This window comes from Streptomyces tendae, assembly GCF_014650435.1.
GTDB lineage: Bacteria > Actinomycetota > Actinomycetes > Streptomycetales > Streptomycetaceae > Streptomyces > Streptomyces tendae.
Genome location: NZ_BMUY01000015.1, coordinates 167983 through 217764 on the forward strand (window position 1 = coordinate 167983; position 49782 = coordinate 217764).

At 72.9% G+C, this 49782-nt stretch carries 42 protein-coding genes (1 of these 42 only partly in view); 23 read left to right on the plus strand and 19 right to left on the minus strand.

Annotated features, from left to right (window positions below; genetic code table 11):
* The 3 genes in view from IE258_RS32760 to IE258_RS32770 are tightly spaced (at most 55 nt apart) and all read right to left on the minus strand, a layout consistent with a single transcriptional unit that may run on beyond the window.
* Positions 1 to 643, minus strand: the 5' portion of a protein-coding gene (locus IE258_RS32760; protein ID WP_189749366.1) for an MFS transporter. The gene continues 719 nt to the left of window position 1, outside the view; 643 of the gene's 1362 nt are visible here — the first part of the coding sequence; the start codon lies at positions 641 to 643; the stop codon falls past the left edge of the window.
* 55 nt (positions 644 to 698) lie between these two features.
* Positions 699 to 1616, minus strand: a complete 918-nt coding sequence (locus IE258_RS32765; RefSeq protein ID WP_189749368.1) for an amidohydrolase family protein — start codon at positions 1614 to 1616, stop codon at positions 699 to 701.
* Position 1617: 1 nt separating this feature from the next.
* Positions 1618 to 2643, minus strand: coding sequence for an amidohydrolase family protein (locus IE258_RS32770; protein WP_189749369.1), 1026 nt, complete (start codon positions 2641 to 2643; stop codon positions 1618 to 1620).
* A 235-nt stretch (positions 2644 to 2878) separates the two neighbouring features.
* On the opposite strand from IE258_RS32770, the gene IE258_RS32775 reads away from it, so the two are divergent.
* The 6 genes from IE258_RS32775 to IE258_RS32800 all read left to right on the plus strand — a co-directional run bounded on the left by IE258_RS32775 (position 2879) and on the right by IE258_RS32800 (position 9985).
* Entirely contained in the window at positions 2879 to 3541 is a 663-nt protein-coding gene (locus IE258_RS32775) for a response regulator transcription factor (RefSeq protein WP_189749370.1), read from the plus strand.
* Positions 3542 to 3550: 9 nt separating this feature from the next.
* Entirely contained in the window at positions 3551 to 4990 is a 1440-nt protein-coding gene (locus IE258_RS32780) for a sensor histidine kinase (protein ID WP_189749371.1), read from the plus strand.
* A 142-nt stretch (positions 4991 to 5132) separates the two neighbouring features.
* Positions 5133 to 6116: a TAXI family TRAP transporter solute-binding subunit gene (locus IE258_RS32785; protein ID WP_189749372.1), complete on the plus strand. Its 984-nt coding sequence runs from the start codon at positions 5133 to 5135 to the stop codon at positions 6114 to 6116.
* A 43-nt stretch (positions 6117 to 6159) separates the two neighbouring features.
* The gene (locus tag IE258_RS32790; RefSeq protein WP_229892551.1) at positions 6160 to 6489 is read left to right on the plus strand and encodes a DUF4303 domain-containing protein; all 330 of its coding nucleotides are present in this window, start codon (positions 6160 to 6162) and stop codon (positions 6487 to 6489) included.
* Positions 6490 to 6503: 14 nt separating this feature from the next.
* Complete coding sequence (htpG, locus tag IE258_RS32795) at positions 6504 to 8426, plus strand: molecular chaperone HtpG (protein WP_189749373.1); 1923 nt, start codon at positions 6504 to 6506, stop codon at positions 8424 to 8426.
* A gap of 260 nt (positions 8427 to 8686) precedes the next feature.
* Positions 8687 to 9985 carry a YeeE/YedE family protein gene (locus tag IE258_RS32800; RefSeq protein ID WP_189749374.1) on the plus strand — a complete coding sequence of 433 codons (1299 nt, stop codon included), beginning with the start codon at positions 8687 to 8689 and terminating at the stop codon, positions 9983 to 9985.
* 49 nt (positions 9986 to 10034) lie between these two features.
* Here the strand turns inward: IE258_RS32800 and IE258_RS32805 are convergent, their stop codons facing one another.
* From IE258_RS32805 to ligA, 5 genes are all read right to left on the minus strand, one after another.
* Positions 10035 to 10610, minus strand: a complete 576-nt coding sequence (locus tag IE258_RS32805; RefSeq protein ID WP_189749375.1) for a TetR/AcrR family transcriptional regulator — start codon at positions 10608 to 10610, stop codon at positions 10035 to 10037.
* A gap of 10 nt (positions 10611 to 10620) precedes the next feature.
* Positions 10621 to 11202: a sugar O-acetyltransferase gene (locus IE258_RS32810; RefSeq protein WP_189749377.1), complete on the minus strand. Its 582-nt coding sequence runs from the start codon at positions 11200 to 11202 to the stop codon at positions 10621 to 10623.
* Positions 11203 to 11271: 69 nt separating this feature from the next.
* The gene (locus tag IE258_RS32815) at positions 11272 to 12486 is read right to left on the minus strand and encodes an MFS transporter (protein WP_189749378.1); all 1215 of its coding nucleotides are present in this window, start codon (positions 12484 to 12486) and stop codon (positions 11272 to 11274) included.
* 67 nt (positions 12487 to 12553) lie between these two features.
* Positions 12554 to 13669 (minus strand): serine hydrolase domain-containing protein, encoded by a 1116-nt coding sequence (locus IE258_RS32820; protein WP_189749379.1) that lies wholly within the window; start codon positions 13667 to 13669, stop codon positions 12554 to 12556.
* Positions 13670 to 13855: 186 nt separating this feature from the next.
* Positions 13856 to 15937 carry an NAD-dependent DNA ligase LigA gene (gene ligA / locus IE258_RS32825; protein ID WP_189749380.1) on the minus strand — a complete coding sequence of 694 codons (2082 nt, stop codon included), beginning with the start codon at positions 15935 to 15937 and terminating at the stop codon, positions 13856 to 13858.
* Between the two features lie 124 nt (positions 15938 to 16061).
* On the opposite strand from ligA, the gene IE258_RS32830 reads away from it, so the two are divergent.
* The 4 genes from IE258_RS32830 to IE258_RS32845 all read left to right on the plus strand — a co-directional run bounded on the left by IE258_RS32830 (position 16062) and on the right by IE258_RS32845 (position 22759).
* Positions 16062 to 18575, plus strand: coding sequence for an ATP-dependent Clp protease ATP-binding subunit (locus IE258_RS32830; RefSeq protein WP_189749381.1), 2514 nt, complete (start codon positions 16062 to 16064; stop codon positions 18573 to 18575).
* Positions 18572 to 19090 carry an SRPBCC family protein gene (locus IE258_RS32835; RefSeq protein ID WP_189749382.1) on the plus strand — a complete coding sequence of 173 codons (519 nt, stop codon included), beginning with the start codon at positions 18572 to 18574 and terminating at the stop codon, positions 19088 to 19090. The genes IE258_RS32830 and IE258_RS32835 overlap by 4 nt, the downstream gene beginning before the upstream one ends.
* A gap of 63 nt (positions 19091 to 19153) precedes the next feature.
* Positions 19154 to 21448, plus strand: coding sequence for an FdhF/YdeP family oxidoreductase (locus IE258_RS32840; protein WP_189749383.1), 2295 nt, complete (start codon positions 19154 to 19156; stop codon positions 21446 to 21448).
* A 99-nt stretch (positions 21449 to 21547) separates the two neighbouring features.
* Positions 21548 to 22759 (plus strand): Cmx/CmrA family chloramphenicol efflux MFS transporter, encoded by a 1212-nt coding sequence (locus tag IE258_RS32845; protein ID WP_189749421.1) that lies wholly within the window; start codon positions 21548 to 21550, stop codon positions 22757 to 22759.
* 16 nt (positions 22760 to 22775) lie between these two features.
* Here the strand turns inward: IE258_RS32845 and IE258_RS32850 are convergent, their stop codons facing one another.
* Entirely contained in the window at positions 22776 to 23786 is a 1011-nt protein-coding gene (locus tag IE258_RS32850) for a helix-turn-helix transcriptional regulator (protein ID WP_189749384.1), read from the minus strand.
* Between the two features lie 133 nt (positions 23787 to 23919).
* Between IE258_RS32850 and IE258_RS32855 the strand changes: the two genes are divergently transcribed.
* Both IE258_RS32855 and IE258_RS32860 read left to right on the plus strand, forming a co-directional pair.
* On the plus strand, positions 23920 to 24342 hold the full coding sequence (locus tag IE258_RS32855; RefSeq protein ID WP_189749386.1) for a VOC family protein: 423 nt from the start codon (positions 23920 to 23922) through the stop codon (positions 24340 to 24342).
* Positions 24339 to 25439 carry a winged helix DNA-binding domain-containing protein gene (locus IE258_RS32860; protein ID WP_189749387.1) on the plus strand — a complete coding sequence of 367 codons (1101 nt, stop codon included), beginning with the start codon at positions 24339 to 24341 and terminating at the stop codon, positions 25437 to 25439. Before IE258_RS32855 ends, IE258_RS32860 begins: the two co-directional genes overlap by 4 nt.
* 38 nt (positions 25440 to 25477) lie before the next feature.
* Here IE258_RS32860 and IE258_RS32865 read toward each other — a convergent pair whose 3' ends face one another.
* The 3 genes from IE258_RS32865 to IE258_RS32875 form a co-directional block, all read right to left on the minus strand.
* Complete coding sequence (locus tag IE258_RS32865; RefSeq protein ID WP_189749388.1) at positions 25478 to 26566, minus strand: MerR family transcriptional regulator; 1089 nt, start codon at positions 26564 to 26566, stop codon at positions 25478 to 25480.
* A 183-nt stretch (positions 26567 to 26749) separates the two neighbouring features.
* Positions 26750 to 28018, minus strand: coding sequence for an acyltransferase family protein (locus IE258_RS32870; RefSeq protein ID WP_189749389.1), 1269 nt, complete (start codon positions 28016 to 28018; stop codon positions 26750 to 26752).
* A 115-nt stretch (positions 28019 to 28133) separates the two neighbouring features.
* Positions 28134 to 28970 carry an SGNH/GDSL hydrolase family protein gene (locus IE258_RS32875; protein ID WP_189749390.1) on the minus strand — a complete coding sequence of 279 codons (837 nt, stop codon included), beginning with the start codon at positions 28968 to 28970 and terminating at the stop codon, positions 28134 to 28136.
* 244 nt (positions 28971 to 29214) lie between these two features.
* On the opposite strand from IE258_RS32875, the gene IE258_RS32880 reads away from it, so the two are divergent.
* The 4 genes from IE258_RS32880 (at position 29215) to IE258_RS32895 (ending at position 34499) form a co-directional block, all read left to right on the plus strand.
* The gene (locus tag IE258_RS32880) at positions 29215 to 29916 is read left to right on the plus strand and encodes a response regulator (RefSeq protein WP_189749392.1); all 702 of its coding nucleotides are present in this window, start codon (positions 29215 to 29217) and stop codon (positions 29914 to 29916) included.
* Positions 29913 to 31478, plus strand: coding sequence for a sensor histidine kinase (locus IE258_RS32885; protein ID WP_189749393.1), 1566 nt, complete (start codon positions 29913 to 29915; stop codon positions 31476 to 31478). Before IE258_RS32880 ends, IE258_RS32885 begins: the two co-directional genes overlap by 4 nt.
* 11 nt (positions 31479 to 31489) lie before the next feature.
* Complete coding sequence (locus IE258_RS32890; RefSeq protein WP_229892553.1) at positions 31490 to 32038, plus strand: hypothetical protein; 549 nt, start codon at positions 31490 to 31492, stop codon at positions 32036 to 32038.
* 241 nt (positions 32039 to 32279) lie between these two features.
* Entirely contained in the window at positions 32280 to 34499 is a 2220-nt protein-coding gene (locus tag IE258_RS32895; RefSeq protein WP_189749395.1) for an MMPL family transporter, read from the plus strand.
* Between the two features lie 74 nt (positions 34500 to 34573).
* Here IE258_RS32895 and IE258_RS32900 read toward each other — a convergent pair whose 3' ends face one another.
* Positions 34574 to 35887, minus strand: coding sequence for an aspartate aminotransferase family protein (locus IE258_RS32900; RefSeq protein ID WP_189749396.1), 1314 nt, complete (start codon positions 35885 to 35887; stop codon positions 34574 to 34576).
* Positions 35888 to 35993: 106 nt separating this feature from the next.
* Here IE258_RS32900 and IE258_RS32905 point away from each other — a divergent pair, with 106 nt between their 5' ends.
* Positions 35994 to 36959: a LysR family transcriptional regulator gene (locus IE258_RS32905; protein WP_189749398.1), complete on the plus strand. Its 966-nt coding sequence runs from the start codon at positions 35994 to 35996 to the stop codon at positions 36957 to 36959.
* A 13-nt stretch (positions 36960 to 36972) separates the two neighbouring features.
* Here the strand turns inward: IE258_RS32905 and IE258_RS32910 are convergent, their stop codons facing one another.
* The 4 genes from IE258_RS32910 to IE258_RS32925 form a co-directional block, all read right to left on the minus strand.
* The gene (locus IE258_RS32910; RefSeq protein WP_189749399.1) at positions 36973 to 37707 is read right to left on the minus strand and encodes a TetR/AcrR family transcriptional regulator; all 735 of its coding nucleotides are present in this window, start codon (positions 37705 to 37707) and stop codon (positions 36973 to 36975) included.
* A gap of 149 nt (positions 37708 to 37856) precedes the next feature.
* The gene (locus IE258_RS32915) at positions 37857 to 38528 is read right to left on the minus strand and encodes a CBS domain-containing protein (protein ID WP_189749400.1); all 672 of its coding nucleotides are present in this window, start codon (positions 38526 to 38528) and stop codon (positions 37857 to 37859) included.
* Positions 38525 to 40687, minus strand: a complete 2163-nt coding sequence (locus IE258_RS32920) for a SpoIIE family protein phosphatase (RefSeq protein ID WP_189749401.1) — start codon at positions 40685 to 40687, stop codon at positions 38525 to 38527. Before IE258_RS32920 ends, IE258_RS32915 begins: the two co-directional genes overlap by 4 nt.
* A gap of 132 nt (positions 40688 to 40819) precedes the next feature.
* Complete coding sequence (locus IE258_RS32925; protein WP_189749403.1) at positions 40820 to 42178, minus strand: family 43 glycosylhydrolase; 1359 nt, start codon at positions 42176 to 42178, stop codon at positions 40820 to 40822.
* Positions 42179 to 42343: 165 nt separating this feature from the next.
* On the opposite strand from IE258_RS32925, the gene IE258_RS32930 reads away from it, so the two are divergent.
* From IE258_RS32930 to IE258_RS32955, 6 genes are read left to right on the plus strand one after another with little or no spacing between them, the layout of a single operon-like run.
* Entirely contained in the window at positions 42344 to 43609 is a 1266-nt protein-coding gene (locus tag IE258_RS32930) for an ROK family transcriptional regulator (protein WP_164459578.1), read from the plus strand.
* The gene (locus tag IE258_RS32935) at positions 43596 to 44477 is read left to right on the plus strand and encodes an ABC transporter permease (RefSeq protein ID WP_189749404.1); all 882 of its coding nucleotides are present in this window, start codon (positions 43596 to 43598) and stop codon (positions 44475 to 44477) included. Before IE258_RS32930 ends, IE258_RS32935 begins: the two co-directional genes overlap by 14 nt.
* Positions 44474 to 45286 carry an ABC transporter ATP-binding protein gene (locus IE258_RS32940; RefSeq protein WP_189749405.1) on the plus strand — a complete coding sequence of 271 codons (813 nt, stop codon included), beginning with the start codon at positions 44474 to 44476 and terminating at the stop codon, positions 45284 to 45286. Before IE258_RS32935 ends, IE258_RS32940 begins: the two co-directional genes overlap by 4 nt.
* A 20-nt stretch (positions 45287 to 45306) precedes the next feature.
* On the plus strand, positions 45307 to 46308 hold the full coding sequence (locus IE258_RS32945; protein WP_189749407.1) for an aliphatic sulfonate ABC transporter substrate-binding protein: 1002 nt from the start codon (positions 45307 to 45309) through the stop codon (positions 46306 to 46308).
* Positions 46305 to 47846 carry a sulfatase family protein gene (locus IE258_RS32950; RefSeq protein WP_189749408.1) on the plus strand — a complete coding sequence of 514 codons (1542 nt, stop codon included), beginning with the start codon at positions 46305 to 46307 and terminating at the stop codon, positions 47844 to 47846. Before IE258_RS32945 ends, IE258_RS32950 begins: the two co-directional genes overlap by 4 nt.
* Positions 47847 to 47878: 32 nt before the next feature.
* Positions 47879 to 48868, plus strand: coding sequence for a formylglycine-generating enzyme family protein (locus IE258_RS32955; protein ID WP_189749409.1), 990 nt, complete (start codon positions 47879 to 47881; stop codon positions 48866 to 48868).
* On the opposite strand, the gene IE258_RS32960 is transcribed toward IE258_RS32955, so the two are convergent.
* Both IE258_RS32960 and IE258_RS32965 read right to left on the minus strand, forming a co-directional pair.
* Positions 48843 to 49187 carry a hypothetical protein gene (locus IE258_RS32960; RefSeq protein ID WP_189749411.1) on the minus strand — a complete coding sequence of 115 codons (345 nt, stop codon included), beginning with the start codon at positions 49185 to 49187 and terminating at the stop codon, positions 48843 to 48845. The genes IE258_RS32955 and IE258_RS32960 overlap by 26 nt on opposite strands.
* A gap of 55 nt (positions 49188 to 49242) precedes the next feature.
* Positions 49243 to 49782, minus strand: a 540-nt coding sequence (locus tag IE258_RS32965) for a glycerophosphodiester phosphodiesterase (RefSeq protein WP_189749412.1), incomplete at its 5' end; no start/stop codon positions are given.

Here is a 49782-nt window from a genome sequence, read left to right on the forward strand (position 1 = left end):
CGGCGTCCGCGCTCGCGTGGTCCCCCCGGCTCTCGAGCCACCGCGGCGACTCCTTGAGGTGCCGGGTGAACAGGACCAGCAGGATGCCGAGCGAGCCCCACAGGTAGACCAGGCGCCAGGTCCAGTCGGCGAGCGGCACGACCCCGCTCGCGACGAGGTTGGTGACCGGGGTGCCGCAGATGCCGATGACGATGGCGTACGCCTGGTACTTGCCGCGCACGGCCGACGGGTACATCTCGTTGACGTAGATGACCGCGACCACGGTCATCGCCGCCAGACCGGCCGAGGTCAGCACCCGGAAGACGGTCAGCGACACCAGGTCCCAGGAGAACGCCGACGCGAACGAGAAGACGCCGAAGAACAGTGTCGTCAGCAGCAGCGTGCGCTTGCGGCCCAGGCGGTCGGCGACGGTTCCCGCGACGACCGAGCCGAGGAACATGCCGACGAACGACAGCGAGGTGACGTAGGCGACCTGGTCGACCGAGATGCCCCACAGGTCGACGAGCTTGGGGGCGGTGGTCGCGAAGGTGTTGATGTCCGCGAACTCGAAGAAGTAGGCGAACGAGACGGCGAGCAGGGTGACTTTGTGGAACCGGGAGACCGGCAGCCGGTCCAGCCGGTTCAGTGCGTTGGCGTGCTGCATGACGGGGTCCTTGTCGCGGGGATCGGGGACGGCGACGGCCGGGAGGGGGAGCGGCTCACCGGTCGCCGGGCCAGTACAGGCGGGTCGGGTTGTCCACCAGCAGTCGGCGTTGCTGCTCCTCGGTCACGGCGATCCGCCGTACGTGGTCGACGAGGAGGCCGTCGTCGGGCATGTGGTCGGTGAGATTGGGATGCGGCCAGTCCGTGCCCCACAGCACGCGGTCGCCGAACTCCTCGACGACGCGGCGGGAGAAGGGCAGGACGTCGGCGTAGGGCGCGCGCTCCCCGTCCAGCGCGGCGGGACCGCTCACGCTCAGCCGCTCGGGACAGGACACCTTGACCCACACCTCGCCCCGGTCGGTGAAGCGCAGGAAACGCGAGAACTCGGGGCCGTCCACCGGCTTCGTCACGTCCGGTCGCCCCATGTGGTCCACGACCAGCGGCGTGGGCAAGGAGGTGAAGAAGTCCGCCAGTTCGGGCAGGTCGGCGCTCTCGAAGTAGAGGACGACGTGCCAGCCGAGCGGGGCGATCCGCCGTGCGATCGTGCGCAGGGCGTCCTTGGGCGACGCGTCGACCAGCCGGCGCACGAAGTTGAACCGCACCCCGCGCACACCCGCCGCGTCCAGCTCCCGCAGCTCGGCATCACTGACGTCCGGCCGGACGGTCGCCACGCCGCGCGCCCGACCGCCGCTCGCCCGCACCGCGTCGAGCATGGCGCTGTTGTCGGCACCGTGGCAGGTGGCCTGCACGATCACCTGGCGGTCGACGCCCAGATGGTCGCGGAGGGCGAAGAGCCGGTCCTTGCCCGCGTCGCAGGGCGTGTACTTGCGCTCCGGGGCGAACGGGAACTCCGCCTGCGGACCGAACACGTGGCAGTGGGCGTCGACCGTGCCGGGCGGCAGCCGGAAGGAGGGCTCGGACGGGGCCGGGTGCCAGTCCAGCCAGCCGGGGGTCTTGGCAGCGAGGGTGGTCATGTCAGCGCCCCTGTCGCTTCAGCAGCGCGTCCAGACGCGGGTACACCGACCGTGCGTTGTGCTCCCGCACGGCGGCGACCTGCTCCGCGGACAGGGCGGACGCCTCGACATAGCGCCGGGTGTCGTCGAAGTGGTGGCCCGTGCACGGGTCGACGTCCCGCACGGCGCCGATCATCTCGGAGGCGAACAGCACGTTCCGGGCCGGAACCACGTCGAGGAGCAGGTCGATGCCGGGCTGGTGGTACACGCAGGTGTCGAAGAAGACGTTGCCGAGGACGTGCTCCTCCAGCGGCGGTTTGCCCAGCGCCATGGCCAGACCGCGGAACCGGCCCCAGTGGTACGGCACCGCCCCGCCGCCGTGCGGGAGCACCAGCCGCAGGGTGGGGAAGTCGGTGAACAGGTCTCCCTGCACGAGCTGCATGAAAGCCGTGGTGTCGGCGTTGAGGTAGTGCGCGCCGGTGGTGTGGAAGGCCGGGTTCACGCTCGTGCTGACGTGGACCATCGCCGGGACGTCGTACTCGACCAGCTTCTCGTAGAGCGGGTACCAGGAGCGGTCGGTGAGCGGGGGAGCGGTCCAGTGACCGCCCGAGGGGTCGGGGTTGAGGTTCACCGCGACCGCGCCGTACTCCTCGACGCAGCGCGTCAGCTCCGGGACGCAGGTGGCCGGGTCGACGCCCGGCGACTGCGGCAGCATCGCGGCCGGGACGAAGCGCTCGGGGTAGAGCGCGGCGACGCGGGCGCACAGCTCGTTGCAGAGCGCCGCCCACGCGGCCGAGGTGCGGAAGTCACCCACGTGGTGCGCCATGAACGACGCCCGGGGCGAGAACACGGTGACGTCGATGCCGCGCTCGTCCATCATCCGCAACTGGTTCGGCTCGACGCTCTCGCGCAGTTCGTCGTCACCGATCCGCAGGCCGGCGGGCGAGGGCGCCGCCGCCGAGCCGACCAGGGCGGCGATCTGCCGCTCCCGCCAGGCGGCCAGGGCCGGCGGGGCCGTGGTGTAGTGACCGTGACAGTCGATGATCATGGGCTGCGTCCTCCGGGCTCGGGTCGTCGTCGACCGCGGCAGCCTCTCCCCGCCCGCCCGGCGGCCGGGAGCCGGCCGGACACAGAACTAACCTCCCCTTAACAAGAGCGCCGCCCCGACCGTCCACCCAGCGGACCAGGCGTAACGTGCCGCCGAGCGTGGTCTACATTCGGACGCAGACATCCGGACGCAGGCATTCCGAAATGGCCACTGCGACCTGGAAGGGAGGCGGCAGATGCAGATACTGCTGGCCGAGGACGACGACGGCGTCGCCGGAGCGCTCGTGGAGGTCCTGTACGACCACGGCCACATCACCCGGCGGGTCACCCGCGGCAGGGACGTGCTGACCTACCACCGCAGCTCGGACCTGCTCCTCCTCGACCTGGGCCTGCCCGACGTGGACGGCCTGGAGGTGCTGCGCAGGCTGCGGGCGGTCAGCGACCTGTCCGTGCTGGTGCTGACGGCGCGCGGCGACGAGCGCTCGGTGGTGCGGGGGCTGCGGCTCGGCGCCGACGACTACCTCGTCAAGCCGGTGCGGCTGACCGAGCTGCTGGCCCGCATCGAGGCCGTCACCCGGCGCACCGCCGCCGCCCGGGCGCCGCGCGGCGCCCGTACCGTGCGCGTCGGTGACGTGGAGATCGCGCTGGACGCCCGGCAGGTCCGCGTCGACGGGGCGGAGGTGGAGCTGACCACCAAGGAGTTCGACGTCCTCGCCGTGCTGGCGCGCCGGGCCGGAACGGCGATCAGCCGTGAGCAGGTGCTCGACGAGGTGTGGGGCGACGCCTACCACGCCGTGTCCCGCTCCCTGGACGTGCACCTCACCCAGTTGCGGGCCAAGCTGGGCCGCCCGGAGCTGCTCACCACGATCCGGGGCTTCGGCTTCCGACTCGGCGACTGAGGACCGCGCGTGCGCACCCGGGTACAGACCGTGCTGCTGCTGTTCGGCGTGCTGGCGGTGGCCGCCTTCGCCGTCCCGCTGCTGCTGTTCACCGCCTCCGACCGCACCCAGCAGCTGGTCCTCGCCCGCAGCTCCGACCTGGACCGTTTCGCGTCCCTCATGGACCGGGCGGCGGGCAACGGCGACACCTCGGCGATCGCCGCCGAGGCCCGGCGCTACACCCAGCTCTACGGCGAACCCCTCGTCGTCACCGACACCCGCGGGGACCCCGTCGTGCAGACCGGCGGCATGCGGGCCGCCGACCCCGCCGTAGCCCGGCTGGTCGACGCGGCCCTGCGCAACCAGAGCACGCACCCGCGCGCCGCCCTGCGGCCCTGGTCCCGCGGGCACCGCATGTTCGCGACGCCGGCGGGCACCGGCACCCAGGTCTCCGGAGCCGTGGTGCTGCGCGCCGACGTGGACACGGCCGCCGGGGACATCGCCCGGCGCTGGGCCGCCGTCCTGGCCGGCACCGCGCTGGTCGCCCTCGCCTGCACGGTACTGGCCCGGGCGGCGACCCGGTGGGTGGTCAGCCCGCTGCGCCGGCTCGACCGCGCGGTCGGCGAGCTGGCGGCGGGGCTCCCGCCCGAACACACCGTGCCCGGCGGCCCGCCGGGGCAGCGCGGCTCCGCCTCCGTCGGCGGACCGCCCGAACTGCGCCAACTCGCCACCGGCTTCAACCGCATGGCCCGCACCGTCACCGCCGCACTGGAACAGCAACGCAGACTGGTCGCCGACACCTCCCACCAGATGCGCAACCCCATGGCCGCCCTCCGGCTGCGGGTGGACGCCCTCCAGACCCACCTGCGGCCCACCGGCGAGCGCACCTACGCCGGGGTCAACACCGAACTCGACCGGCTGGAGACCCTGCTCGACGACATCCTGGCCCTCGCCGCCGCCGAGCACCGGGCCGGGGAACTCACGGTCACCGACGACCCGGGCGCACACTGCGACGCCGCCGAGGTCACGCTGGGCCGGCACCGGCTGTGGGAACCGGTCGCGCGCCGCGCCGCGGTCCGTCTCACCGCCGACGTGGCCGGGCCGGTCCCGGCCGCCTGCACCGACCGCGAACTGGCCCAGGTGACGGACATCCTGCTGGACAACGCGATCAAGTACGCGGGCGACGGCGCCCACGTCCGGCTGCGCTGCGCCGCCGAAGGTCCCTGCGCGGTCGTCACCGTCACCGACGACGGCCCCGGGCTGCGGGCGGAGGAGATCGACCGGGCCACCACCCGGTTCTGGCGCTCGGCCCGCCAGGCCGGGACGTCCGGCACGGGCCTGGGCCTCGCCATCGCCGAGCAACTCCTGGCCGGCCGCGGCGGCCGCCTGGAACTGACCCCGGCACACCCGCGCGGCCTGCGAACCCGCGCCGTCGTACCGGGTGTGCCCGCCGGGGGCGAGGCGCGGTGACGGGGCGTACCGCGCCGCGGTCGGCCCTCGCGGGTGTCCTCGACGCCGAGCCCGGGTACGGCGGGAGTCCGGCAGCGGCGTGTTCCCGGAGCGCGCGGTCCGGTGCCGCGGCGGGTCCCGCGCCGACGAAGGAGGAGGCCCGGTGAACCGGCGCAGCGTCCTGCGGGCCGCGTTCGGTACCGCCGCCGCGGGCGCCCTCGGCGGCGTGCTCGCCGGTGACCTCGCGCACGGGAGCTCCGGACCGGACGGTGTGCTGCGGCTGGCCACCGGCGAACCGACCGCCTTCTACGCCGCCTTCGGCCGGCTCCTCGCCGACCAGGTGGAGGCGGCCCACCCCGGGCTGCGCTGCCGTGTCCGCACCACCGCCGGGAGCATCACCAACATCGAACTGCTCCGCGACGGCGAGGCCGATCTCGGCCTCGTCCTCACCGACACGGCCCGCGCCGCCCAGGGCACCGGGCTCTTCCCGCGGCCGGTGCCCCTGAGCGCGATCGGCCGGGTCTACGAGACGTACCTCCAGTTCGCCGTACGCGCCGACGCCCCCGTGCGCAGCGTGGCCGACCTGGCCGGGCACCCCGTCTCGCTCGGCGCCGTCGGCTCCGGCGCGGCCCACCTCGGCGCGCGGCTGCTGAGCGCCGCGGGTCTGAGGCCCGGCACCGACGTCCCGGTACGGCACCTGCGGCTGGCCGACGCGGCGGCGGCCCTGCGGGCGGGCACCGTGGTCGGACTGCTGGTCGCGGGTGGCGTGCCGCTGCCCACCCTCTCCGACCTGGACCGCGATCCCGGCCTGCGCTTCCTGCCGCTGGCCGGTCTCCTGCCCGGCCTCGCCGGCGGCCGGGACGGCATGGCCGCCTCGGGACTTGAGGAGGTGTCCCTGCCGCAGAACGCGTACCGCGCCTCGGCCGGTGTCGCGACCGTCGGCGTCTCCAACCTCCTGGTGTGCCGCCCCGACCTGGACCCCGCCCTCGCCGGCACCCTCACCCGCCTCCTGGTGCGACGCGCCCCCGAGTTCGTGCCGGACCACGCCGTCGGCGCCCAGTTCCTCGACGTCCGCAGCCTCATCGGCACCGGCGGCGTGCCACTGCACCCGGGAGCGGCCGCGGCGTACCGGTCGCTGCACGGCTAGGGGGTGTCGTTCGGATCAGGTCGGCCGCGGCCTGCGGTGCCTTGTGGCCGACCCGGGCGACCTCTTCGACCTGCCGGACGACGAGGCGGACGCGGAGTTCGAGCTGCGCCTGCGCGCCATGGAGACGGCCGTGGCCCGGCTGGACGCCGAAGGCGTCTTCGGCACCGGCGCCGACCGGCACCGCGTCGTCGCCACCGTCGAGGTGCCGTCCGAGGACGGCAACGACGAGCGGACCCTGCGGCTGAACCCGCCCGAGGCGCTGGTGGACTGGGCGGTGGAGACGGGCGCGGACGTCGTCCGGCCGACGCCGACGGACGCGCCTCGCTGTTCTAGAGTTGCCCTCACCAGTGCAGACGACTCTGTGGACCTGTGAGGTACTCACCAGCCATGACGACCGAAACGTTTGAGTTCCAGGTAGAGGCGCGTCAGCTGCTCCAGCTGATGATTCACTCCGTCTACTCGAACAAGGATGTCTTCCTGCGCGAGCTCGTCTCCAACGCCTCCGACGCGCTGGACAAGCTGCGCCTGGCCACCCTGCGCGACGACGCGCCCGACGCCGACGTGAGCGACCTGCACATCGAGTTGGAGGTCGACAAGGACGCCCGCACCCTGACCGTGCGGGACAACGGCATCGGCATGTCGTACGACGAGGTCACCCGGCTGATCGGCACGATCGCCAACTCGGGCACCGCCAAGTTCCTGGAGGAGCTGCGGGAGGCCAAGGACGCGGCCGGGGCCGACGGTCTCATCGGCCAGTTCGGCGTCGGCTTCTACTCGGGCTTCATGGTGGCGGACGAGGTCACCCTGGTCACCCGGCACGCCGGCGAGACCGAGGGCACCCGGTGGACCTCGCGCGGCGAGGGCACGTACACCCTGGAGCGGATCGGCGAGGCCCCGCAGGGCACCGCGGTCACGCTGCACCTCAAGCCCGCCGACGCCGAGAACCAGCTGCACGACTACACCTCCGCGTGGAAGATCAAGGAGATCGTCAAGCGGTACTCGGACTTCATCACCTGGCCGGTCCGCCTGCTGCCCGAGCCGGGCAAGGACGGTGACGGCAGTGACGGCGACGGCGCCGAGGCGCGCGAGGCCGAGACGCTCAACTCCATGAAGGCCCTGTGGGCGCGCCCGCGCGACGAGGTGTCCGACGAGGAGTACCACGAGCTGTACAAGCACATCGCTCACGACTGGCGCGACCCGCTGGAGACGATCCGGCTCCAGGCGGAGGGCACCTTCGAGTACCAGGCCCTGCTCTTCGTGCCCTCGCACGCCCCGCACGACCTCTTCACCCAGGGCTACCAGCGAGGCGTCCAGCTGTACGTGAAGCGCGTCTTCATCATGGACGACTGCGAGGAGCTGCTGCCGCCCTACCTCCGCTTCGTCAAGGGCGTCGTCGACGCGCAGGACCTCTCGCTCAACGTCTCCCGGGAGATCCTCCAGCAGGACCGCCACATCCGGATGATCCAGCGCCGGCTGACGAAGAAGGTCCTCTCGACGGTCAAGGACCTCAGGACGTCGGCGCCGGACCGCTACGCCACGTTCTGGCGGGAGTTCGGCGCGGTGCTCAAGGAAGGTCTGGTGACCGACTCCGACAACCGGGACGCGATCCTCGCCGCCTGCTCGTTCGCGTCCACCCACGACGCCGAGGAGCCCACCGCGCTCAAGGACTACGTGGAGCGGATGAAGGACGGGCAGGACGACATCTACTACATGACGGGCGAGTCCCGGCAGGCCATCGAGAACTCCCCGCACATGGAGGCGTTCCGGGCCAAGGGCGTCGAGGTCCTCCTGCTCACCGACGCCGTCGACGAGGTCTGGGTCGACGCGGTGGGGGAGTACGAGGGCAAGACGCTGCGCTCGGTGGCCAAGGGCGAGATCGACCTGTCCGGCACCGACGAGGACAAGAGCGAGGCCGAGAAGGAGAAGCAGGGAGAGGAGTACGCCGGGCTGCTCGGCTGGATGACCGAGCACCTGGGCGAGGAGGTCAAGGAGGTCCGCCTCTCCTCCCGCCTCACCGTATCCCCGGCCTGCGTCGTCTCCGACGCGGGCGACCTGACGCCCGCCCTGGAGAACATGTACCGGGCGATGGGCCAGGAGGTGCCCGGCGCCAAGCGGATCCTGGAGCTCAACCCGGAGCACCAGCTGGTGAAGTCGCTGAACCGGGCCTGGACCGACCGGCAGGACCGCGCGGAGCTGACCGAGACCGCCGAACTGCTGCACGCCCTCGCGGTGCTCGCCGAGGGCGGCCGGCCCAAGGAGCCCGCCCGCTTCGTGCAGCTGATGGCGGACCGCCTGGAGCGCACGCTGTAACCGGGCCGCGAGGACACCGGCTCCACGCCGTCCCGCCATCCGCATGGCGAGACGGCGTGGCATCCGGAGCGCACCCATCCGTATCTTCGTACGCATGTATGCATCGGCTCCGCTGCTGTGCCTCGCGCTCTTCGCGTGCTCGGCGTGGTGCGTCGACGACGGCCTCTGTCGCCGCTGAGACCCCGGACCGGCCGCGCTCCCCGCGCCGCCGGTCCGCCAGCGTCCGCCGTCCCCGTGCACACCACCCCGGAGATTTTTCCGTGACCACCGCACCCCCGGCCGGGCCGTCCCCGGCCGCACCGCCGCGCCCGTCCACCCCGCTGTTCGCTCCCTCACCCACCTCCTCGGCCCGTCCCGAGGCACCGCCCCTGCCGCCGGTGCGGCGGACACCGCTCGTGGTGTCCGGGCTGCTGGCCGCCGCCCTGACCGCCTACGTGTGGTCCGCGCACGGCGCCAAGCCGGGCGTGCTGCTCCTGCTCGGCCTCGGTCTGGGCCTCGCCCTCTTCCACTCCCGGTTCGGCTTCACCTCCGCCTGGCGGCAGCTGGTCGCCGTCGGCAACGGCTCCGGGCTGCGGGCGCACGCCCTGCTCCTCGGCACCACGGCCACCCTGTTCGCGCTCGTCATCGGTACGGAGACCGGGCTGTTCGGCTCCCAGCCCGCGCCGTCCGCCGGACCCATCGGCGTCGGCCTGTTCGCCGGTTCGGCGCTCTTCGCGATCGGCATGCAGCTCGGCGGCGCCTGCGCCTCGGGCACGCTCTTCGCGGTCGGGTCGGGACAGACGTCGATCGTGCTGACCCTGGGCGGCTTCGTGGCGGGCGCCACGCTGGCCGCCTGGCAGTTCGACCTGTGGAAGGACCTCCCGGCCTGGGAGCCCGTCGTGCTGTCCGAGCACATCGGCTGGTTCGGCTCCTGGGCCGTGACCATCGCCGCACTGCTGCTCGTGGTGCTGGTCAGCCGACGGATCCAGGCCCGCCGCAACCCGCCGCCGCTGGGCGCCGTGCCCTCGGCCCGCCGCGCGGCCGTCCGTGCCGTCCGCGGGTCCTGGCCGCTGGCCGTCGGCGCCCTCGCGCTGGCCGTGCTCGGCGCGGGCGTCCTGCTGGTCTCCGGCGGCGCCTGGGGTGTCACCAGCGCGTTCAGCCTGTGGGGCTCGGAGCTGGTCGGCGCGCTCGGCGGCCACCCGGAGAACTGGACCTGGTGGCAGCGGCCCGGCAACGCCGAGATGCTGGCCGGTCCGGTGCTCGCCGACAAGACCAGCCTCACCGACATCGGCATCATGATCGGCGCGGCCGTCGCCGCCTCGCTCGGCGGCACCTGGGCGCTGCACCGGGGCATCCCCTGGCGTACCGCCGTCGCGGCGGTGCTCGGCGGTGTGCTGATGGGCATCGGCGCCCGACTGGCCGGCGGCTGCAACATCGGCGCCTACCTCGCCGGCATCGCCTCGGGCAGCCTCAGCGGCTGGCTGTGGGGCGCCTTCGCACTGGCCGGCACCTGGGTGGGCCTCAAACTGCGGCCCCTGTTCGGCCTGGGCAACCCCAGGCCGGGCGACGGCGTCTGCTGACGGGGGACGCCCGTGCGGCGCGGGGGTCAGGCCCGCGCCGCACGGGCAGCTAGAGGGTGTCGCATGCCCGGGGTGTGCCCGGGCTCGTGGTGGTGACCCGGGCGATGGCCTCAAGGGTGAGGGCGCGCCCGTGCGGCTCCCGGGCCAGGGCGCGGTGCAGCGTCAGGCCCTCGATGAGGGCGTCGAGCTGGCGGGCCGTGTCGGGGTCGAAGTGCTTCTCCAGGTGGACGCGGCTGCGGCGCATCCATTCGTGGGTCAGCTCCCGGTAGGCCGGTTGCCGCGCGGCGAGCGTGTACAGCTCCTGGGTGAGCACCAGGTCGCGCTGACTGTCCTCGGACAGCTCGTGCACCAGGTCGGCCACCGCCTCGCGGGCCTCGTCGCGGTCGGCGGCGGCGCCGAGGTGCTCGTCGAATACCGCGACGATGTGGTCGGTGAACCGGCCGAACGCCTCCCGCAGCAGCTGCTCGATGCCGGTGAAGTGGTACGTCATCGAGCCGAGCGGGACGCCCGCGCGCTGCGCGATCCGCCGGTGGGAGACGCGTGCGATGCCCTCCTCGGCGATCAGGTCGAGGGTGGCCGCGAGGATGCGCTCCCGCCGCTGCGGATCCGTGTGTCCGGTTGCCATGGGAGCAGACTTACACGTTCCGCACCGGTCGGGCAGGGTTGCCGACGGCCACGACGTTCGCCGGTACGTCCTTGGTGACGACCGCGCCGGCCCCGATGACGGAGTTGTCCCCGATGGTGACGCCGGGCAGTACGATCGCGCCGCCACCCAGCCAGACGTTGTCGCCGATGACGATCGGGCGGGCGGCCTCCAGCTTGTCCCGCCGCGGTCCGGGCTCCAGGGGGTGCGTGGGAGTGAGCAGCTGGACGTTCGGCCCGATCTGGCAGTCCTCGCCGATGGTGATCGCCGCGACGTCCAGCGCCGTCAGGTTGTAGTTGACGAAGGTGCGCGCGCCGACGCTGATGTTGCTGCCGTAGTCGACGTACAGCGGTGGCCGCACGTGGGCCTCGGCCCCCAGCGAGCCGAGCAGTTCCGCGAGGAGCGGTCGCGCCGCCTCCGCGTCCTCCGCGTAGGCGGCCTGGTAGCGGGCGGCCAGCCGCACGGCCTGCTGCTGCCTGCGGGCGATCTCCGGGTCGTCGGCGATGTAGAGGTCGCCCGCCTGCATGCGTTCGAGGTTGGTGCGGGAGTCGCCCGCGAAGTGGTCCGTCGGCATGCGTCCGATCGTACCCCCGAAGCGTACGAACGTACACTCCCGGTCGGTCGCGTCACCCGGCGATACGGCTCAGTTTCGGCGGGGCCGGAGCACTCCGGCGCACAGCAGGACCAGCAGCCCCGCGAGCGGCACCACCAGCAGGCCCACCCGCAGGCTCGTCGCGTCGGCCACCAGCCCCACGACCGGTGGCGAGAGCAGGAACCCGAGCCGCATCAGCCAGGAGACGAGGGTCAGCCCCGACCCGGGCTTGAGGCCGGGCAGCTCGTCGGCCTCGTGCATCGCCGCCGGCACCAGCGTCGCCACCCCGAACCCGGCCGCGGCGAACCCGAGCACCGTGCCCGGCACCGTCGGCACGGCCAGCGCCAGGCCCATGCCGACCGCGGCGATCAGGGCGCCGGAGCGGGCCACCGCGCGCTGGCCGAAGCGGTCCACGAGCCGGTCACCGACGATCCGGCCGACGAACTGGGCGCCGACCAGGGCGACATACCCGGACGCGGCCAGCGCCGCCGTCGCGTGCAGCGAGTCGGAGAGGTAGAGGGTGGCCCAGGACATGCCCGCGTCCTCGACGAGGGTGCCGGCCGTGGCGATGAGGACGAGGGCGGCCAGCACCCAGCCGGTGCGCAGGCCGGCCGCCGGTGCGCGGATCGGCGACGGCGCGGAGTCCTCGGTGCCGGTCTCCGGGACCGGTTCGGCCTCGGTCTCCGGGCCCGGCAGGCAGTAGCGCAGGGCGATGCAGGCCGCGACCGAGAAGACCACGGCGGAGAAGAGCAGGTGCGGGCCGCGCGCGACACCGAGCGCGATCGCGGCGGCGGCCATGGATCCGCCGGTGACGGCGCCGATGGACCAGATGGCGTGGAAGGAGTTGATGATGGACCGTCCGTAACGGCGCTGCACCCGCAGGCCGTGGGCGTTCTGCGCGACGTCGGTGAAGGCGTCCATCGCCCCGGCCAGGAACAGCGCCCCCGCGAACACCACGACCGAGTCCGCGAGTCCGGCGGCGAGGATGCCCACCCCGGTCAGCAGTGTGCCGCCGACCGCGACCCGCGCCGAACCGAACCGGCGCACCAGGATCCCGGCCGCCAGCCCGGCCGTGATGGCTCCCGCCGGGAACGCCGCCACGGCCAGTCCGTAGGCGGCGTTCCCGATGCCGAGGTCCGCCTTGATCTGCGGATACCTCGGCAGCAGGTTGGCGAACAGGGCGCCGTTGGTGAAGAACAGCACGGCGACGGCCAGCCGAGCCCGCCGATCGGCCAGGGCAGGCCGGCGCAGTACGTCAACAGTCATGCGCGGGAGCCTACCCGCGGGGCGTACGAACGTACACTCCCTACTGCCCCCGGCTGGAGAGGCTCTTTCAGCGCCCCTTGGCGCACAGGGCCGCGTCGACGGCGCCCTGGAGATGACGCAGGCTGTCGCCCTCGGCCGCCCACGTCGTGGTGTACACGGTCACGGTGCCCCGGCCGCCCGCGGCCCGGCCGCCGCCCACCGAACCGCCGGGCAGGTCCCCGCCGTGGCCCCAGTAGACGCCGCCGCAGCTGAGCGGGATCGAGGCGAGGCCGTACCCGTAGCGGCTGCCGGCCGGGTAGACGTCGCGGCCGCCGATGTCGGTGGTGTCCCGCGTCATCAGGCGCACCGCCCAGCCGGGCAGCAGCCGGCCGCCGAACAGACCGTCCCAGAAGGCGTTGAGGTCGACGGGTGTGGACACCAGGCCGCCGGACGCCCCGAACTCGTGACCCGGCAGCTCGGTCACGTCCACCCGCCCGTCCTGCGGGTGCGCGGGGTGCACGCCGTAGTTCCGGGCGTGCGGGCCGCGCAGGTCCAGCTCGCCGGGCGCGGGCCAGTAGGTGTCGTCCAGGTGCAGCGGGCGCAGGATCGTGCGCTCCACGTACGTGCGGAAGTCGACCCCGGACACCTCGTCGATCACCATGCCAAGGACCAGGTAGTTGGTGTTGGAGTAGCCCCAGTCCGTGCCGGGCTCGAAGACGGGCTCCGCGTCGAGCGCCAGGGCCAGGTACTCCTCGGTCGTCCCCGGCCGGGTCCAGTCCACCAGCGCCGAGTACTCAGGCAGCCCGCTGGTCTGCTTCAGCAACTGCCGTACGGTGATGGGGCTGTCGGCGAGCTGCGGCACGTAGGAGCCCGCGCGGTCGTCCAGGCCCAGGCGGCCGTCCACCACCAGCCGCATCACCGCGGTCGCGGTGAACGCCTTGGTGTCGCTGGCGAGCCGGAACCGGCCCCGTTCGTCGGTCATCGGCCGGCCCGACTCCAGATCGGCGACGCCGGAGGTGCGGGTCGTCCTGCCGTCGTACGCGAGCGCGCCGGGTACGCCGTCGCGTGCGGTGAGCAGGTCCAGTTGACGCTGCACGGCATCGGGGTGGTCGGGGCGACCCGGGTGGGCCGCCGCCGCGGGCGCGAGCGCACCGGTGAGTGCGGCGGCGAGCAGGACTGCGGCGGCCAGGCGCTTGCGGTGCATGTGTCTTCCCCCTGTTCGTGGCCGCCCGACTGCGGCGGGCGGACGGTGTGCGTTCACCGACGACCTTTCCAGGGCACGGAAGGAAGATCAGTGGGACAGGCCCCCGGGCCGGGGGTGTCACCAACACCCCCCGGCCAACATCCCGTCAAGCCCCCCGCCACCCCCTCGCGCAGGCGCCCCCCGGCCTCAGCCGAGCAGGTCGGCGACGAGCACGGCGAACTCCTCGGGCGTGGCCAGCCGGACGCCGAGCTGCTCCGCCTTGGCCCGCTTCGAACCCGCTCCCTCGCCCGCGACGACGAGTGACGTGTTCTTGGAGACGCTGGAGGACGAGCGTCCGCCGGCCCGCTCGATGAGTTCGTTCATCTCGTTGCGGCTGAGCCGTTCCAGGTTGCCGGTCATCGCGCCGGTGACCACCACCTTCATGCCTGACAGCGGCCCGCCGTCCCCGGGTGCCTCGGCCGTCGCCCCGTCCGCGTCGGCGGGCGGGGGCGGGGTCGCGCCGGGCTCGGTCATGTTGACGCCGGCGGCGGCGAGCTTGTCGATGAGCGGGGCGAGTTCGGCGATCTCCGCGACGACGGAGGGGGCCTTCTCCACCCCGATGCCGTCGACCCGCTGCATGGCCTCGGCGTCGGCGGCGCGTATGTGGTCCATGGTGGCGAAGTACCGGGCGATGCGCCGGGACATGGACCGGCCGGTGCCCCGCACCCCCAGCGCGCACAGCACCCGGGACAGCGGCTGCTCCTTGGCCCGGTCGAGCGCGGCCAGCAGGTTGTCGGTGCTGGTCTCGCCCATCCGCTCCAGGGCGAGCAACTGCTCGCGCCCGAGCAGGAAGAGGTCGGCCAGGTCGGCGACGAGACCCGCCTCGACGAGCTGGACGACGCGGGTGGTGCCCAGGCCCTCGATGTCGAGCTGGTCGCGCCCGGCGGCGTAGGCGAGGGAGGCGACCAGGTGGCAGTTGCGGCCCTGCGCGCACCGCCAGCGCTCCTCGCTCGTGTCGATGTCCGAGCCGCAGCGCGGACAGGCGTCGGGGAACACGATGGGCTCTTCCTCGCCCGTCCGCAGGTGCGCGACCGGAGCCTCGATGCGCGGGATGACGTCCCCGGCGCGGTGCACCATCACGTGGTCGCCCAGCCGCAGGCCGCGCCGGGTGATGTCGGCCGGATTGTGCAGCGTGGCATAGGTGATCGTGGAGCCCTCGATGACCACCGGCTCCAGCACGCCGCGCGGGGCGACGATGCCGGTACGGCCCACGTTCCACTCCACGGCGAGCAGCCGGGTGATCTTCTCGACCGCCGGGAGCTTGTAGGCGATCGCCCACCGCGGCGCCCGCGAGCCGGACCCGGCGGCCCGCCGGTCGGCGGCGAGGTCCGCCTTGACGACGATCCCGTCGATGCCGAACGGCAGCTCGGCACGGAGCGCGGCGATCTCCTGGACCCGGGCCACCACCTGCTCGGGCGTCTCGACGACCACGTCCGGGACCGCGGTGCCCGCGCTGGTGTGCACGCCGAGCCCGGCCGCCGTCTCCATCAGCTCGCTGTACGCCAGCTCGTCGAGCCGTCCGGCCAGCTCGTCGCCGGTCTCGGGCAGGGCCAGCAGGCCGTAGCCGAAGAACGTCATCGGCACCGTGTAGGCACGCTCCTTCGCGCGCAGGGTGCCCGCGGCCGCGTTGCGCGGGTTGGCGAAGGGCTGTCCACCGTGCTGGATGCGCACCTCGTTGGCGTGCTCGAACTGAGCCGTCGTCATCAGGATCTCGCCCCGCACCTCGACGGTCACCGGCTCCGCCAGCGTCTCGGGCAGCCCCTCCACGGTGCCGATGGCGTGCGAGACGTCCTCACCGGCCGTGCCGTCGCCCCGGGTGATCAGCCGGGTGAGGCGCCCCGCGTGGTAGCGGGCGGCGACGGCGAGGCCGTCCAGCTTCGGGCCCACGGCGAACCGGGCGACCTCGCGGTCGACGCGACGGGCCAGGGACTCCGTCCAGGCGGTGAATTCCTCCGGCGAGAAGACGTTGTCCAGACTGAGCATCGGCACCGTGTGCGGCACGTCCCCCTCGGCCGCGCCGCCGGCGACCTTGCCGGTGGGCGAGTCGGGCAGCACCTCGCCCGGGTGCTCGGCCTCCCACGCGGCGATCCCTCGCGCCAGCCGGTCGTAGGCGTCGTCGTCCATCGGCGAGGAACCGCCCGCGTAGTAGGCGGCGGCCGCGCGCGTGGCGTCCTCGACCGCCTGGGCGTAGGCGGTGGCGTCGACGATCACTGCTGCAGGAGTAGTCATGGGCCACATCATGCCGCTCACCACTGACAACGGGTCCTCGCCGCCGCACGGCGGCCGCTCCGCTTGCGCAGGGGCCGACATGGGGTTTCGGTGGAACCGACTCGCCACCGCCCCAGGAGCTGTCATGTCGATGTCGTCGTTCGGATTCGGCGCGTCCGATCCGTTCAGTGATCTGTTCAACCGGTTCTTCGGTACCTCGCCCGCGTCCTCGCCCCCCGCCGTGCAGCGGGTGCCGATCGGCCGGATGCTGACCGAGTCCTCGCAGGAGCTTCTCAACCTGGCGGCACGGCGGGCCCTGGAGGACGGGACGTCCGACCTGGACACGGAGCACCTGCTGTGGGCGGCCACCAAGGTCGAGCCCGCGCGGGGACTGCTCGCCCGGGCGGGTGCCGACCCCGACGCGCTCGCGGACCAGATCGCCGAGATCCTGCCGCGCGAGGCGGGCGAGCCGTCCGCCGAGCCGGGCCTCACCCCGGCCGCCAAACGAACCCTGGCCACCGCCTACGCCCGCTCCCGGGCGTCCGGAGTCTCCTACATCGGCCCCGAGCACGTCCTGGGCGCCCTGCTGGCGGACGGCGACACGGGCGCGGCCCGGCTGCTGGGCGCGGAGGGGCAGGACATCGGCAAGCTGGAGGGTCTCACCGAGCAGGTCGCCCGCTCGGGCGGAACACCGGGCGACGGCGCCGGGAAGCCCGCCACGACGCTGGACGAGTACGGACGGGACCTGACCGACGAGGCGAAGGCCGGGAAACTCGACCCCGTCGTCGGCCGCGCCGAGGAGATCGAGCAGACCGTCGAGATCCTCTCCCGGCGCTCCAAGAACAACCCGGTGCTGATCGGCGAGCCCGGCGTCGGCAAGACCGCCATCGTCGAGGGACTCGCCCAGCGCATCGTGGCCGGTGAGGTCCCGAACACACTGAAGGACAAGAGGGTCGTCGCCCTCGACCTGTCCGCCATGGTGGCGGGCGCGCAGTACCGGGGCCAGTTCGAGGAGCGGCTCAAGAAGGTCATCGAGGACGTCCAGCAGGCCCGCGGCGACATCATCCTGTTCATCGACGAACTGCACACCGTCGTCGGCGCCGGGGCCACCGGCGAGGGCTCCATGGACGCCGGCAACATGCTCAAGCCCGCGCTCGCCCGCGGCGAACTGCACGTGGTGGGCGCGACGACCATCGACGAGTACCGCAAGTACGTCGAGAAGGACGCGGCCCTCGAACGCCGCTTCCAGCCCGTGATGGTCCCCGAGCCCTCGGTCGAGGAGACCGTGCAGATCCTGGAGGGCCTGCGCGACGCCTACGAGGCGCACCACCAGGTCCGCTTCGCCGACGGAGCGCTGACCGCGGCGGCGGAACTGTCCGACCGCTACGTCAGCGACCGTTTCCTGCCCGACAAGGCGATCGACGTCATGGACCAGGCGGGCGCCCGGGTACGGCTGCGCAGCGCGAGCCGCTCCACCGAGGTCGTCAGCCGCGAGGACCGCATCGCCAGGCTCCGCCGGGAGCAGGAGCAGGCCGTCGCCGCCGAGGACTACGCCCGGGCGGGCGAGCTGAAGCGCGAGATCGCCGAGGCGGAGGGCGAACTCGCGGGCATCGAGGAGCGCCGTGAGGGCGTCGTCTCCGTCACCGCCCACGACATCGCCGACGTGATCTCCCGCCGCACCGGCATCCCGGTCTCCCAGCTGACCGCCGGGGAGAAGGAACGGCTGCTCAGGCTGGAGGAGGAGATGCACGCCCGGATCGTCGGCCAGGACGAGGCGGTCACCGCCGTCTCGCGGGCCGTGCGCCGCAACCGGGCCGGCATGGGCGACCCCGACCGGCCCGTGGGCTCCTTCCTCTTCCTCGGCCCCACCGGCGTCGGCAAGACCGAGCTGGCCAAAACCCTCGCCGAGCTGCTGTTCGGCGAGGAGAACCGCATGGTCCGCTTCGACATGAGCGAGTTCCAGGAGAAGCACACGGTCGCCCGGCTGGTCGGCGCACCCCCCGGATACGTCGGCTACGAGGAGGCCGGACAGCTCACCGAGAAGGTCCGTCGGCAGCCGTACAGCGTGGTCCTGTTCGACGAGGTGGAGAAGGCCCACCCCGACGTCTTCAACACGCTGCTGCAGATCCTCGACGACGGCCGCCTCACCGACGGACAGGGCCGCACCGTCGACTTCCGGCACTGCGTGGTCATCATGACCTCCAACATCGGTGCCCACCGCATCCTCGACCACAAGGGCGACGTGTCCGACCTCAAGGACGAGTTGATGCAGGAGCTGCGGGGACGGTTCCTGCCCGAGTTCCTCAACCGCATCGACGAGATCATCGTCTTCCACGGCCTCACCGAGGACGACCTCTCGCGGATCGTGGACCACCTGCTGGCCCAGAGCGAACGGCGGGTGCACGCCCAGGGCATGACGCTGAAGGTCACCGAGGCGGCCAAGAAGCTGCTGATCGCCCACGGGCACCAGCCGGAGTTCGGCGCCCGACCGCTGAGGCGCACCATCCAGGCCGAACTCGACAACCGCGTCGCCGACCTGCTCCTCGGCGGCGAGGCCGACCCCGGCGACACCATCGTCGCCGACGTGGTCGACGACTCCCTGCACTGCACGGTCGACAAGTCCGGCACCGCACGATCCGCGGAGGCGAGCGGTACATGAGCACCGTCGAGGAAACGATCGAGATCGCCGTACCGGTGCGCACCGCGTACGACCAGTGGACCCAGTTCGAGTGCTTCCCACGGTTCATGACCACCGTCAAGCGGGTCGAACAGATCAGGCCCGCCGTGACCCTGTGGATCGTCGGACTCGGCCCCCTCCGCCGGGAGTTCGCGACCGAGATCGTGGACCAGGTGCCCGACTCGCACCTGACCTGGCGCAGCCTCGGGCAACGCCACGGCCACCGGGGCGAGGTGACGTTCCGCCCCGTCGAGGGGGAGCGCACCTCGGTGACCGTGCGGATGTCGGCCGGCCCGCGCGGACTCACCGGTGTGCTCACCGCGGTCCCCGGGGCGGCGCGCCGCGTCCTGCGGCGCGAACTCGCGCACTTCAAGGCGTACATCGAAGGGCACGGGGAGGCGAGCGGCGCCTGGCGCGGGACCATCCGCGGCGGCCAGGTGCGGCCCGGGGAGCCGGAGCCGCCGCGCAGCCGGGTGGCGGGATGGCCCGTGGGCTGACAGGCCACGCCCCGTACCCAGGCCCCGTACCCGGAAGACAGCGAACGAGAGGCGATCCACCCGATGAAGAAGCCGCCCAGGGACGAACCCCGGGACGACCTGACCGTCACCCCGCCCAAGACCTGGGCCGCGGGCGTGCCCGCCGTGGTGCACGCACTGGAGTACTCCCTGGCGCAGACGTCCCCGAAGGAAACCGCGGTGGACCTGCTGACCATGAACCAGGTCGACGGGATCGACTGCCCGGGCTGCGCCTGGGCGGACCCCGCACCCGGCCACCGCCACCGCAACGAGTACTGCGAGAACGGCGCCAAGCACATCAACGACGAGGCGACGACACGGCGGATCACCGCAGACTTCTTCCGCGCGCACTCCGTCTCCGACCTGGCCGGGCGCTCCGACCTGTGGCTGAACCAGCAGGGGCGGCTGACCGAGCCGATGGTGAAGCGGCCCGGCTCCGACCACTACGAGCCGATCAGCTGGCGCGACGCCCTCGACCTGCTCGCCGGGGAACTGAAGGCGCTCGACAGCCCCGACGAGGCGGTCTTCTACACCTCGGGCCGGGTCAGCAACGAGGCCGCGTTCGTCCTGCAGCTCTTCGCCCGCGCCTACGGCACCAACAACCTGCCCGACTGCAGCAACATGTGCCACGAGTCGAGCGGCTTCGCCCTGCACGAGACCCTCGGCACCGGCAAGGGCACCGTCAGCCTCGACGACCTGCACCACGCGGACCTGATCTTCCTCGTGGGACAGAACCCCGGCACCAACCACCCGCGGCAGCTGTCCGCGCTGGAGCAGGCCAAGCGCAACGGCGCCCGCATCGTCGCCGTCAACCCGCTCCCGGAGGCGGGGCTGCTGCGGTTCAAGAACCCCCAGAAGGCCAGCGGGGTGATCGGCCAGGGCGTCCGGATCGCCGACCGGTTCCTGCACATCCGGCCCGGCGGCGACCTCGCCCTGTTCCAGGCGCTGAACCGGCTGCTCCTGGAGGCCGAGGACGCCCGGCCCGGCACGGTCCTCGACCACGCGTTCATCCGCGACTGCACCAGCGGCTTCGAGGAGTTCGCCGAACACGCCCGGCAGGTCTCCTGGGACGACGTGGTCGCCACCACCGGTCTGACCCGCGAGGAGATCGAGCGGGTCCGCGACGAGGTACTGCGCAGCAAGCGGGTCATCGTCTGCTGGGCGATGGGCATCACCCAGCACAAACACGGCGTGCCCACCATCCGGGAGATCGTCAACTTCCTGCTGCTGCGCGGCAACCTCGGCAGGGCCGGAGCCGGCGCCTGCCCGGTGCGCGGCCACAGCAACGTCCAGGGCGATCGCACGATGGGCATCTGGGAGCAGATGCCGGACTCCTTCCTGGACGCCCTGCGCGACGAGTTCGGCTTCGACCCGCCGCGCGCCCACGGCCTGGACTCGGTGAACTCGATCAAGGCGATGCGGGAGGGCCGGATCAAGGTCTTCCTCGGTGTCGCGGGCAACTTCGTCCGGGCCGCCCCCGACAGCGCGGTCACCGAGGCGGCCATGCGGAGCTGCCGCCTCACCGCCCACGTCTCCACCAAGCTCAACGGATCCCACACCGTCTGCGGGCGCACCGCGCTGATCCTGCCCACCCTCGGCCGCACCGAACGCGACCAGCAGGCCGGCGGCGAGCAGTTCGTCACGGTGGAGAACTCCATGAGCGAGGTGCACACCTCCCGGGGACGCCTCAAGCCGGCCTCACCCCTGCTGCTCAGCGAGGTCGCCATCCTGTGCCGGCTCGCCCGCCGCACCCTCGGCACCGGCCCCGGGAACGTGCCCTGGGAGGAGTTCGAGGCCGACTACAGCGCGATCCGCGACCGGATCTCCCGCATCGTGCCGGGCCTGCACGACTTCAACCGGCGCGTGGCACGCCCCGGTGGCATCCGGCTGCCCAACCCCGTCAACGAGGGTGTGTACCGCACCGCCACCAAAAAGGCCATGTTCACCCGCAACACCTGGCGGACGCCGGACGTGCCCGGGGGCCACCTGCTGCTGCAGACGCTGCGCTCCCACGACCAGTGGAACACCATCCCCTACACACTCAACGACCGCTACCGGGGCATCCACGGCAGCCGCCGGGTGGTCATGGTCAACCCGGAGGACCTCAGCGCCCTGTCCCTGAGCGAGGGGGACCGCGTCGACGTCGTCGGCGTGTGGCACGACGACACCGAGCGGCGGGCCGAGGGCTTCACAGTGGTCCCGTACCCCACGGCACGCGGTTCCGCCGCCGCGTACTACCCGGAGACACAGGTCCTGGTCCCGCTGGACAGCGTCGCCGACATCAGCAACCAGCCCACCTCCAAGGGCATCCTCGTCCGGCTGGAACGCGTGACACCGTAGCCGCATCGTGAGACGGGCCCCGCCGCGGGAATGGCGGCCGGCGGGGCCCCGTTGACACCTGTCATGCCCGACTCTTCCCCACGGCCCACGGCCGGACGCATGCCGCTCGCCGTCTACATCCTCGGCCTGTCCGTCTTCGCCCTCGGCACCAGCGAGTTCATGCTCTCCGGACTGCTGCCGCCCATCGCCGACGACATGGACGTGTCGATCCCGCAAGCCGGGCTGCTGATATCGGCGTTCGCGATCGGCATGGTGGTCGGCGCGCCGCTGCTCGCCGTCGCGACCCTGCGCCTGCCCCGCAAGACCACGCTGGTCGCGCTGATCTCCGTGTTCGGCGTCGGCCAGGTCGCGGGCGCGCTCGCGACTAGCTACGAGGTCCTGTTCGTCTCGCGGGTCGTCAGCGCCCTCGCCTGCGCCGGCTTCTGGGCGGTGGGCGCGGCCGTGGCCATCGCGATGGTGCCGGTGACCGCGCGGGCCCGCGCGATGGCCGTGATGATCGGCGGACTGTCCATCGCCAACGTCCTCGGCGTCCCGGCCGGCGCCTTCCTCGGCGAGCACCTGGGGTGGCGGTCCGCGTTCTGGGCCGTGGGCGGCGCGTCCGCCGTCGCGCTCGTCGGCGTGGTGACCCTGATCCCCCGCATCCCGCCGACCGAGCGGCGGACCCGGCTGCGGGGCGAGCTGGCGATCTACCGGGACCGCCAGGTCTGGCTGTCCATCGTCGTGACCGCGCTCGCCGCCGGCGGCGTCTTCTGCGCCTTCTCCTACCTCGCCCCGCTGCTCACCGACGTCGCCGGTCTCGCGGACGGCTGGGTGCCCACCGTGCTGGCGCTGTTCGGCGTCGGTGCGCTCATCGGCACGATGATCGGCGGCCGGGTCGCCGACGCGCACCTGTTCGGCGTACTGCTCTCCGGCATCACCGCGTCGACGGTGCTGCTGGCCGCCCTCGCGCTGTTCGCCTCCAGCCCGGCCGTCGTGATCGTTCTGTCGCTGCTGCTCGGCGTCTCCGCGTTCTACACCGCACCCGCGCTCAACGCGCGCATGTTCAACGTCGCCGGGGCCGCGCCCACCCTCGCGGGCGCCACGACGACCGCCGCGTTCAACCTGGGCAACACCGGCGGTCCCTGGCTCGGCGGCACGGTGATCGACGCGGACCTCGGGTACGAGGCCACCGCCTGGGCGGGCGGGGCGATGACCCTGGTCGCGATCGGCTTCGTCGCCGTCTCCCTGCGGCTGCACAGCCGGTCGCGGGTGGTGGCGGGCGGCGGCCCGGCAACCGAGACCGCGAGCGTGGAGCGGACCCAGCGGGTGTGACGCCGGGAGGCGGCCCTCACCGCGGCCGGGACCGCTCCGCGGCGGCCCCGGCACAGCGGCGGGCCAGCCCGGCGAACGCCTCCTCGAGGGCAGGCGGGCCGACGACCTCGATGTCGGTGTCGTAGAGGCAGAAGGCGGCGGCCAGCGAGGGCCACGACCAGGAGCCCGTCGTGAGCCGGCAGCGGTCGGGACCCAGTTCCTCGACGGTCCCGTCGGCGGCGTGCGGCGACACCGCGGAGGCGGGCAGGTGGAGTACCGCCGTTCCGCGGCAGGGCCAGTCCGCGGAGCCGTCGGAGCCACGGAACCTGCCGGTCAGGAAGGCGGCCACGTCCTCGCCCGGCAGTTCCCGCGGCGTGAAGCGCGGGCCGGTGGGCGTGCGCGGGGTGATCCGGTCGGCGCGGAAGACCCGCCAGTCCTCGCGGTCCAGGTCCCAGGCGACCAGGTACCAGCGCCCGCCCCGGGCGACGAGATGGTGCGGCTCCACCCGGCGCGGGGGCGGCACGGCCTCGGGCACGGTGTCCGCGGTGTCCACGGGGTGGGCCGGGGCGTGGTCGAAGCGCAGCACCTCGCGGGCCTGGACGGCGGCGCTGAGCGCCATCAGGACCCCGGTGTCCGCCTGGGGCTCGGGCCGGGGCGCCGACCGTGCGACGGAGGTGACCTGGAGGGCGTCGATCCGGTGCCGCAGCCGGGCCGGCATGACCTGGCGCAGGGTCGCCAGCGCCCGGGCCGCGCCGTCCTCGATCCCGGCGCCGGCGGCGGCCGCGGTGCGCAGCGCCACGGCGAGGGCGACCGCCTGCTCGTCGTCGAAGAGCAGCGGGGGCAACTGCGTCCCGGCGTCCAGGCGGTAGCCGCCGTCCGGGCCCATCACAGCCCGCACGGGATAGCCCAGCTCACGGAGCCGGTCGACGTCGCGGCGCAGGGTGCGCGGGCTGACGTCCAGCCGCTCGGCCAGCACCGCACCGGGCCAGTCCCGGCGCGCCTGGAGCAGCGAGAGCAGGGACAGCAGCCGGGCCGAGGTCTTCTGCATGAGAACCATGCTGCCGCACATGGCGGCCACAACCTGACCGCTACCCGCAGCAGAGTGGGCACCGCGGAGCCGGACCGGCCCCGCGGCGGCCCGCTCCACCGGGCCGTCCCACCGCGATGGCAAGGAGCCAGTCGTGACCGCACAAGCCGTGACCCACCTGAACTTCCGTGGCGACGCCCGCGAGGCCCTCACCTTCTACCGGTCCGCGTTCGGCGGGGACCTGACCGTGGTGACGTACAAGGACGCCGGCAACGTCCAGGACCCCGCCGCGGCCGACCAGGTGATGTTCGGCCAGGTCGCCACCGCCGACGGCCTGCGCGTGATGGCCTACGACGTGCCGTCCGACCTGCCCTGGAACCAGGGCGAGAACGCCTTCTTCGTCTCGGTCCGGGGCGAGACCACCGACGAGATCACCGCCTACTGGGAGAAGCTGGCCGAGGGCGCGACCGTCCTGCGGCCGCTCGGCGCCGCGCAGTGGGCGCCGCTCTACGGCATGCTGCGGGACCGGTTCGGCGTCACCTGGGTCCTGGACGTCGTGAGCGAGTACAACGCGTGAGCGTGCTCGACGCCCGGTCGCTGAACCGGGCGTCACTCGCCCGGCAGCTGCTCCTCGACCGCGCGGACCGCCCGGTCCTGGACGCCGTCGCGCACCTCGGCGGTATGCAGGCACAGGAGCCGCAGGAACCGTTCGTCGGACTGTGGTCGAGGCTGCGCGACTTCGCACCGCGGGCGCTCGACGACCTGCTGACCGGGCGTCGGGTGGTACGCACCCACCTGATGCGCCGCACCGTCCACCTCGTCACCGCCGACGACGCACTGGCCTGGCGGTCGCGGCACGAGGCCATGCTGCGCGGACGCGTCCTGGGCACCTACCGCCGCGAACTCGAAGGGGTCGACCTCGACGAGCTCGCGGCGGCGGGCCGGGCGGTCCTGGCCGACGGCGAGCCCCGCTCCATGGGCGACCTCGCGCGGGCCGTGGCCGGGCAGTGGCCGGACGTGGGACCGCGGCCGCTCGGGGAGATGCTGGTCGCCGCACTGATCCCGACGGTGCAGCTGCCGCCGCGCGGGACCTGGCGAGTCAGGGCCGGGGTGCGCAACGTCCCGGTCGCCCAGTGGCTGGGCCGCGCGGTCGACCCGCCGGCCCCGCCGGGCAGCGATCCGGTCGGTGCGGCACTCGTACGGCGCTACCTGGCCGCGTTCGGGCCGGCCGCCTCCGCGGACCTGCGCGCCTGGTGCGGGCTCGCCGGGCTGCCGGCCGCCGTCGCGGCGGTACGCGGGGAACTGGTCGCCTTCCGTGACGAGCGGGGCCGGGAACTGCTGGACCTGCCCGACGCGCCGCGACCCGACCCGGACATCCCCGCTCCCGTACGGTTCCTGCCGGCCTTCGACAACGCGGTCCTCGGCTACCAGGACCGCGGCCGCGTCATCGACGACGCACACCGCGGTCTCTCGGTCACCGGCGCCCGTTTCGTCCTCGTCGACGGCCGGGTCTCCGCGACCTGGACCGTCGAGGACGGCACGGTCACCGTCACCCCGCTGCGCCGGCTCGACCCGTCGGAGCGCGCCGAGGTGGCCGAGGAGGGCAGCGCCCTGGCGTCCTTCCTCTCCGAGGGCGGCAGCGACCGGGTCGGGGTCGGGGCGGCACCGCCCTGAGCGGCGGGCGACCCGGGCAGGACAGGGCGCCGCGGGTGTCACACGCCGGGCACGACGTCCGCGACGACGCAGCTGACGTTGTCGGGACCGCCGGACCCGTTGGCGAGTGCCACCAGTTCGCGGACGGCCTGCCCGGGCTCCCCCGGGGCGGCGAGCACCCGGCGGAGCCCGTCGCTCGGCACCACCGTCGACAGGCCGTCGGAGCAGAGCAGGTAACGGTCACCGGGCCGGGCGTCCTGAAGACGCATCTCGGCGGTGGCGTCGGCGCCCGGGCCCAGGGCCCGCACCAGCAGCGACCGCTGGGGGTGGGAGGCGGCCTCCTCCGGCGTGATGCGGCCCTCGTCGACCATCGACTGCACGACGGTGTGGTCGTGCGTGATCTGGAACAGCTCCCCGTCGCGCAGCAGGTAGACGCGCGAGTCGCCGACGTGGACGAGGCCGAGCTGCGACCCCGTCCAGAGCATCGCGGTGAGAGTCGTACCGGCCGCCTCCCGCGGGCCGGAACCGGTTCCTCCCACGGCGTCGTGCACGGCCCGCCCGGCCTCCTCCACGGCGTCCGCGAGGACGTTGAGGAGGCCGTCCGCCGGGACGCCGTCGGTCTCCAGCCGCCGCAGCGACGCGACGGCGGCGGCGCTGGCCGGGGCGCCGCCCGCGCCGAAGCCGTCGGCGACGGCCAGCAGGCCCGAACTCGCGTAGGCGGTGTCCTGGTTGCTCTCGCGGACCAGACCGGTGTCGGATGCGGCGGCGTAACGCAGGCTCAGGGCAGGGGCGGTGGGTGACATGGCGGGATCCCTCCGGGTGAGGTGGTCGATGAGGAAGGCGGCCAGGTCGCGCCGGGCGGCGGTGTCGGCCTCGGCCCGCGCCCAGAAGGCGCGGATCTCGCCGGCCGCCGCACCCGCGTCCAGCGAGCACACGTGCCGGATGTGGACCAGCGGCATCCCCAGGCGCCGCAGCCAGGCCACGAGCCGGGCCCGCTCCACCTGTTCCGGGGCGTAGCGGCGGTAGCCGGTGACCGGGTCGACGCGGGCGGGCGGCAGCAGGCCCAGCTCGTCGTAGAGGCGCAGCGCCTTCGGCGACAGCTGGGACGCCTTCGCGAACGCCCCTATGGTCAGCAACTCCGTGCCCACGTGCCCCACTCCTCCTCGTACCGGGCCCGTCGCCCGGCGACACCGATGCTGCGGCCTGCCCCAAGGTGAAGGTCAACAGCCGTCGAGTCGTCTCGAGCCGTCAGCCGTCAGCCGTCAGCCGTCAGCCGTCAGCCATCACCCGTCACCGTCAGCCGTCACCCGTCACCCGTCACCCGGCACCCGTCAGCCGTCGACCGACGCGAGACGTGTGACGTCGACCGAGCCCTCCCCGGTTCTCGGCTGGGGGACGGCCGCCCACAGCGCGGCCAGCGCGGCGAAGGTGGCGACCAGGGCCACCGCCCCGGTGCGGCCCTTCGCCCAGCGGGCCCGGAACCGGACCGGATCCTCCACCAGGACCTTCGAGAGCCGGGCGAGCGCCACCGACACGGCGAGCAGCACCGCCGTACGGGGAGCGCCCGTGAGACCGAGCCGTTCCTCGCTCAGTACCAGGTACACGGGCCAGTGCCAGAGATACAGGCTGTAGGAGATCAGGCCGAGCCGACGCAGCGGTGCCGCCGCGAGGAACCGGCCGGCCGGTGTGCGCGGAGCCCGGGCGAGGAAGGCGACGAGCAGCGCGGCGGCCAGGGCGTGGAGGAAGAGCCCGCCGTGGAAGAGTGAGGGCGAGTTCTGGCCGTCGGCCACGACCCAGTACGCCCCGAGGCCGGCCCCCAGGACGAGGCTCCACCGGCCGGCCGCGCCTTCGCCGACGCGGGAGACCAGGCGCGTGGCCGGCGCGGTGGCCGCCAGCGCTCCGAGGAGCAGGGAGAACGCGCGGGTGTCGGTGCCCTCGTAGACCCGGGTGGTGTCGGCCGGGGTGGTGAGGACGACCATCAGGACCAGGGACGCTACGGCTCCGGTCACGGCCACGACGGCCACGCGCCGTCCGGCGCCCCGGCCGCGGGCCACCAGACAGAGCACCAGCGGCCACACCACGTAGAACTGCTCCTCGACCGCGATGCTCCACAGGTGACTGAAGACCCTGGTGTCCGCCGAGTCCCAGTAGCCCACCCGGTCGGCGACGAAGTGCCAGTTGGCGAGGTTCGCGGTCACCCACGGGCCGTCGTCGAGGGCGTAACGGAGCAGGTTCGGCGGGCCGACGGCCCACACCAGGAGCAGGGTGCCGGCGAGCACGACCGCGAGCGCGGGCAGCAACCGCCGGGCGCGCCGGCCCCAGAAGGCGAGGAGGTCGATCCGGCCGTCACGGGCCCGCGCCTCCGTCAGCAGCAGGCCGGTGATGAGGAAGCCGGACAGGACGAAGAAGAGGTCGACGCCGAGGAACCCGCCGTCGAAGTGACCGGCGTGGAAGAACAGCACGCCCAGGACGGCGAGGCCGCGCAGTCCGTCGAGCGGTGCGATGTGCCGACGCGGGGTGCCGGGCGCCGGGGAAGGGGCGGCGCGGGTGCCGTGGTGGGCGGGGGAGGGGGCGGCCGACAGGTGCGGGCGCAGGGGCATGGGCTGGTCTCCGTGGAAGGGGCTGGGCGTTGCCGGCCCGTGAGCACCTCGAGGTGGGCTGGACGTTCCCGGCCCGCGAGCACCTCGCGGTGGGCGGGCCGGGCTTCGCCGGGGGCTACGCGCAGCCGAGCCGGCTGTAGACCTTGTCGCCGGTCCACTCACCGGTGGCCCACGCGTCGGCCGCGGCCGGGTCGAAGCCGTACCGCCGCTCCAGCTGCTCGCCGAACCAGACGGCGAACGCGGCCGAGCCCTGCTGGCAGGAGTGGATGCCGTCCTTGCTGCGCTGCGCCTGCTCGGCGCCGCTGTCCTCGCCCCACAGGGCCGAGGCGTCGAGGAAGGCGGCCGTGTCGGGGTGCTTGGCGGCCACGCTCTTCGCGGACCGCGGCGCGGACTCGATCTCCTTCTCGTGCGGCTGGTAGAAGTCGTCGAGCTTGAACGGCGGGGCGGAGACGAGAAGGAGGTCGGCCCCCGCCTCGTTCACGGTCTTCACCAGGCGCTCGTAGGCCGCGCGCTGTTCGGCCGGGGTGCCCCAGTCGTAGGTGGTGACCTGGTAGGCGACGACGTCCGGTGCGAAGGTCTTGAGCGTCTTGGGGAGGCGGTCCCAGGTGGGAGCAGCGATCTCGCCGACGACCCCGCCGCCGCCCGCGGCGGCCACCGATTCGAACGCGACGCCCCCGGCCTCCATGGCCGCGTCGAGGGCGGGTGCCTGGGCCTCGCCGATGGAGTCCCCCATCCACAGCAGCCGTCGCGGCCCGTCGTCCCGCTTCTCGCCGGAGCCCCGGGCGCCGTCCGAGGCGTCGGCAGCCGCACTGTCCCCGGCGGAGACCTCGACGCCGCTGCCGGAGTCCTGGCAGCCGGTCAGGGAGAGCGCCACGGCCGCGGCCACGAGGGCGTACCCGAAGACGCGGCGGGCGGGCAGCGAGCGCCCGCCGGAATTGATCTCGTTGTCCATGCCCCCAGCACAGGGCACACGCTCCCGGCCCGGGGAGGGCTGTCATCGTTTCATCACGTGATGCGGAACCGGGCGTCATACGCTTCGAGCACGCTGGCAGAAGAAGGCCCGCCGCCGAACCGAGTGGGCCGAACCGAGTGGGCCGAACCCAGTAGGCCGAATCGAGCAGGCCGAACCGAGAAGCCCGGCCGAGAGAGCCGGCCGGGAAAGCCCGGCCGAGGAAACCGGAGAAGAGCGCACCCCCATGGCACGAGTCCTGCTCATCGAAGACGACCCCGCCGTGCAGCGAGGCGTCTCGCTCGCGTTGAAACGCCGGGGGCACGAGGTGGCCGTCGCGGGCAGCGGCGAGACCGGCCTGCTCTCCCTGGAGCGGCACCGGCCCGACCTGGTGCTCCTCGACCTGATGCTGCCGAACATGAGCGGTCTCGAGGTGTGCCGCCGGATCCGTGAGAGCAAGCGGATCCCGATCATCATCCTCTCCGCGCGCGGCGACGAGATCGACATGGTGGTCGGCCTGGAGGCGGGTGCCGACGACTACGTCGTCAAACCGGCGGGTGCCGAGCTGCTGGAGGCGCGGATCCGGGCGGTCCTGCGCCGGGTCGCCCCCGCCCAGGAGGGCGGCACGCCGACCACGGTGCCCGCGGGCCCCGAGCGGCACGCGGACCTCACCGTGGACCGGACCACCCTCGTCGTGGCCAAACACGGCGCCGAACTCCCGCTCGCGCCCTCCGAGCTGAAGCTCCTGCTGTTCCTCACCGCCACCCCCGGCCAGGTGTACTCGCGCCAGCAGCTCCTGGAGCAGGTGTGGGAGCACTCCTTCTACGGCGACGTCCGCCTCGTCGACGCCTGCGTGATGCGGCTGCGCGCCCGTATCGAGGACGATCCGCGCAAGCCGGTGTACGTCCAGACCGTGCGCGGCTTCGGCTACCGCTTCGGTCCGCTGTGAGGCGGTTCCGGCTGCCGCTCCGCTCCGCTGCGCGCGGGTTCCGGCCGCACGCGCCGCGCGGGCTGCGGGTCCGGCTGGTCGTCGCCTTCCTCCTGGCCGCTGCCTTCGGCGCCCTGCTCACCGCCGGCCTGACCTTCCACCGGGCCCGCGCGGCCATCCTCGACCGCGCCGAGGAGACCGCCGTCGCCGACCTGCGCACCCAGCTCGACTCCCTCGCCCCCGACCTGACCCTGCCGCCCACCGCCGAGGACCTGCGCGGGCTCACCCGGCAGCTCGACCAGGCCGGTGGGGCGCGGGCCTGGCACGCGTCCGCCTCCTACCGCGGCGGCGAACCGGTCACGGCGTCCCCCGGCACGCCACCCGTCCCCGCCGAACTGCGCCGGGCCGTCCAGGACAGCGGACGAGCCGTCCACCAGCGGACCGAACACGACGGCCGCCCCTGGCTGGCCCTCGGCATGCCCGTCGCCTACACAGACGACTCCGGGGGCACGGACGCGGACACGGACACGGGCACAGACGCGGACGCATACGCGGACACGGGCACGAGCGCGGACGCAGGGTCACTCTCCGGGCTGACCGTGTACGCCGCCTTCCCCCTCGACGACGACCGGGCCGACATCGACGCCCTGGTCACCGCCGCCGAGGCCGGAGCGGTACCCGCCCTCGCCCTCGCACTCGTCCCGGCCCTCTTCGCGGCCCGCAGCGTCCTGCGCCCCGTACGCCGGTTGCGCCACGGCGCCGAACGCATCGCCGCGGGGGAGCTGGACACGCGCCTGGACGCCCCCGGCCGGGACGAACTCGCCGACCTGACCCGCTCGTTCAACACCATGGCCGAGACGCTGGAGCGGGACGCCGCCGAACTGCGCCGGCTGGAGGCGGGCGCCCGCCGCTTCGCCGCCGACGTCGCCCACGAGCTGCGCACCCCGCTGGCGGCCATGGCCGCGGTCACCGAGGTCCTCGACGAGGACGCCGCCTCGGGCGTGCTGCCCGCCGACACGGAGGACGCCGTCCGGCTGATCAGCGAGGAGGTGCGCGCCCTGGCCCGGACGGTGGAGGACCTGATGGAGGTCTCCCGCTTCGACGCCAAGGCCGCCCCCGTCCACCGGGAGGACGTCGACCTGCGCACCCTCGTGACCAAGACCCTCCAACTGCGCGGCTGGACCCACGACGAGCGGGTCCGCGCCGACCTGCCCGAACCGGCCCCCGCACGCGTCGACCCCCGCCGGATCGACGTCGTCCTCGGCAACCTGGTCGCCAACGCGCTGCACCACGGACGCCCACCCGTGACGGTCGCCGTCCGCGTGCGCGGCGACCGGGTCCGGGTCACGGTCACCGACCGGGGGCCCGGCATCCCGGACGAGGCACTCCCGTACGTCTTCGACCGCTTCTACAAGGCCGACGCGGCACGCCCCCGCTCCGGCGGCAGCGGTCTCGGCCTGGCCATCGCCCAGGAGAACGCCGCCCTGAACGACGGCACCCTCACCGCGGCCAACCACCCCGACGGCGGCGCCGTCTTCACCCTCACCCTGCCGTCGGCCGCCTCCTCCCCGGGAACGACATGACAAACCGCCCGATGCGGCACCCGAAGCGGGCCGCCCTCCTCCTGGCCGCGCTGCTCGCCGCCGGTGCCACCGGCTGCGCCATCGGCACCACCGGCCCGGTGCGGGCCGGCGCCCCCGCGTCCGGCGTCCCGCGGCCCGGCGACGGCGCGAGCACCGTGCGCCTGTACTTCGCGGGGCCCTACGGCACCCGCCCCGTCACCCGGCCCACGGACGCCCCCCTCGCCCCCCAGCAGGCCCTCGACCTGCTCCTGGACGGACCCACCAGGGCCGAGCGCGAGCGCGGCCTGACCACCCACGTCGCGCCGGAGATCGCCGGACGGCTCACCGCCACCGCGAGCGACGGAGCCGTCGACGTCGTCGTCCCCGTCCAGGTCAGCACCGGCGGACTGGACGTCGCCGCCGTCAACCAGCTGGTCTGCACCGCGGCCCACGCCGAGGTCCCGGGCGGTCTTCCCGCCGACGAGGTCGACGTCCGGATCCACGAGAACGGGACCCGCTCCACCCCGTCCTGGACCCTGCGCTGCGGCGCGGGCGGCAACGCCACCCCCGTCACCGGCTGAGGGGACGTCGGCTGCCCGCGGCAACGAAATGCGGAGTACACCCACCTTCGTGATCTACACCGAGGGGAGAGTGGAGCGGGACCCCACTACACCCGACGCAGTACGCCAGTCCAGACCCAGGGTCGGATCAAACGCCCGGAACACCGGGCGAGCATGGATGTGTACCCCGGTCAGCGCGTCCGCCTTCCCCCCATGTGCCGGGTCTTCGTCCTGCCCGCAACCCGACGGATTGGTCCAAAAGGTGGCTACGTTTCTCTATCGACTCGGCCGGAGGGCGTTCCGGCGCCGCGGCCTCGTCGCCCTGCTGTGGGTGGCCATACTCGTGGGCGCCGGCGTCGCCTCGTCCGCCGCGCCGGCCCCGCCCGAAGACTCCTTCTCCATGCCCGGCACCGAGTCCCAGAAGGCGTTCGACCTGCTCGACGAGCAGTTCCCGGCCGCCAGCGCCGAGGGCGCCACGGCCCGCGTCGTGATCCGTGCCCCCGAGGGCGCGAAGATATCCGACGCGGCCGGCAAGGACCGGGTCGAGGGCCTGGTCGCCGACCTGAAGGCCGGACCGCAGGTCGCCTCGGTGGACGACCCGTTCAAGGCGAACGCCGTCAGCAAGGACGGCACCACCGCCTACGCCTCCGTGACCTACAAGGTCAACGCGATGGAGCTGACCGACGAGGCCCGCGACTCGCTCACCGCCGCCACCGACACCGCCCGTGCGGACGGCTACACCGTCGAGACCGGTGGCGACGCGGTCGTGGCGGAGCAGGAGATGGGCGGCACCGCCGAGCTGATCGGCATCGGCGTCGCCGCGATCGTGCTCCTGCTGACCTTCGGCTCCCTGGTCGCGGCCGGTATGCCGCTGCTCTCGGCGATCATCGGTGTCGGCATCGGCATCTCCGCCATCGGGGCACTCGGCAGCACTTTGGAGCTGTCCGCCACGACCTCCACCCTCGCCATGATGATCGGCCTCGCGGTCGCCATCGACTACGCCCTGTTCATCGTCTCGCGTTACCGGGCGGAGATCGCCGAGGGCCGTGCCCCGGAGGAGGCGGCCGGACGAGCGGTCGGAACCGCCGGCTCCGCGGTCGTCTTCGCCGGACTGACCGTCGTCGTGGCCCTGGCCGGTCTCGCGATCGTCAACATCCCGATCCTCACCAAGATGGGCCTGGCCGCCGCGGGCACCGTCGGCATCGCCGTGCTGATCGCCCTCACCCTCACCCCGGCGCTGCTCGGCTTCGCCGGCAAGAAGGCCCTCAGCCGCAAGGACCGCAAGGCGCCCGCCGGGGCCCGGGCCGCCTCCGGCAAGCCGAAGCTCGGCACCCGCTGGGCCCGCTTCGTACAGCGGCGCCCGGTCACCGTCCTGCTGACCGCGGTCCTCGGCCTCGGCGTCATCGCCGTACCGGCCGCGAGCATGGAGCTGGGCCTGCCCGACGAGGGCAGCTCGGCCCCCGACACCACCCAGCGCAAGGCCTACGACATGCTGTCCGAGTCCTTCGGGGCCGGGTTCAACGGCCCGCTGATGGTCACCATCGACGCACGCGGCGCGGACGACCCGCAGGCCGCCGCGGACACCGTGGGCGAGAAGATCACCGGACTGGGCGAGGCCGCGGCCGTCACCCCGGCCAACTTCAACGAGGAGGGCGACACCGCCGTCCTCACCGTGATGCCCAAGACCGGCCCGAGCGACATCGCCACCGAGTCGCTGGTGCACGACATGCGCTCGCTGTCCGGTGACATCAAGGCGGACACCGGCGCGACCATGCTGGTCACCGGCGCGACCGCGATGACGATCGACTTCTCGCAGACCCTGGACGACGCGCTCATTCCTTATCTGGCGCTGGTCGTGGGGCTCGCCTTCCTGCTCCTGATGCTGGTCTTCCGCTCGGTCCTCGTCCCGCTGAAGGCGGCCCTGGGCTTCCTGCTCTCGGTGGCCGCGGCGCTCGGCGCGGTGGTCGCGGTCTTCCAGTGGGGCTGGCTCGCGGACGTGTTCGGCGTGGACCAGCCGGGCCCGATCATGTCGATGATGCCCATCTTCATGATCGGCGTGGTCTTCGGCCTGGCCATGGACTACGAGGTCTTCCTCGTCACCCGCATGCGGGAGGCGTACGTCCACGGGGAGTCCCCCGCCCAGTCCGTCACCACGGGCTTCACCCACGGCGGCCGGGTGGTCGCGGCGGCCGCGATCATCATGATCAGCGTCTTCTCCGGCTTCATCCTGGAGAACGACGCCATGATCAAGATGATGGGCTTCGGCCTCGCGATCGCGGTGCTCTTCGACGCCTTCGTGGTCCGCATGGCGATCGTGCCCGCGGTCCTCGCCCTGCTCGGCAGCAAGGCGTGGTGGCTGCCCAGGTGGCTGGACCGTCTCCTGCCGAACGTCGACGTCGAGGGCGAGAAGCTGCACCGGGAACTCGGCGACACCGCCGCGCCCACGCAGCCCACCCGCGAGCCGGAGGCGGCCGGAGTCTGACCCTCCCGCACCCCACCCGCGCACGCACCCGGCCCCGGTGTCCCGGTACCCCCAGGACACCGGGGCCTTGGGGCTTACAGTGCTCCGGCGGCGTCGGTGAGTGCCTGGTCGAGGACAGCGACGCCGCGGGCGATCTCGTCGTCGCTCGCGGTCAGCGGGGGCGCGATACGGAAGATCCCGCCCATCCCCGGGAGCTGGACGATGTTCATGTGCAGCCCCAGCTCGAAGCAGCGCCGGGTGACGGCGGCGCCGAGGCGGTCCGCGCCGCCCTCGCCCAGCACCTGGTCGCCGACCAGTTCCATGCCCAGCAGCAGCCCCCGGCCGCGCACGTCTCCCACCACCTCGTGGCGGGCGGCGAGCTTGTCGAGGCCCTCGCGCAGTGCCGCGCCGAGCGCCCGGGCGCGCTCGTCCAGCCGGTCGCGGACCAGGACGTCGAGGACGGTGTTGCCCACCGCGGCGGGCAGCGGGTCGTTGACGTGGGTGGTGAAGAACAGGAAGCCCCGTTCGTGCGCCCGCCGCTCGATCTCCGCGCTCGTCAGCACGGCGGCCAGCGGCAGCCCCGCGCCCAGCGTCTTGGACAGCGTGAGGATGTCCGGGACGACACCCTCGTGCTCGAAGGCGTACCAGTCGCCGGTCCGGCACAGCCCCGTCTGGGCCTCGTCCAGGATCAGCAGCATCCCGCGCTCACGGCACTTGTCCGCCAGGGCGGCGAGATAGCCCGGCGGCAGCTCGACCACGCCGCCCGAGGAGAGGATCGGCTCGACCAGGCAGGCGGCCAGACTGCCGACCGACTGCGCGTCGATCATCTCGAAGCCCAGGTCCAGCTGGCGGCGCCAGTCCAGCTCGCCGTCCGGACCGACGACGGAGGGGCGGTAGCGGTCCGGCACCGGCAGTGCGAAGTTGCCCGGCGCGGCGGGGCCGTAGCCCTTGCGCCCGGCGCTGTAGGTGGCGTTCGCGGCGGCCTGGGTCATGCCGTGCCAGGACCGGGCGAAGGAGACGATCTCGTGGCGGCCGGTGACCAGCTTCGCCATCCGCACCGCGGCCTCGTTCGCCTCCGCCCCGGTGGTCAGCAGCAGCGCCTTCTCCAGCGGCTCCGGCAGGGTGCCGGCCAACCGGCGGGCCAGCTCGACGACCGGGCGGCTGAGCATGCCGCTGTGCAGGTGGTCGAGGTGCGCGACCTGCTCGCGCACCGTCGAGACGATCGCCGGATGGGAGTGCCCGAGGATGGCACTCATCTGACCGGACGTGAAGTCCAGCAGCTCACGGCCGCTCTCCGTGAACACGGAGGTCCCCGCGGCGCGCACGACGACCTCCGGCGAGAAGGGTGCGTGGCCGGAGTAGCGGATCAGATGGCGCCCCGGGTCGGCGCTCGAAGTCTCGGAAGGCATGCGACCGACGGTAGGGACGCCCCGCTGCGCGTGTCCACCGCACAGATTCGACGCCCCTGTACGCCAGAACCGTACAGGGCGGGGCTGTGCGGCGTACCATCGCCGCGTGCTCAACTCCGGACGGCTGCACCTGCTCAGCCAGCTCGACACCCTCGGTACCGTCCGCGCGGTCGCCGACACGCTGCACCTGAGCGCGTCGACGGTCTCCCAGCAACTGGCGGTGCTGGAGACCGAGACCCGGTGCCGGCTGATCGAACGCACCGGGCGGCGGGTGCGGCTGACCCCGGCCGGACTCCTGCTGGCCCGCCGTGGCCGGGAGATCCTGGACCGGATGGCCGACGTCGAGGCCGAACTGCGCGCCCTGAACGACGAGCCCATCGGGACCGTACGGCTCGCCGTGTTCCAGAGCGCGATCTACAGCCTCGCCGTCCCGGCGGCGAACCGGCTGGCCACCACCCATCCGCACCTGGACCTCGAACTCGTCGAGATGGAGCCGCACGAGAGCGGGCCCGCCCTGCGCTCCGGCGAGGCGGACGTCATCGTCACCACCACCGACTACTCCGGCCTGACGTGGGGCGCGGACCTCGAAGTCATGTCGCTCGGCAGCGACCCGGTCGTCCTGGTCCTGCCGCACGGCCATGCGCTGGCCTCGCGCACCGCGGTGAGCCTCGCGGCGTGCAAGGAGGAGACCTGGGCCTGCGACCGGCCGCAGTCGTACATGGCGGACCTGACCGTCCGGCTCTGCCGCGAGTCGGGGTTCGAACCCCGGGTGGCCTGCCGGTTCAGCAACTACCTCATGCTGCTGCGGCACGTCGAGACGACCGGGTCGATCGCCCTGCTGCCCGCGCTCGCGGTCACCTCCGACCATGCCGTCGTCACCCGGCGGCTGAACCCCCCGGTGCACCGCAACGTCGCCGTCGTGGTGCGGCGCGGCGCCCCGCAGCGCGCCGCGGTGAACGCGGTCATCGCCGCCCTGCGCGACCACCCCGAGATCGACGCGCTGTCCGCTCCCGATCCCGCCCCGGAGGGCGATCCCTCCCCGGAGGGTCGGGACGGCGACCGGCGGCCCTGAGCGCCGGCTCGGCTCAGGCGGCGGGGATCCGGCGGTGGATGTCGTCCAGCATCATCCGCACCGAGGTGCGGAAGACCTCCGCCTGATGGTCGCCGAGGAACGCGGTGTGCCCGAACACCTGCAGGACGACCAGCCCGTGCACGTGCCCCCACGCGCTGAGGAAGAGCGCGACCGCGGCGGGCGGCAGATCGCCCTGCGCGTGCAGGGGGAGCTGTGTCAGATGCTCCCGGTACGGGGGCGAGAGCGGGGGGACGTCGGCGGCGGCGAGCTGCGCCGGGGTGAAGCCGGCGAACAGCTCGCGCTGGAAGATCGCGCCCATCCGGCGGACCGCCTGCGTGGTCGGGCCCTCGGCGGGCGCCGCGTAGTACCGCAGCGGCGTCCCGTAGAGCAGCTGGAAGTGCTCCGGACGGGCGACGCCCCAGTCACGGTAGGCATCGGCCACCACGACCAGACGCGGTGTGGAGGGGGTCGCGCGCACGCCGTCGGCGGCGGCCTGCAACGCGTCGGACAGCTCGCCGTACGCCTTGGCGATGAGGGCGGTGACGAGGGCGTCGCGGTTGGGGAAGTAGTGGTAGAGCGCCTGCACGGTCATGCCGAGGCTGCGGGCGACCGCGCGCAGCGACAGGGCGGCGGGCCCGTGTTCGCCGATGTGCTGCTCGGCGGCGTCGAGTATCTCCTGCGCCGCGGCGGCCCGGCGCCGCTCGCGGAGGGGGACGGGCGCGGTGGTGGTGGGTCGCTCTGTGGGCATGCGGCGAGCCTAGGGCGCTGCGGGCTGATGGGCCATCAAGAAGCCGAACAGTGTTAGGCAGATCTCATACTGCCAAAGCGCGTCCCCCGTGCCGGCCTCCCCTCCCCGGGGAAGCGGGCACGGGCGGGCGTTTGCCGGCCGGCGGGGTGTCAGGAGCCGACGGCCGCGGGGTCCTCGGCGCCGGTCTCGCCGGCCGGTCGGAACTCCACCGCGACGACGCCGTCCACGCTCCGGCAGTGCTCCTCGAGGAGCGGGGCGGACACATGGTCCGGGAGCCGTCCGCTGAGCACGACATGACCGTGCGTCACATCCACCTGCACCGAGGAAGGAGCCAGACCGAGCGCCTTGACCAGGGCCTCCTCGATGATCTCGGTGCGGATGGCGCGGTCCGTGCGCAGGAAGACCCGCAGCAGGTCGCTGCGGCTGACGACCCCCGCCAGCCGCCCGTCCGCGTCCACGACCAGCAGCCGTTTGATGCGGTGGCGCGCCATCACCCGGGCGGCGTCCACGACGCTCCAGCTCTCCCGTGCGCAGAGCGCGGGCGAGGTCATGAGCCCCGCCGCGTCCGTGGCGCCGGCCTTGGCGGCCGAGGCCCTGGACCACCGGGCGTGCTCGGGGGAACCGTCGGGTTCCCCGCCCCACATCTTCTGCAGCAGGTCGGCCTCCGACACCACCCCAACGGGGCGGTTCTCCTCGTCGACGACCGGCACGGCCGTGATGTCGTACTCCAGCAGCAGGTGGGCGATCTCCTTGAACGGTGTGCCCCGCTGCACGCGGACCACGGCGTCGCTCATCAGATCGCGCACCTTCTGGTGTTTCATGAAGGGTCTTCTCCTCCGCTGCCGGCCCGCTCGGACCGGCGTTCGTCCTTCTTGCCCGGGAAAACGATCGAGTGGCCCCGGGAGTGCCCCGCCGCCCGCGCGGGCGGACCGACGAGGACCAGGGCGATGTCGTCGCCCGGGGTGGGCGCGTGCCGGATGAGGGTGTCCGCCATGGCGTCCAGGTCCCCGGGGTCGCCGTGCTCCAGGAGACCGGCGAGGGCCGCGATCGCGTCGTCGAGGTCGACCCCGGGCGCCTCGACGAGACCGTCGGTGTACAGGGCGAGCACACTCCCGGGCGGCAGCGGGAACTCCAGCGCGGGGTACCGGGCGTCCGGCTCGATGCCCAGCAGCAGACCGGGCGGCACGTGCAGGGGCTCGACGTGCCCGTCCGCGTGGCGCAGCAGGGGAGGCGGGTGCCCCGCGAGCGCCACGCAGGCGCGGTGCGTGGCGAGGTCGAGGTGGACGTAGGCGCAGCTGGTGAACAGGCCGGGGTCCAGGTCGGTGAGCAGACGGTTCGTGCGGGCCAGGACGTCGTCGGGGGGAGCCCCCACGGTGGCGTTGGCGTGCACGGCGGTGCGCACCTGCCCCATGAGCGCCGCGGCGTCCACGTTGTGCCCCTGGACGTCGCCGATGGTGACACCCGCGGTGTGCTCGTCGAGGCGGATGACGTCGTAGAAGTCGCCGCCGATGCCCAGGCCCCGTGCAGCCGGGAGGTAGCGGGCGGCGACGTTCAGACCGGGCACGTCGGGGAGGGTGTGGGGCAGCAGGGCGGACTGCAGGCGGTGGGCGAGGTGGTGCTTGGCGTCGTAGAGCCGGGCGCGGTCCAGGGCCTGCCCGACCAGACCGGCCAGCGAGGTGAGGGCGGCCCGTTCGCCCGGCGGGAAGACATGGGGCCGCCGGTAGGCGAGCAGGAGCGAGCCGATGGGGCGGCCGGAGGCGATCAGCGGCAGCAGGGCCCATGCGGCCATCCCGTCCTCGTGGTTCATGGCGGGATAGGCCGCGTGGAGTTCCTCGAAGGTCGTCCAGAATCCGGGTACCCCGGTGGCCATGACGTCGACGCCGGGAATGGCCGAGGTCAGCGGCGTCCCGTCGAAGCGCCTCATCAGCTCCGGGTGGTAGCCGCGCTGGCCGACGATCTTCAGCCGGCCGTCCGCCGGGGCCATCACCACCATGCCCTGCGCCCCGAGCGCGGGCATCAGTTGGTCGGCGGTCTGCTCGACCACGTCCTGCACGCTGACGGCCTCGGTCAGGGTGGAGGCCAGGTGCATCAGGTGGTAGAGCACGGTGGCACGGCTGGGACCCGAGGTCTGTACCGGCCCGGACGGGGACGTGTCGGTGTCCGGGCCGCCGCGGGTGATGCGCACGCTCAGCCCGCTGGCGTCCGGGTACAGCTCGAAGGACAGCCACGTCTTCGGCGGGCGCAGCACGGTGAACGCCTGCGGCCTGCGGCTGACCAGCGCGGCCCGGTAGCGGTCCTCGACGTGCGGCACGTCCATCCAGGGCAGCGCCTCCCACGGCAGGGCGCCCAACAGCAGGGCCCGGTCGACGCCGAGCAGGTCGGCCGCCCCCGGGGTGACGAAGGTGAGGTGTCCCTCCAGGTCCAGCGCGCACGAGCCGCCGGGCAGTCGGTCCACGAAGGCGGACAGCGCGGTCGCCTCGGCGGGGGAGGGGGTGCGCGGGGCCGGCGGCGGCAGGGTGCGGGGCCGGTCCGGGGGCAGCAGCGGTTCGTCGCGGTCCAGTGCCCGCTGCAGGCTGTCACCCAGGCGGCGGCAGCCCGCCCTGATGACGTCCTGTTCGCCGGCGCTCAGCCGGGACGGGTGGTTCCCGGGCCACAGCAGCACCAGCCCGCCTCGGACGGCGGTGCCCGAGACGAGCGGTGCGGCCGCCAGTCCGAATTCGTACGGCATGACGAGCGCCAGCCGCGGATACTCGCGTGCCATCTCCTCCCGGCCGCCCGCCCAGACCAGACGGTGCTCGCGGACGGCGTCGGCCACGGGCATCGGATCCTTCAGCCCGACCCGCCGCCACGGGGCGGCCATCTCCTGCGGGACCCCGGTGACCAGCACCTGCCACACGGCGTTCTCGCCCGGTGGCAGTACGTAGAGGATCCCTCCGAACGCACCGCTGGCCCGCACCACGGCCGCCATCGTGGAGTCCATCAGCGGTCCGCCCGCGTCCGTGCCGACAGGGCCGCCCGACGGCGGTCACCCTGAACACCACCCATATCTGGACACTACGCCCGTACCGCCGCGACGGCATGCGAGGCGGCGGCGGTACGGGGCCGCCGCAGCTCAGGGGCGGTTGCCGGACCCCTCGGACCCGCGCCGCACGTACAGCCGGCCGTCCGCCGGGCCGGTCCACTCCAGCCGTACGACACCGGGAACCGCGGCCTCGTCGACGCGCGAGGCGGCGGACCAGTAGCCGGCGGCCGGGTTCAGGAAGTACGTCGCCCACAGGCCGCCCCGGTGATCGACGAAGAAGTTGTTGTGACCGGCGCCGACCCCCGCGGTGTACCGCTTCGAGTACGGGCCCTCGAACCGGTCGGCCACGGCGACGATCGCGTCGTACTGGTACTGCACCCGCCCGGTGGCGGGCACGTCGTAGGCGTGGCGGACGGTGCCGTCGGCGTTGACCGACGTCCGGTCCCAGGCGGCGTGGACGAGGTGGTACTTGCCCCGGTACTTGAACACGTAGGCGCCCTCCAGGTATGGCTCGGGGGAGTAGGGCGTCTGCTGGAACCGGGGCAGGTCCGTCGTCGTGACGATGTCCTCCATGTCGTCCCGGAACTTCGCGTACAGGTCGTTGTGCAGCACGAGCCACGCGTCGTCACCCTCGGAGTAGAGGCCGCCGTCGATGTGGTGGTACGCGCCGGGCTCAATGAACTTCGGCCCTCCGATGAACGAGTCGCCGAAGGGCTTCTCCAGGTTGCCCTCGATCAGCCGGTACGGCCCTTCGACGCCGCCCTCGCTCACCAGCATGAACGAGCCGACCTTGCGCGAGTGGTCGCCCATGCACGCCACGAGGTACCAGGTGCCGCGGAAGTAGTGCAGCTCGGGCGCCCAGGCCTGGCCCCGCTTGCCGAACTGCTCGTCGTGCCAGTACTCCTGCCAGGGCGCGACGACCGTGCGGCCGGGCCGGTTCTCCCCGGCGAACTCGGGCGACCACACCTTGCCGCGCTCGGCCCCCGGCCGGATGCCGGTCGTGTCGGCCAGCCGCCACGGACCCTTCAGGGAGGGGGCCAGCCACACGAAGATGCCGTCGTTCCAGGGACCGGCGACGTCCAGTCCGGGCACCCGGGTGGTGCCCGTGGCGACGTAGAGGGGGCGGCCGTCCACGACGAAGCAGTTGACGTAGGTGTCGCGCATCCAGACCGTGCCGCGCTCCTCGTCACGGGGGCGCAGCTCCAGCGGGAGCACGAACGAGTTGTCCTCGCGCGGCCACAGGTCGGCCCGGGTGTCCGCGGTGCCGTAGGGCTCGGGGTCGGGCCAGTTCCCCGGGTGACGCCGCGACGCACCGCCCGCCCCAGGAGCGGCGGGAGCCGAGGCGGGAGCCGCCTGCGCGGAGCTCGTGGGCAGGGTGAACGCCGCCCCCACACCGGCGGCGCCGGCCAGCAGGGAACGTCGGTGGAGTCCGTACTCGGCATCGGTCATGGCGCACAGCATGCGAACGCCCGCACATTTACGTCAACAGGGCGGACGAATAATCCACTTCGAGCAGCCCGCCCATGGCCCGGCCGACCAGGCATTGTGAACGCTTCATTGCATCTTTCTGTCGGAGTGTTGACGGAATAATCGGGCCTCCCTACCTTGACCGGCATGCAGATGCCCAGCGGAGTGCACGCACTGGTCAGGCGGACCCACGAAGAGCGCGTCATGCGTGCGCTGCAGGAGAACGGCGCCATGAGCCGCGGCGAGATCGCCCGGGTCGTGGGCCTGTCCCGCACGACCCTCTCCGAGATCACCGGCCACCTCCTGCAACGGGGCGCCATCGTCGTCGTGGACACCGACGCCTCCCGCCGCGAGGGCAGCGGGCGACCGGCCGAACGGCTGGCACTCGACCCGGCGTCGGCGCAGTTCATGGGCGTCGACTTCGGGCACCGGCGCGTGCACGTCGTCGTCGCCGACGCCGCGCACGAGATCATGGTCTCCGGCTCGGTCCGGTACGAGGACACCGCGACCTGGGGGACCCGCACCGCGCTGGCCCTGGAACTGGTCGACCGGCTGAGCGGCGAGGCCGGGGTCCACTACGGGGCCCTGCAGGGCATCGGCATCGGTGTACCCGGACCCTACCCCGCCCCACAGGGGGCGGCCTGGCCCCGCGCCACGGCGGGGACCACCGTGCTCCGCCCGGCACCCGAGGGCGTCGACGTGGCCTTCGCCGAACGCTTCGACGCCCCGGTGATCGTCGACAACAACACCCGCCTGGCCGCCCTCGCCGAGGCGATCAGCGGCGCCGACAGCGTCGCCGACCTGGTCTACGTGCGGTTGTCGGACGGCGTGGGCGGCGGTCTGGTCGTCGGCGGCCAACTGGTGACGGGCTCCTCCGGACTGGCCGGGGAACTGGGGCACGTGACCGTCGAACCGGCGGGCCGCCCCTGCCGGTGCGGCAAGCGGGGCTGTCTGGAGACCGTCGCCTCGGTGCCCGGAATCCTCGCCGCCTGCTGGGAGTTCGGCCTGCGCCTGGAGAACCTGGACGACCTCGCGGCCGCCGTGCGCCGCGCCCATCCCGTCGTGGACCGGGTACTGCGGGAGGCCGCGGGCGCCCTGGGACGGGTGGTCGGCGCCGCGACCATGATGCTGAACCCGGCGAAGGTGGTCATCGGCGGCGAGATCACCCGGCTGGCGCCCGTCCTCGTGGAACAGGTCGCCGCCACCCTGGCCGCCGAGATCTTCCCGACCGCGTCGGCGGGCCCCGCCGTGGCCGCCGCCCGGCTCTCCGACGACGACGGCGCCATCGGCGCGCTCGCCGCGGTCTTCCACAGCTCACCCCTCCTGGCGAGGTATCCCGAAACCGCCGACGTGAAGGGCCGTTCCGATGCACCCGACTCCGCCACCGAAGGAGCCGCCCATGTCCGTCCTTGACAAGCGGAGCGCCGACCACCGGCACCCGCGGCCCGAGCAGGGGCCAGGGGCCCCGCCCGAGGCCGAAGCGGCCGACAGCACGGCGGGCGCCGCCAAGTCCGCGTCGGAAAGCTCCCGTTCGCGCCGTCGCGGGCTTCCCCTCGCCCTGAACGCCGTGTCCGTCGCGCTCGGCATCGCGATCTGGTGGGCCCTCGCGTCCGCCGGTTTCAAGCTGCCGACACCGCCGGAGGTCGTCGACCGCGCCTCCACCCTGATCAGCGACGGGACGCTCGCCGACGACGCCCTGGCCAGCCTGACCCGGGTCCTCATCGGCTTCGCCCTGGGCACGGCTGTCGCCGTCCCGGTGGGCTTCCTGATGGGCTGGTACGGCATCCTGCGCGGACTGATCGAGCCCTGGATCCAGTTCTTCCGCACCATCCCACCGCTGGCGATCATCCCGCTGGCGGTGGTCGCCATGGGCATCGACGAGACCCCGAAGATCTTCGTCATCTTCCTCGCCGCGTTCCTGGCCTGCGTGATCTCCACTTTCCAGGGCGTGGTGAACGTCGACCGCACCCTGATCAACGCCGCCCGGGTGCTGGGCGCGGGCGACGCCACGATCTTCGCCCGCGTGGTGGTGCCGGCGTCCACCCCCTTCATCCTCGTCGGCATGCGGGTCGGCCTCGGCTCGGCCTGGGCCACCCTGGTCGCCGCCGAGCTGATCGCCGCCCAGGAGGGCCTCGGCTACCGCATGCAGAACGCCCAGCTCTACTACGACCTCCCGACCATCTTCGTCGGGCTCATCTCGATCGGAATCCTCGGTCTCCTCATGGACCGCGTCCTCCTCCTCGCCGAACGCCGGCTCACCCGATGGCAGGAACGCCGATGACCAGCACACCCGCCAAGATCTCCGTTCAGAACGTCACCAAGACCTTCTCGCTGGGCCGGGAGACCTTCACCGCCCTCGACGACGTGTCCCTCGACATCGCGAACCACGAGTTCGTCACCGTCGTCGGCCCCTCCGGGTGCGGCAAGAGCACCCTGATGAACATCCTCGCCGGGCTCGAGACACCCACCGCGGGCCGTGCCCTGGTGGACGGCGCCCCCGTCTCCGGCCCAGGACCCGAGCGCGGCGTCATCTTCCAGCAGTACGCCCTCTTCCCCTGGCTGACCGTGCGTCAGAACGTCGAGTTCGGCCTGCGCACCACCGGCGTGCCCAAGGCGGAACGCCGGGCCAGGGCCGAGCACTTCATCGAACTGGTCGGCCTGGAACGCTTCGCCGACGCCCTCCCCAAGACCCTCTCCGGAGGCATGCGCCAGCGCTGCGCCATCGCCCGTGCCTACGCCGTCGACCCCTCCATCCTCCTGATGGACGAGCCCTTCGGCGCCCTCGACGCGCTCACCCGGGTCAAGCTCCAGGAGCAACTCCTGAAGACCTGGAGCCAGGACAAGCGCACGGTCCTGTTCATCACCCACGACGTCGACGAGGCCGTGTTCCTGGCCAACCGGGTCGTCGTGATGGCCGCCCGCCCCGGACGCGTCTACGACGTCGTCGACGTCGACCCCGCCATCGAGCGCGACGAGGCCTTCCGGCTCAGCCCCGAGTTCGCCGCGCTGCGCAACCGCGTGTGGCACTCCGTCTACCACCAGGAAGGCCGCACCGCCGCCCTTTCCGGTTCCCACTCCCCGACGTCATGACCCGGAAGGTGCTCCCCGCCATGTCACCCGCCCTCACCCGCAGAAGCCTCACCACCACCCTCGCCGGCGTGGCCGCCATGGCGCTGCTCGCCGCGTGCGGCAGCGGCTCGTCCTCCGGCGGTTCGTCGGACAAGGTGCGCTTCGGCTACATCAACGACTTCAACGGCGCCAGCCTCATCGCCATCGCCGAGGCCAAGGGCCTGTGGAAGAAGCACGGACTGTCCGCCGACGCCAAGGTCTTCACCAACGGCCCGCTCCAGATCCAGGCCCTGGGCACGGACAACCTCGACTTCGGCTACATAGGCCCCGGCGCCATGTGGCTCCCCGCCTCCGGGCAGGCCAAGGTCGTCGCCATCAACACCCTCGGCAACTCCGACCGCGTCCTCGCCCAGCCGGGCATCACCTCGATGCAGCAGCTCAAGGGCAAGACGGTCGCCGTGCCCGAGGGCACCTCAGGCGACATGATCCTCTCCCTCGCCCTGGAGAAGGCCGGGATGACCAAGGACGACCTCAAGGTCGTCCCCATGGACCCGTCCACCATCGTCTCCGCCTTCTCCTCCCACCAGGTCGACGGCGCCGGGTTCTGGTACCCGGCCGCGGCGACGATCAAGAAGCAGGTCCCCGACCTGGTCGAACTCGCCAAGAACGGCGACTTCGCGCAGGACGTCTCCTTCCCCACGGCGTTCGTCGCGGGCAACAAGGTGGTGGCCGACCAGCCGGAGAAGACCAAGAAGGTCCTCGCCGTACTGCGCGAGGCCATGACCTTCCGCTCCGAGCACACCGACGAGGCGATCGAGCTGACCGCCGACAAGCTGAAGATCCCCGTCGACCAGGTGAAGGCGGACGCCGCGAACAACAAGGTGCTCAGCGTGGAGGAGCTGGACAAGCTGACCCAGGACGGCACCGTCGTCAAATGGCTCGAGGGCATGAACGACTACTTCGTCAACGCCGGCAAACTCAAGAAGCCCGCCGACCCGAAGACCTACTACACCGGCGACCTCTTCACTGGAGCGGGCAAGTGACGCGAGCGAACGACCCCGGCGCCCAGTCCGGCCCCCAGGCCGGGGCGTCCCGGAAGAACATCCTCTTCCTCATGACCGACCAGCACCGCACCGACACGCTCGGCGCCTACGGCAATCCGCACGCGCACACCCCGGCACTCGACGAACTGGCCGCCACGGGAACCCGCTTCGACCGCTGGTACACCCCCACCGCCATCTGCACCCCGGCCCGCGCCAGCCTGCTGACCGGCCAGGCACCCTTCCGGCACAAGCTCCTGGCCAACCACGAACGCAACGTCGGCTACCTGGAAGACCTCGCCGAGGACCAGTTCGCCTTCTCCCGGGCGCTGCGCGAACACGGCTACAACTGCGGCCTGTTCGGCAAGTGGCACGCCGGCAACCGCCGCACGGCGGCCGACTACGGCTTCGACGGACCCGACCTGCCCGGCTGGCACAACCCCGTCGACCACCCGGACTACCTCGCCTACCTCGCCGAACGCGGACTGCCCCCGTACGAGATCAGCGACCGCGTGCGCGGCACACTGCCCAACGGCGGTCCAGGCAACCTGCTGGCGGCCCGGCTGCACCAGCCGGTCGAGGCCACCTTCGAGCACTACCTGGCCACCCGCGCCATCGAGCAGTTGGAGCGCTACGCCGCCGACGCGCACGACCGGGACCGGCCCTTCTTCCTGGCCCTGCACTTCTTCGGACCGCACCTGCCGTACATCCTCCCGGACGAGTACTTCGACCTGGTCGACCCCGCGGACGTGGAGCTGCCCCGGTCGGTGTCCGAGACCTTCGAGGGCAAACCCCCGGTCCAGCGCAACTACAGCGCGCACTGGACCTTCGACACGATGCCCATCGAGACCACCCGCAAGCTCATCGCCGTCTACTGGGGCTACGTGGCCCTCATCGACCGGCAGATCGGCCGGGTCGTGGCGGCCATGGAACGGCTCGGCCTCGTGGACGACACGGCGGTGTTCTTCACCTGCGACCACGGCGAGTTCACCGGCTCCCACCGGCTGCACGACAAGGGCCCCGCGATGTACGAGGACATCTACCGCACCCCCGGCCTGGTCCGGGTCCCGGGCGCGCCCGGCGGCCAGGTGCGCGACGAGTTCGTCAGCCTCCTCGACTGCACCGCCACCATCCTCGAACTGGCCGGCCTCGACCCGAAACCCGCCGTCGACTCGCGCAGCCTGCTGCCCCTCGTGCGGGGCGAGGCGGTGGAGTGGGACGAGGACATCGTCTGCGAGTTCCACGGCCACCACTTCCCCTACCCGCAGCGCATGCTGCGCGAGGACCGGTACAAACTCGTCGTCAACCCCGACTCCGTCAACGAGCTGTACGACCTGCAGACCGACCCGGACGAGCTGCAGAACGTCTACGCCCACCCCGAGCAGGCGGAGGTCCGCGGCCGCATGATGCGCCGGCTGTACGACGTCCTGCGCGAGCGCGGCGACAACTTCTACCACTGGATGACATCGATGTACGACGTCGGCGAGGTGGGACACGACCCGACCCTGAGCGGACTCGACGAGTCCACGTACAAGGCATAGCAGGCCCACGCACGCGATCGATTCGAGGACCCATGACCGGCACTCACCGCCCGTGCTGCGCCCCCGCGACGGCCCCCGTCGCCGTGGCCGCCCCGTCCCCCGCGGCCGCCGCGGAGCCGGGGCCCGCCGCCCGCCCGCGCTCGACCCGCGGGCAGGTGCGCCTGCCGGGCGGTGAGTTCGCGATGGGGGACGCCTTCGGGGAGGGATATCCGGCCGACGGCGAGACGCCCGTGCACACGGTGCGCCTGCGGCCCTTCCACATCGACGAGACCGCCGTCACCAACGCCCGGTTCGCCGCCTTCGTCAAGGCGACCGGCCACGTGACCGACGCCGAACGCTTCGGCTCCTCGGCGGTCTTCCACCTGGTGGTCGCCGCCCCGGACGCCGACGTCCTCGGCAACGCCGCCGGCGCCCCCTGGTGGATCAACGTGCGCGGAGCCCACTGGCGCCGCCCCGAGGGCGCCCGCTCCGACATCACCGGCCGACCGAACCATCCCGTCGTCCACGTGTCCTGGAACGACGCCACCGCCTACGCACGGTGGGCCGGCAAGCGCCTGCCCACCGAGGCCGAATGGGAGTACGCCGCCCGCGGGGGACTGACCGGACGCCGCTACGCCTGGGGGGACGAGCTGACCCCGGGCGGCCGGTGGCGCTGCAACATCTGGCAGGGCCGTTTCCCCCACGTCAACACGGCCGAGGACGGACACCTCACCACCGCACCGGTCAAGTCCTACCGGCCCAACGGCCACGGCCTGTGGAACACCGCGGGCAACGTGTGGGAATGGTGCGCCGACTGGTTCTCGCCCACCTACTACGCCGACTCGCCGACCGCGGACCCGCACGGCCCGGCGACCGGGACCACGCGGGTCCTGCGCGGCGGCTCGTACCTCTGCCACGACTCCTACTGCAACCGCTACCGGGTCGCCGCCCGCTCCTCCAACACCCCGGACTCCTCGTCCGGCAACCTCGGCTTCCGCTGCGCCAACGACGCGGCCGTCACATGCGGATCAGCCGCTGCGTGACCTCCCGGTACTGCCGCAGCGCGAGCCGGAGTTCCTCGGCATGCGCCTCGGGATCCTGGTCCTGCCAGCTGTCGTGCAGGGCACGGCGGCGTTCCGCGAGGGCGTTCGCGAGGTGGTTCACCGCGTCGTCGAAGGCGCCCTCCGCCTCCTCCAGCGCGTCGTGCGGAGCGTCGGGGAAGGCGTTGATGGCCCTGCGGAGACGGTCCAGGACAGCGTCCCGCTCCGCCGACGGCAGCAACGCCTCCGGCGCCGCCGCACGGCGCTCGGTGCGGCGCTGGTCCTGGTCCGAGGGCTGCTGTGCGCGTGTCTGGTCGTACATGTCGTATGCCGCTTTCCTGGGGTGTTTGTGCACCGGGTTCCCCGAAGCGGCCCCGCTACCGTTGGGTGAGGGTCTGGGGGTAGTCGGTGATGATGCCGTCGACGCCGAGGCCGGCCATGGTGCGGATGGCGCCGGGTTCGTCGACGGTCCAGACGTTGATGTCCATGCCGAGTTGGTGGACGCGGTCGACGAGGGTCTGGTCGGTGACGGTGTGCTGGGGGTTGATCTGGTCGGCCCACTGGCTGAGTTCGGTCAGTTCGGTGTCGGTGGGTCGGTCGGCGTCGAGGATGCCGATGGGGATGTCGGGCTGGGCGGTGTGGAAGGTGCGGGCGTCGTCGGTCTCGAAGGACTGGACGGCCAGTTGGTTCCGGGCCAGGGCGGTGCGGACGTAGCGGGGCTTGCCGCGCAGGCTGTCGGCGAGGTCGGTGGCGATGGTGGTGCCGTACTGGCTGCAGGGGCTGATTTCGGCGAGGAGTCCGGTGCGGGTGTGCTGGATGCGGCGGATGACGTCGTCGAGGGTGATGATGGGTTCGCCGGCGTAGTCGTCGTGGAACCAGGTTCCGGCGTCGAGTTGGCGCAGTTCGTTCCAGGTGAA

Coding starts and splice junctions, on each gene's coding strand:
- IE258_RS32765 (WP_189749368.1), bottom strand. CDS start 1,616: ATGACCACCCTCGCTGCCAAGACCCCCGGCTGGCTGGACTGGCACCCG.
- IE258_RS32770 (WP_189749369.1), bottom strand. CDS start 2,643: ATGATCATCGACTGTCACGGTCACTACACCACGGCCCCGCCGGCCCTG.
- IE258_RS32775 (WP_189749370.1), top strand. CDS start 2,879: ATGCAGATACTGCTGGCCGAGGACGACGACGGCGTCGCCGGAGCGCTC.
- htpG (WP_189749373.1), top strand. CDS start 6,504: ATGACGACCGAAACGTTTGAGTTCCAGGTAGAGGCGCGTCAGCTGCTC.
- IE258_RS32805 (WP_189749375.1), bottom strand. CDS start 10,610: ATGGCAACCGGACACACGGATCCGCAGCGGCGGGAGCGCATCCTCGCG.
- IE258_RS32810 (WP_189749377.1), bottom strand. CDS start 11,202: ATGCCGACGGACCACTTCGCGGGCGACTCCCGCACCAACCTCGAACGC.
- IE258_RS32815 (WP_189749378.1), bottom strand. CDS start 12,486: ATGACTGTTGACGTACTGCGCCGGCCTGCCCTGGCCGATCGGCGGGCT.
- IE258_RS32820 (WP_189749379.1), bottom strand. CDS start 13,669: ATGCACCGCAAGCGCCTGGCCGCCGCAGTCCTGCTCGCCGCCGCACTC.
- ligA (WP_189749380.1), bottom strand. CDS start 15,937: ATGACTACTCCTGCAGCAGTGATCGTCGACGCCACCGCCTACGCCCAG.
- IE258_RS32830 (WP_189749381.1), top strand. CDS start 16,062: ATGTCGATGTCGTCGTTCGGATTCGGCGCGTCCGATCCGTTCAGTGAT.
- IE258_RS32835 (WP_189749382.1), top strand. CDS start 18,572: ATGAGCACCGTCGAGGAAACGATCGAGATCGCCGTACCGGTGCGCACC.
- IE258_RS32840 (WP_189749383.1), top strand. CDS start 19,154: ATGAAGAAGCCGCCCAGGGACGAACCCCGGGACGACCTGACCGTCACC.
- IE258_RS32845 (WP_189749421.1), top strand. CDS start 21,548: ATGCCGCTCGCCGTCTACATCCTCGGCCTGTCCGTCTTCGCCCTCGGC.
- IE258_RS32850 (WP_189749384.1), bottom strand. CDS start 23,786: ATGCAGAAGACCTCGGCCCGGCTGCTGTCCCTGCTCTCGCTGCTCCAG.
- IE258_RS32870 (WP_189749389.1), bottom strand. CDS start 28,018: ATGCCCCTGCGCCCGCACCTGTCGGCCGCCCCCTCCCCCGCCCACCAC.
- IE258_RS32875 (WP_189749390.1), bottom strand. CDS start 28,970: ATGGACAACGAGATCAATTCCGGCGGGCGCTCGCTGCCCGCCCGCCGC.
- IE258_RS32880 (WP_189749392.1), top strand. CDS start 29,215: ATGGCACGAGTCCTGCTCATCGAAGACGACCCCGCCGTGCAGCGAGGC.
- IE258_RS32890 (WP_229892553.1), top strand. CDS start 31,490: ATGCGGCACCCGAAGCGGGCCGCCCTCCTCCTGGCCGCGCTGCTCGCC.
- IE258_RS32900 (WP_189749396.1), bottom strand. CDS start 35,887: ATGCCTTCCGAGACTTCGAGCGCCGACCCGGGGCGCCATCTGATCCGC.
- IE258_RS32910 (WP_189749399.1), bottom strand. CDS start 37,707: ATGCCCACAGAGCGACCCACCACCACCGCGCCCGTCCCCCTCCGCGAG.
- IE258_RS32915 (WP_189749400.1), bottom strand. CDS start 38,528: ATGAAACACCAGAAGGTGCGCGATCTGATGAGCGACGCCGTGGTCCGC.
- IE258_RS32920 (WP_189749401.1), bottom strand. CDS start 40,687: ATGGACTCCACGATGGCGGCCGTGGTGCGGGCCAGCGGTGCGTTCGGA.
- IE258_RS32925 (WP_189749403.1), bottom strand. CDS start 42,178: ATGACCGATGCCGAGTACGGACTCCACCGACGTTCCCTGCTGGCCGGC.
- IE258_RS32930 (WP_164459578.1), top strand. CDS start 42,344: ATGCAGATGCCCAGCGGAGTGCACGCACTGGTCAGGCGGACCCACGAA.
- IE258_RS32935 (WP_189749404.1), top strand. CDS start 43,596: ATGTCCGTCCTTGACAAGCGGAGCGCCGACCACCGGCACCCGCGGCCC.
- IE258_RS32940 (WP_189749405.1), top strand. CDS start 44,474: ATGACCAGCACACCCGCCAAGATCTCCGTTCAGAACGTCACCAAGACC.
- IE258_RS32945 (WP_189749407.1), top strand. CDS start 45,307: ATGTCACCCGCCCTCACCCGCAGAAGCCTCACCACCACCCTCGCCGGC.
- IE258_RS32955 (WP_189749409.1), top strand. CDS start 47,879: ATGACCGGCACTCACCGCCCGTGCTGCGCCCCCGCGACGGCCCCCGTC.
- IE258_RS32960 (WP_189749411.1), bottom strand. CDS start 49,187: ATGTACGACCAGACACGCGCACAGCAGCCCTCGGACCAGGACCAGCGC.